Origin of the sequence: Paracidovorax valerianellae (assembly GCF_900102625.1) — a bacterium.
Classification (GTDB): domain Bacteria; phylum Pseudomonadota; class Gammaproteobacteria; order Burkholderiales; family Burkholderiaceae_C; genus Paracidovorax; species Paracidovorax valerianellae.
In genome coordinates, this window is the sequence record NZ_FMZC01000022.1 from 1 (window position 1) to 56,497 (window position 56,497).

Annotated in this window: 49 protein-coding genes, 1 tRNA gene and 1 pseudogene; 24 read left to right on the forward strand and 27 right to left on the reverse strand. The window is 65.6% G+C overall.

What is annotated here, in order from left to right:
- Nucleotides 1–301 (forward strand): annotated as a pseudogene (locus BLT03_RS21875) (IS5/IS1182 family transposase); the annotation flags it as partial.
- 231 nt (nt 302–532) lie between these two features.
- Here the strand turns inward: BLT03_RS21875 and BLT03_RS21880 are convergent.
- The 12 genes from BLT03_RS21880 to BLT03_RS21930 all read right to left on the reverse strand — a co-directional run bounded on the left by BLT03_RS21880 (nt 533) and on the right by BLT03_RS21930 (nt 16,037).
- Nucleotides 533–5,698: an amidohydrolase family protein gene (locus tag BLT03_RS21880; protein WP_092745896.1), complete on the reverse strand. Its 5,166-nt coding sequence runs from the start codon at nt 5,696–5,698 to the stop codon at nt 533–535.
- 163 nt (nt 5,699–5,861) lie between these two features.
- Nucleotides 5,862–6,074, reverse strand: a complete 213-nt coding sequence (locus BLT03_RS24590; RefSeq protein WP_175537835.1) for a hypothetical protein — start codon at nt 6,072–6,074, stop codon at nt 5,862–5,864.
- Nucleotides 6,075–6,201: 127 nt separating this feature from the next.
- On the reverse strand, nt 6,202–6,669 hold the full coding sequence (locus tag BLT03_RS21885) for a cupin domain-containing protein (RefSeq protein WP_245711508.1): 468 nt from the start codon (nt 6,667–6,669) through the stop codon (nt 6,202–6,204).
- A gap of 190 nt (nt 6,670–6,859) precedes the next feature.
- The gene (locus BLT03_RS21890; RefSeq protein WP_092745897.1) at nt 6,860–7,438 is read right to left on the reverse strand and encodes a YceI family protein; all 579 of its coding nucleotides are present in this window, start codon (nt 7,436–7,438) and stop codon (nt 6,860–6,862) included.
- Nucleotides 7,439–7,565: 127 nt separating this feature from the next.
- On the reverse strand, nt 7,566–8,141 hold the full coding sequence (locus BLT03_RS21895; RefSeq protein WP_092745898.1) for a YceI family protein: 576 nt from the start codon (nt 8,139–8,141) through the stop codon (nt 7,566–7,568).
- Nucleotides 8,142–8,222: 81 nt separating this feature from the next.
- Nucleotides 8,223–8,786, reverse strand: coding sequence for a cytochrome b (locus BLT03_RS21900; RefSeq protein WP_092745899.1), 564 nt, complete (start codon nt 8,784–8,786; stop codon nt 8,223–8,225).
- Between the two features lie 486 nt (nt 8,787–9,272).
- Nucleotides 9,273–11,015 carry an acetyl/propionyl/methylcrotonyl-CoA carboxylase subunit alpha gene (locus BLT03_RS21905; RefSeq protein ID WP_092745900.1) on the reverse strand — a complete coding sequence of 581 codons (1,743 nt, stop codon included), beginning with the start codon at nt 11,013–11,015 and terminating at the stop codon, nt 9,273–9,275.
- A 63-nt stretch (nt 11,016–11,078) separates the two neighbouring features.
- Nucleotides 11,079–12,734, reverse strand: coding sequence for a 5-oxoprolinase subunit PxpB (pxpB, locus tag BLT03_RS21910; protein ID WP_092745938.1), 1,656 nt, complete (start codon nt 12,732–12,734; stop codon nt 11,079–11,081).
- The gene (locus BLT03_RS21915) at nt 12,734–13,507 is read right to left on the reverse strand and encodes a LamB/YcsF family protein (protein ID WP_092745939.1); all 774 of its coding nucleotides are present in this window, start codon (nt 13,505–13,507) and stop codon (nt 12,734–12,736) included. Before BLT03_RS21915 ends, pxpB begins: the two co-directional genes overlap by 1 nt.
- 114 nt (nt 13,508–13,621) lie before the next feature.
- On the reverse strand, nt 13,622–14,305 hold the full coding sequence (gene pcp / locus BLT03_RS21920) for a pyroglutamyl-peptidase I (protein ID WP_092745901.1): 684 nt from the start codon (nt 14,303–14,305) through the stop codon (nt 13,622–13,624).
- A gap of 20 nt (nt 14,306–14,325) precedes the next feature.
- Entirely contained in the window at nt 14,326–15,282 is a 957-nt protein-coding gene (locus BLT03_RS21925; RefSeq protein WP_092745902.1) for a DUF979 domain-containing protein, read from the reverse strand.
- A gap of 2 nt (nt 15,283–15,284) precedes the next feature.
- Nucleotides 15,285–16,037: a DUF969 domain-containing protein gene (locus tag BLT03_RS21930; RefSeq protein ID WP_092745903.1), complete on the reverse strand. Its 753-nt coding sequence runs from the start codon at nt 16,035–16,037 to the stop codon at nt 15,285–15,287.
- Nucleotides 16,038–16,503: 466 nt separating this feature from the next.
- Between BLT03_RS21930 and BLT03_RS21935 the strand changes: the two genes are divergently transcribed.
- On the forward strand, nt 16,504–17,184 hold the full coding sequence (locus BLT03_RS21935) for a GntR family transcriptional regulator (protein ID WP_289623743.1): 681 nt from the start codon (nt 16,504–16,506) through the stop codon (nt 17,182–17,184).
- A gap of 133 nt (nt 17,185–17,317) precedes the next feature.
- Here the strand turns inward: BLT03_RS21935 and BLT03_RS21940 are convergent, their stop codons facing one another.
- From BLT03_RS21940 to BLT03_RS21955, 4 genes are all read right to left on the reverse strand, one after another.
- Nucleotides 17,318–18,778, reverse strand: coding sequence for a methyl-accepting chemotaxis protein (locus BLT03_RS21940; RefSeq protein WP_245711509.1), 1,461 nt, complete (start codon nt 18,776–18,778; stop codon nt 17,318–17,320).
- A gap of 404 nt (nt 18,779–19,182) precedes the next feature.
- A complete protein-coding gene (locus tag BLT03_RS21945; protein ID WP_289623742.1) occupies nt 19,183–20,475 on the reverse strand; it encodes a TRAP transporter large permease in 1,293 nt (430 codons plus the stop codon).
- Nucleotides 20,476–20,489: 14 nt separating this feature from the next.
- Nucleotides 20,490–20,999: a TRAP transporter small permease gene (locus BLT03_RS21950; protein WP_092745905.1), complete on the reverse strand. Its 510-nt coding sequence runs from the start codon at nt 20,997–20,999 to the stop codon at nt 20,490–20,492.
- Between the two features lie 120 nt (nt 21,000–21,119).
- Nucleotides 21,120–22,082, reverse strand: a complete 963-nt coding sequence (locus tag BLT03_RS21955; RefSeq protein ID WP_092745906.1) for a TRAP transporter substrate-binding protein — start codon at nt 22,080–22,082, stop codon at nt 21,120–21,122.
- A gap of 346 nt (nt 22,083–22,428) precedes the next feature.
- Here BLT03_RS21955 and BLT03_RS21960 point away from each other — a divergent pair, with 346 nt between their 5' ends.
- The 4 genes from BLT03_RS21960 to BLT03_RS21975 all read left to right on the forward strand — a co-directional run bounded on the left by BLT03_RS21960 (nt 22,429) and on the right by BLT03_RS21975 (nt 26,799).
- Nucleotides 22,429–23,106, forward strand: a complete 678-nt coding sequence (locus BLT03_RS21960; protein WP_092745907.1) for a GntR family transcriptional regulator — start codon at nt 22,429–22,431, stop codon at nt 23,104–23,106.
- A gap of 54 nt (nt 23,107–23,160) precedes the next feature.
- Nucleotides 23,161–23,850: a DUF3334 family protein gene (locus tag BLT03_RS21965; RefSeq protein ID WP_092745908.1), complete on the forward strand. Its 690-nt coding sequence runs from the start codon at nt 23,161–23,163 to the stop codon at nt 23,848–23,850.
- Between the two features lie 227 nt (nt 23,851–24,077).
- Complete coding sequence (locus tag BLT03_RS21970; RefSeq protein ID WP_434802428.1) at nt 24,078–25,991, forward strand: potassium transporter Kup; 1,914 nt, start codon at nt 24,078–24,080, stop codon at nt 25,989–25,991.
- Nucleotides 25,981–26,799, forward strand: coding sequence for a hypothetical protein (locus tag BLT03_RS21975; protein ID WP_245711510.1), 819 nt, complete (start codon nt 25,981–25,983; stop codon nt 26,797–26,799). Before BLT03_RS21970 ends, BLT03_RS21975 begins: the two co-directional genes overlap by 11 nt.
- A 10-nt stretch (nt 26,800–26,809) precedes the next feature.
- Here the strand turns inward: BLT03_RS21975 and BLT03_RS21980 are convergent, their stop codons facing one another.
- Together BLT03_RS21980 and BLT03_RS21985 are read right to left on the reverse strand one after the other, a co-directional pair.
- Nucleotides 26,810–27,898 carry a response regulator transcription factor gene (locus BLT03_RS21980; RefSeq protein WP_245711511.1) on the reverse strand — a complete coding sequence of 363 codons (1,089 nt, stop codon included), beginning with the start codon at nt 27,896–27,898 and terminating at the stop codon, nt 26,810–26,812.
- Complete coding sequence (locus tag BLT03_RS21985) at nt 27,895–31,647, reverse strand: hybrid sensor histidine kinase/response regulator (protein ID WP_092745909.1); 3,753 nt, start codon at nt 31,645–31,647, stop codon at nt 27,895–27,897. The genes BLT03_RS21980 and BLT03_RS21985 overlap by 4 nt, the downstream gene beginning before the upstream one ends.
- Before the next feature lie 150 nt (nt 31,648–31,797).
- Between BLT03_RS21985 and BLT03_RS21990 the strand changes: the two genes are divergently transcribed.
- The 11 genes from BLT03_RS21990 to BLT03_RS24190 all read left to right on the forward strand — a co-directional run bounded on the left by BLT03_RS21990 (nt 31,798) and on the right by BLT03_RS24190 (nt 39,036).
- The gene (locus BLT03_RS21990) at nt 31,798–32,100 is read left to right on the forward strand and encodes an urease subunit gamma (RefSeq protein WP_092745910.1); all 303 of its coding nucleotides are present in this window, start codon (nt 31,798–31,800) and stop codon (nt 32,098–32,100) included.
- A 54-nt stretch (nt 32,101–32,154) separates the two neighbouring features.
- The gene (locus BLT03_RS21995; protein ID WP_092745911.1) at nt 32,155–32,760 is read left to right on the forward strand and encodes a HupE/UreJ family protein; all 606 of its coding nucleotides are present in this window, start codon (nt 32,155–32,157) and stop codon (nt 32,758–32,760) included.
- A gap of 49 nt (nt 32,761–32,809) precedes the next feature.
- Nucleotides 32,810–33,151, forward strand: a complete 342-nt coding sequence (locus tag BLT03_RS22000; RefSeq protein ID WP_092745912.1) for an urease subunit beta — start codon at nt 32,810–32,812, stop codon at nt 33,149–33,151.
- Nucleotides 33,148–33,819, forward strand: a complete 672-nt coding sequence (locus BLT03_RS22005; RefSeq protein ID WP_092745913.1) for a LysE family transporter — start codon at nt 33,148–33,150, stop codon at nt 33,817–33,819. The genes BLT03_RS22000 and BLT03_RS22005 overlap by 4 nt, the downstream gene beginning before the upstream one ends.
- Before the next feature lie 51 nt (nt 33,820–33,870).
- Nucleotides 33,871–35,613 carry an urease subunit alpha gene (gene ureC, locus BLT03_RS22010; protein WP_092745914.1) on the forward strand — a complete coding sequence of 581 codons (1,743 nt, stop codon included), beginning with the start codon at nt 33,871–33,873 and terminating at the stop codon, nt 35,611–35,613.
- Between the two features lie 8 nt (nt 35,614–35,621).
- Nucleotides 35,622–36,284 (forward strand): urease accessory protein UreE, encoded by a 663-nt coding sequence (gene ureE / locus BLT03_RS22015; protein WP_092745915.1) that lies wholly within the window; start codon nt 35,622–35,624, stop codon nt 36,282–36,284.
- Nucleotides 36,285–36,291: 7 nt separating this feature from the next.
- Nucleotides 36,292–37,038, forward strand: a complete 747-nt coding sequence (locus BLT03_RS22020) for an urease accessory protein UreF (protein ID WP_092745916.1) — start codon at nt 36,292–36,294, stop codon at nt 37,036–37,038.
- Nucleotides 37,035–37,694, forward strand: a complete 660-nt coding sequence (gene ureG, locus BLT03_RS22025; RefSeq protein WP_092745917.1) for an urease accessory protein UreG — start codon at nt 37,035–37,037, stop codon at nt 37,692–37,694. The genes BLT03_RS22020 and ureG overlap by 4 nt, the downstream gene beginning before the upstream one ends.
- Nucleotides 37,695–37,751: 57 nt before the next feature.
- Nucleotides 37,752–37,839: transfer RNA gene (locus tag BLT03_RS22030), tRNA-Ser, on the forward strand.
- A 496-nt stretch (nt 37,840–38,335) separates the two neighbouring features.
- Entirely contained in the window at nt 38,336–38,824 is a 489-nt protein-coding gene (locus BLT03_RS22035) for a type VI secretion system amidase effector protein Tae4 (RefSeq protein ID WP_092745918.1), read from the forward strand.
- A complete protein-coding gene (locus BLT03_RS24190; protein ID WP_139160486.1) occupies nt 38,821–39,036 on the forward strand; it encodes a hypothetical protein in 216 nt (71 codons plus the stop codon). The genes BLT03_RS22035 and BLT03_RS24190 overlap by 4 nt, the downstream gene beginning before the upstream one ends.
- Before the next feature lie 171 nt (nt 39,037–39,207).
- Here the strand turns inward: BLT03_RS24190 and BLT03_RS22040 are convergent, their stop codons facing one another.
- From BLT03_RS22040 to BLT03_RS22055, 4 genes are all read right to left on the reverse strand, one after another.
- Nucleotides 39,208–39,849: an IPTL-CTERM sorting domain-containing protein gene (locus tag BLT03_RS22040; protein WP_092745919.1), complete on the reverse strand. Its 642-nt coding sequence runs from the start codon at nt 39,847–39,849 to the stop codon at nt 39,208–39,210.
- A 203-nt stretch (nt 39,850–40,052) separates the two neighbouring features.
- A complete protein-coding gene (locus tag BLT03_RS22045; protein ID WP_092745920.1) occupies nt 40,053–41,210 on the reverse strand; it encodes a sensor histidine kinase in 1,158 nt (385 codons plus the stop codon).
- 157 nt (nt 41,211–41,367) lie between these two features.
- Nucleotides 41,368–42,630, reverse strand: a complete 1,263-nt coding sequence (locus tag BLT03_RS22050) for a midcut-by-XrtH protein (RefSeq protein WP_092745921.1) — start codon at nt 42,628–42,630, stop codon at nt 41,368–41,370.
- A 278-nt stretch (nt 42,631–42,908) separates the two neighbouring features.
- The gene (locus BLT03_RS22055; RefSeq protein ID WP_092745922.1) at nt 42,909–43,148 is read right to left on the reverse strand and encodes a hypothetical protein; all 240 of its coding nucleotides are present in this window, start codon (nt 43,146–43,148) and stop codon (nt 42,909–42,911) included.
- Between the two features lie 211 nt (nt 43,149–43,359).
- Here BLT03_RS22055 and BLT03_RS22060 point away from each other — a divergent pair, with 211 nt between their 5' ends.
- Together BLT03_RS22060 and BLT03_RS22065 are read left to right on the forward strand one after the other, a co-directional pair.
- Nucleotides 43,360–44,394: a hypothetical protein gene (locus BLT03_RS22060; protein ID WP_139160487.1), complete on the forward strand. Its 1,035-nt coding sequence runs from the start codon at nt 43,360–43,362 to the stop codon at nt 44,392–44,394.
- Between the two features lie 99 nt (nt 44,395–44,493).
- A complete protein-coding gene (locus BLT03_RS22065; RefSeq protein ID WP_092745924.1) occupies nt 44,494–44,880 on the forward strand; it encodes a hypothetical protein in 387 nt (128 codons plus the stop codon).
- Between the two features lie 79 nt (nt 44,881–44,959).
- On the opposite strand, the gene BLT03_RS22070 is transcribed toward BLT03_RS22065, so the two are convergent.
- From BLT03_RS22070 to BLT03_RS22080, 3 genes are all read right to left on the reverse strand, one after another.
- Nucleotides 44,960–46,045, reverse strand: a complete 1,086-nt coding sequence (locus BLT03_RS22070; RefSeq protein ID WP_092745925.1) for a formylglycine-generating enzyme family protein — start codon at nt 46,043–46,045, stop codon at nt 44,960–44,962.
- A 271-nt stretch (nt 46,046–46,316) separates the two neighbouring features.
- Entirely contained in the window at nt 46,317–48,416 is a 2,100-nt protein-coding gene (locus tag BLT03_RS22075) for a hybrid sensor histidine kinase/response regulator (protein ID WP_092745926.1), read from the reverse strand.
- 162 nt (nt 48,417–48,578) lie between these two features.
- Nucleotides 48,579–49,187, reverse strand: coding sequence for a TetR/AcrR family transcriptional regulator (locus tag BLT03_RS22080; RefSeq protein WP_092745927.1), 609 nt, complete (start codon nt 49,185–49,187; stop codon nt 48,579–48,581).
- 73 nt (nt 49,188–49,260) lie between these two features.
- Here BLT03_RS22080 and BLT03_RS22085 point away from each other — a divergent pair, with 73 nt between their 5' ends.
- Both BLT03_RS22085 and BLT03_RS22090 read left to right on the forward strand, forming a co-directional pair.
- Nucleotides 49,261–49,866 (forward strand): NAD(P)H-dependent oxidoreductase, encoded by a 606-nt coding sequence (locus BLT03_RS22085; protein WP_092745928.1) that lies wholly within the window; start codon nt 49,261–49,263, stop codon nt 49,864–49,866.
- A 133-nt stretch (nt 49,867–49,999) separates the two neighbouring features.
- Nucleotides 50,000–50,398 carry a VOC family protein gene (locus BLT03_RS22090; RefSeq protein ID WP_092745929.1) on the forward strand — a complete coding sequence of 133 codons (399 nt, stop codon included), beginning with the start codon at nt 50,000–50,002 and terminating at the stop codon, nt 50,396–50,398.
- A gap of 92 nt (nt 50,399–50,490) precedes the next feature.
- On the opposite strand, the gene BLT03_RS22095 is transcribed toward BLT03_RS22090, so the two are convergent.
- Entirely contained in the window at nt 50,491–50,976 is a 486-nt protein-coding gene (locus tag BLT03_RS22095; RefSeq protein WP_092745930.1) for a GNAT family N-acetyltransferase, read from the reverse strand.
- A 326-nt stretch (nt 50,977–51,302) separates the two neighbouring features.
- On the reverse strand, nt 51,303–53,087 hold the full coding sequence (locus BLT03_RS22100; RefSeq protein ID WP_092745931.1) for a cyclic peptide export ABC transporter: 1,785 nt from the start codon (nt 53,085–53,087) through the stop codon (nt 51,303–51,305).
- 256 nt (nt 53,088–53,343) lie between these two features.
- Here BLT03_RS22100 and fhuF point away from each other — a divergent pair, with 256 nt between their 5' ends.
- From fhuF to BLT03_RS22115, 3 genes are all read left to right on the forward strand, one after another.
- Nucleotides 53,344–54,138, forward strand: coding sequence for a siderophore-iron reductase FhuF (gene fhuF / locus BLT03_RS22105; protein ID WP_245711512.1), 795 nt, complete (start codon nt 53,344–53,346; stop codon nt 54,136–54,138).
- Nucleotides 54,139–54,306: 168 nt separating this feature from the next.
- Nucleotides 54,307–55,176: a formyl transferase gene (locus tag BLT03_RS22110; RefSeq protein WP_092745932.1), complete on the forward strand. Its 870-nt coding sequence runs from the start codon at nt 54,307–54,309 to the stop codon at nt 55,174–55,176.
- Nucleotides 55,160–56,494, forward strand: coding sequence for a lysine N(6)-hydroxylase/L-ornithine N(5)-oxygenase family protein (locus BLT03_RS22115; RefSeq protein WP_092745933.1), 1,335 nt, complete (start codon nt 55,160–55,162; stop codon nt 56,492–56,494). Before BLT03_RS22110 ends, BLT03_RS22115 begins: the two co-directional genes overlap by 17 nt.
- The last annotated feature ends 3 nt before the right edge of the window (nt 56,495–56,497 follow it).

Here is a 56,497-nt window from a genome sequence, read left to right on the forward strand (position 1 = left end):
GCGCATCCTGATGTCAGGCCAAAAGCGTGGCATCACCCGAATGCTCAAGGCCATGATCAAAAGGCGCAGCGCCATCGAACCGGCTATCGGGCACATGAAGATGGACGGCAGGCTTGGCCGCAATCCGCTCAAGGGTGCGCTGGGCGATGCGCTGCATGCGGTGATGTGCGGGGCCGGGCACAACCTGCGCCTGATCCTGGCCGCGCTGCGGTTTTATTGCGCCCGATTCGGGCTGTCGATGCAGCCGGTCATCGCAGCCCTGGTCGCTGCACCCACTGACCGCCGACCTCTCTGCTGCTGAGAACGGAATTGTTCAGGACGGACTATCTATCAAAAGAGATGCAGACGGGATTAGACGCACCTCAGGGATTGTGGGTCTCGGCCGAAGATTTATCACCCCCTGATTACTAACACAGTGCCAAAAATTGGCTTAACCACATCGGCGGATCGATATGACGCCCGTGGTATCAGTCAGATAGAAATCAAACTAAATTTCGAGCGGCTAAGCCGCTCACATTAGCCGCCGCTCCCCTCAAGTGAAGTTCAACGACCGCACATTAGCGCTCGTCCTGACATCGTGGCGCACGCCCATGATTCCGTTCACGCCCCTTATGTCGCTGGCCGACTGCTCATTGGCGTTGATCAGGAAGCGCGCTTCCCGGTAACCCGGGTCTTTGTGGATCGTGTCGATGTCGCGCTTCGCCTGCTTGGCGCCTTGTGTATCGCCCAGCTTTTCGGACAATTCGCGGTCCGCTTCCAGCAGGTTGCTGGCTTCCACGTGGCTGGGGCCCCATTCCCAGTACAGCTGCGAGGTGCCCGTCAGGTCGCGGTGTTCGCGCAGCTGGCCGGCGAATTCGCCCAGGATTTTCTTTTCGGTCTGCACGGCTTGGTCGCGGTCGGCACCGTGCCGGGCAGGGAAGAATTTCTTGGCCTTGTCTTCCGCGAAGTTCTCGACATCGGCGGCCAGGTTGTTGACGAAGTCCTTGCTGGTGACCAGTGTCTGGGTGGCGAAGCTCGTGGGCAGCTCCTGGTCGTCGTACAGGATGCGGCTGGTGGTGCGCGTCTCGCCGTCCCTGAAGAAATCGCTGGCGATCGAGCCGAAGTTGGCGACCGCCAGGGATGTCATGCTGGTGACGGCATCGACCGCGGCCTCGCCCGGGGCGGGTGTCGGCGCAGTGGCGCCTTCGATCAGCCCGCTCAGCGATGCCAACGCGCCGGTGACGGTGGCTTTGAACGCGTTGGACTCGGACTCGCGAATGAGCTTGAGCGTGCCCGACGTGTCTTTGTATTCCAGCGTGCCCCGGCGGATTTCACCGGCCACGCTTTCTTGCGGCAGCCCCACCCGCAAGTTGCCGATGGTCGCACCAGCGCCGGCCGACGAACTGCCGGTGAAGCGGTTGTCCTTCTGGCGGACCTCAAAGGCGCCGATGGAGATGGCGTCGCCGAACTCCTGATAGGCACGTTTCACCAGGGAACCCTTGTCTTCCTTGTTGCCGGGCGCCTGATAGGCGCCTGCCTCGTCGGGTACGCCGATTAACAGCTTGATCAACCGGGCTTTCTGCTGTGCCAAGTCACGGTCGCCGCCCACGCCACCGGTTTTGTGGCGCGGAAAGCCGAACACGGCGCCTTCCTGCTCCAGCAACTCGAAGCTGTGGCCGACATCGCCGCCGACGAACGCAGAAAAAGAGGCGACCTCTTTCTTGCCCAGACGGAAACCCAGCGAGCCACCCGCACCTTCCTGATTGCGGCGGACCGTCGACACGCTCATGCGCAGGGAACTGCGATCGGTAGACACGCCGGACTCGAAGGAGACGATGCGAGTGCGGCCGCCTCCCAGGTCCGCGCGAACCGACATGGTGGCGCCCGAGAGAACGCCCGAAATCACTTCAGACACATTGCGGGTGGTGGCCTGCGTATTGCCGGCGTTGGCCAGCGAAAAGCCAGAGCCCAGTTCTTCGCCACTGATCATGGAGGCCAGGATATCTGCAGCTTCCTCGCGACTCTTGCCTTTGATGGGGGTGTTGGGTGGAACGCGGACCTCCTGATTTGCCGCCCGGTCGAACGCGGTCGAAAACGATTTCCAGTCCGGCTGGCCTTCCTGGCGGGCAAAGGTTCGCATCTCCTGCACCGTCTCGGCGTCGGTGGGGCCTCCGGCATCGCCGGCCCAAGCCAAGAGTCGAGCGGGGGTCAGCGGAACGTTCTGCTCGGTGAGCGCGGCGGTCAGCAGTTCCTGCACCTGATCGGCGACCGCCGAATCGCTCGATGAAGACTCGGGCAATTGAATGGCGGCGAGTACGGCCGTGCGCACTTGCGCGATCGCGCTTTCCGAGAGGTTGTCGCCACGCGCCAAGCGCGGCAGCAGCAGCGCTTCCGCCTTGGCGCGCTGAAGGATCTCGGACCGCACCATGTTGCGCAGCAGCGTTCCGCCGGCACCGTGGTCGTCCAGCAGCGCCTGGCCATCCACCGCGTTCTGTGCTGTGGGCAACGCGACTTCGCCGGCACCGCCACCGCCACGGGCTTTGAGGGCAGACTCGATCACGTCCACCATGTCCTTCATGGCACGGCCTTCGTGGATGCCACCGATGTGCGACAGCTCGAAGCCCATGTTCTGGCCGCGCGAGGACACGATGGCGTCATAGCCGTAGAACGGGCTTTTGCCATGGTGCAGCGTGCCGTAGCGCAGCGTATCGGCGATGCGCTGAAAGCCGGTGGACGATGCCATGGCACGGTTCAAATGCATGCCCATGGTTTTGGAGGCGCGCGATTCGACCTTCTGGAATTCGCTTTTGGTGCCGTCGGGGTTGCGCGCCTTGTCGGTCACCATGCCGCCGCGCGCCATCTGCACGGCGAAGCGGCATCCGTGGATTTCGGTGATCGCGGGGTCGAGTTCGTCGCGCACGGCCAGCAGCGCTTTTTCAGCCAGAGTGAGCGAGGAGCCATGGGCGATCGGCGCACCCGCGCGGCCTGGCCAGCCGTTCGGCGTGGCCCGCACGGCGTCGCCCAGCTTGCCATGGGCGAACATGCCGCTCGGGTCCAACGCCGGTGCGTTTCTGCCAGCGGCCCGTGCCACCTCGGCAGCAGCGCGCAGGTAAGCACGCATCGGGCCACGTTGCGCAGCCGCCAGGGCGGGTGCGCCATCGGCCGCGCCATCGGGCTTGGCGGTGACCTTGCTCAGCAGGTCCAGCCCCTTGCCGCCTTTGAGGCTTTCGATTTCCGCCGCGAATTTCCAGGCGAGTTGCACATCGGCCGTGATTTCCCCAGCGGGGCGCGGCGTGAGCAGGTCGCCCACCAGCCGGACCTGCGGCAACGCTTGCAGAATGCGTTCGGCCTGCGCCGTGTCTTTGTTGTGGCGGGCCAGCGCCTTGACCAGGACGGTGGTTTCTCCCGCCGACATTCCAGTGGCCTCTTTCAACTGCATGACGCTGGCCAGCAACGCCGCTTTCCGGTTCGCCGGACCGTCGAAGTGGCTCGTGATGGCCCCATTGATCGTCGATTCCTTTTTCAGTCTCTGCAGCGCCGCGCCCTCCTGGGGCGTCGTGCGGCCCACGCGCGGGGCGGCGTTCAGCAGCGTCTTGGGCACCTTGGGCGGCTCGACGCCGTCCTGCCCGAGAAAGCTGCCCATCTTGGGCTTGGCCGACGACACCTTGCTCTGGAAAGGGTTCCAGACAGGCGATACCGTCGTGCTGGAGAAGCCGAATCCGTTTTTGAAAGCGCCTTCCTTGATGTCTTCGGTGACCTTCTTCAGCTTGGACAGTCCACTCTGGCGCCGCAGGTCCTGAACAGGGGTTGGCTCGACCGATGGTTCCGCGGTGGACGGTGTGCTGGCATCCTGGCGGTCGCGGGCGCTGCTGCTTTTCCCGCCGTCCATGTCTCCCTCCTCGCTGATGGGAGCAAGCCTCGAAGGTGACGAGAGGGGGGTGAAAAAGACCTCGTCATCGTCATCATTCAGTTCCGGTGCATCGTCGGTACCAGCGCCGGTAGGCAACCCACTGGCGGCATCTTCCTCGGCGGTGGCTTTCAACAGCTCGCTCAAGGAATTTTTCTTGAGCGCTCCGCTTGGCCCGGCAGGCCGTTTCAAAGCTTCGCCTTGGGTTTCGCTGACAGCAGGTTTTGGCGCTGCCTGCGCGCTGGATCCGGAAGACTTAATACCCACTGCTTTCTTGAGATTGCTGGCGATCTTTGCCTTCAAAGATTTGCGGCGCTTGGGCTGTTCTGCGGCGACACCGTCTTCACCGGCTTGCGACGTACCTTTGTTCAGGGCTTCAGCCTTCAAGTCCTTCAACGTCTGGGCGGTCACCGGATCGCCGTCGACTTGGGTGACATGGGTCTCCATGAACTCCTTGGTCAAAACGTTCTGCTCGAATTCGCGAACGTTCTTGCGCGAAGCCACGAAGATCCGGTCATAAGTGCCGTTGAGCACGTTGTGCTTGGCTTCAGTACTCATCCCCTGGAACAGACCGTCGTCGTACATTTTCTTGGTGGCTTCCCAGGTGCCGGTTTCCTTGGGGGCCAGCGTGTCGGAGCCGAAGCAGATGCGAGTGCTGTGGTCCTGGATGAAGCCGCGCCAGGCCACCAGCGACTGGTCGTCCTTGCCGATCTGCTTGGCCACGTCGCTCCAGGAAATGTCCAGGTGTAGATTGGGGCAGTCTTTCAGCAATTGCGTCAGCTTTCCGATGTGGTCTTCGCCCTGCTGCACGAAACGGCCCAGGCCGCCGCCGTGCGCCCAGACGATCTGGGTGTCCTTGAGGCGGGGGTCAGTGAACATTTTTCGCAAGCCTTCCAGGTTCGCAGGCTCACGGGATGCGGTGGATTTGCCCTTGCCGTTGAAGTCCGCCACCTGGTCGTGCAGGTTGTCGATATCGCAGTGCAGCACCACAGGCATGCCGACCACCCCGGCGACTTCCAGCAGCCGGGTCAGCGGCTCCATGCGGCCGGTTTTCGTGCTGGCCTGCAGATCACCGCCGGCGAACATGTCTTCCACCAGTTCCTTGTGCACCGTGATTTCGCCGATTCCGGTGAACGTGCCTTTGGTCTTGTACAGCTCGTGCAGCAGGCGGTCGCTCACGCGGGGGTCGCCCAGGTGCAGGCCCGTGATCATCGGGTCGAGACGGCTGCGTTGTGCCTCGCTCATGCCGGAATTCTTGATGGCGGTGGCGATGTCGGTGTTCACGGCCGTGTCCACGTACAGGAGGGACGCGTCGACGATTTGCTTGATGAGATCGGGGTTCTTGCGAAAGTCGTCGATGTCCAGTTTGGGCCGGCTGGCCAGTTCTTCGCTGATGCGGCCGGCGAGCACGCTGTCTTCGATCTTCATGGGCACGTAGTAGAACTCGAGCGGACCGCAGTGGTGGGCGTGTTCGCTGCCGCCCAGTTGATCGGAAATTTCGTGCGGGTTGACGGCCGTGGTGGCGCCATCGGCGCCGGGCAGCTTGGCCTGCAGCAGCGAGGTGGGAATAGGCATGAGCGTGGTGTTGCGCACGCCGATGTCGTCCATCATCTTCAGCAACTGCTGTGGGTTCAGCCCACGCTGCACATAGTTGGTGGGGTGCATGTGGCTGTCGCTGTGCGCGTCCAGACCGCTCGACATGGCGTAAGTCGCCACTTCGAAGTGGTTGCCCGTTGTGATGGGCTCGCCTGTTTTCGCGTTATGCAGCACGGCTGCGCCATGGCGCTTGGCGACCAGCGAGTCGGGACGCACGCTCCCATCGCTGAACCGCTGAGGCGGTGCGACCGTGGCACTATTGCCAGCGGACGGGACGGAAGAAGTTTTCCCACCTCGGCCCATCATGGAGCGCAACCCACCAAAGATTCCGTGAGAACTCAGTTTTGAAGAGGACGATTTCTTAGGCGGCTGAGCACCGTCATTCTGGGTACCAGACGGTGGGATGCGCGAAGTGGATGCAGAAGACTTGTTGACGGTGTTCATCATATCTTTCAGTAATTAATAAAGACGACTTTGTAAGTCTGATTGATTCTTGATCGCCACCGAACGCCCCATGCCTTTCAAGCGAAGCAAGCGCTGTTAAAGCGAAATTCGTTTCATTTTCATGAAATGGTTCATTAACTTTTTCCATTGGACCAATAACAAAAAAAAGCCAGCGCCTGCATTGCAGACACCGGCCTCTCATTGGTTGCGAATTCAGATTAATCTGATATTTATTTCAGTAATTAAAAACAAATGATGGAAATCCTAATGAAAATTTATTTCAGCGGTTCGAATTCATCATTTTCAGACACCATGGGAATATAGACCCGCACCCAGGCCTTATCGTTGGAAACCATTTTCCAACTGTGCCCTTCTCCCTCGGTATCTTCGGCCAGCAAAACCGTTCCGGGCGCCAAACGGAACGTGGAGCCGTCGCCCACCCGAAATTCCAGCTCACCCTGCAGCGGAATCACGTACTGCCGGCGGGGGGCCGGATGGGTGTTTTGCTCCCACGCTTCCACCGACTGGCTCAGCCAGAACTGCTGGCTTTGGATCTTGTGCACTGATGGCACGGTACCGCGCACGAACGCAGCGCGGTGGTCGGGCGTGTTGTAGAGCTTGATGGCCGGAACGCGCGGCGCCTCGTCAGCCGCCCCGGCAAACGACGCCGTGCCCACCGCCAACAACGCAGCCGCCAATGCGCTGCGTGCAATCGACTTCTGCCGATGAATCAACGAATTCATGAAACTTCCCCTTGATTGCCAACCTACCCACACGCATGGCGACACTGAACCCGCCTTGCCCACGTCAGGGCTTGGCGATTGAAAACAGGCAAGCGTGTGGTGCGCCAAGAAAAAAGGCCGGCCCTGCGCAACGTGTACGCGGGAACCGGCCTTGCACCCATGGCTCAGAGGCCATGGGTCGCGGTAAGGCTTACTGCTTGACCGCTTCGATCTGCGCCACGATGCGCACGTTCTTGGGGAAGCCGTACTGCACGCCGTAGTCAGCGCCGAACTGGGTACGGTCGATGGTCGTTTCGAAGTCGCCGCCGCACACCTCACGCTTCAGCATTGGGCTTTGGTAGCAGGCGAACTGGTTGGCCTTGAAGGTGGCGGGCTGGGTCTTGCCCTTGATGGTCAGGTCGCCGGCCACGGACACCAACTTGTCGCCTTCGAACGTGAACTTGTCGCCCACGAACTTGGCCGTGGGGTACTTGGCGGCGTCGAAGATGTCGGTGCCTTGCAGGTGCTTGTCGAACGGTGCCACGCCGGTGTTGATCGAGGTGATGTCGATCGTCAGCTCGACCTTGCCGGTCTTGGCGGTCTTGTCCAGTTGCACGGTGCCTTCCTTCTTGTCGAAGCGGCCGCGGTTCACGCTGGCGCCGAAGTGGCTGATCTCGAACGTGGCGAAGGTGTGGGTCGGGTCCACGGCATACGTGGCGGTCTGGGCCTGCACGGCGCCGGCGGCCAGGGTTGCAGCCACGGCGGCGAGGGCGAAGAGGGATTTGCGCATGTCGGTATCTCCGGTTGAAAAATCAAAAAACGTTGGCGGGAAGGGATGAAAAACGAGAAAACGGGAGCACGAAACTCGGGGGCGCCGCCTCGAACAGGTGGCAGCGCCGGGGAGCATCACAGCGGCATCAGAGCTTGCCCACGCCGGTCAGCGCGAGCTTGAACTTCACCTGAACATCGTCGGCCACCATGGACGTATCGGCCCATTCGTTCTCGCCGATCTTGAAGGCCAGGCGCTTGATGGCGAAGGTGCCGGTGGCCGTGGTGTTGGCACCGCTCTGGACCAGGGTGACGGGGATGGTGACGTCCTGCGTGGCGCCCTTGATGTTCAGCTTGCCCGCCACTTCGTACTTGCCGGCGCTGACCGCCTTGATGGTGGTGGACTGGAAAGTGGCCTGCGGGAACTTGGGCACGTTGAACCACGTGGCCTTGGGCAGTTCGGCGTCGGATTCCTTCACCCCCAGCGTGGCGCTGCCGGTGTCGACCGTGAAAGCGATCTTGCTGGTGGCGAGCTTGGCGGGGTCGAACGCGACCTGTGCGTCGAACTTCTTGAACTTGCCTTCGACCGGCACGCCCATCTGCTTGCTCACGAAGGTGATTTCGCTCTGCTCGGGCACGAGCTTTTGCTGGGCGAATGCGGGGGCACCGGCCAGTAGCGCGGTGGATGCCAGCGCGAGGCCAGCCAGCGTCATCGAATATTTCATGGACAGGTACTCCGTCAGTCGAAAAAACCAAAAATCAAAATCAAGAAGAACCGCAGCGCCCGTGCGCCTGCGAAACAACCTTCAGCCCCGGCCCGGCAGCATGCGCGACAGCAGACCGTCGCGGTCGATGAACTGGTGCTTGACCACGGCCGCCACGTGCAGCACGACCAGTGCCGCCAGCGCATAGGCCGTGATCTCATGCCAGGGCTTGATGGCCTCGGCCAGCTCGGGGCTCACGGGAACGAAACTGGGCAGCGGCACCAGGCCGAGGAACACGATGGGAAACCCGGCCGCCGAGCTGTAAGCCCAGCCGACGAGCGGGACGATGAAGAAGAGCGCGTACATCAAATGGTGCGTGCCGTGGTGTGCCAGGTGCTGCCACCGGGGCATGGCGGCCTGCATGGCCGCAGGCAACGCAGGCGGGCGGTGGGTGAGGCGCCAGACCAGGCGCAAGGCCGACAGCGCCAGGATCGTGACACCCGCCCACTTGTGCCAGTTGTAGAGCTTCAGCCGCTGGGGCGAGAAAGGCAGCCCCGTCATGTACCAGCCCACCGAGAAAATGCCCACGAGCGCCAAGCCCAGGATCCAGTGCAGGGCAATGGCCGTGATCCCGTAGCGGGACGATCGTGGCGAGGAAGGCGTCATGGTCTTGAATGGGGTTTCGTGAGGTGGAATGTTGCGCCGCAACACTCAGGCATGGCCGCAGTGTAGAGAGCCTTCGATGCGCCAAGTTTCAATGGAATTGATGCAATGGTTCAAAAAATATGAATGCTCAATGGGTGCCACGGCCGCCGCCGGCTCTGCACCGCAGTGCAATCAAAGCCGGTGGATGAGCGCGAAGACTAACCTTTCGCGCGGCCCTTCGCCAACCCTTGGATTTCTGCCGCAAGGTGACTTTTCTGCCCTCCGCGCTGAAATCAGAAAGCCGGATGGCCGGTACGCATCTCACCATCCTTCACCCAGCCTCACCAACCTTCCCCCAGCTTGATAAAAAAATAGCCGCCAGCGCCCTATTCACAAGCGCTGGCAGCTATCGATTCAGGAGCATTTCGCGGCACCTTGCCGAAAAATCGCTCCGAGGCGTGGCGCATCGCTCCTCGCCCCCTCCCCTTCTCGTTGTCTTCCTGTTGCTTACTTGGCGTCCTGGATGTCCGCGATGGTTTTACCGGCCGCGTGGTAACTGCCCGCGGCGGCACGCAGCGCGATGGTGCCCGCGCGGTGTGCGGTGACCTGCATTTCCATCTTCATGGCTTCCATGACGGCGATCACGTCGCCCTTGGCCACGGTGTCGCCTTCGGCCACTTTCCACGTCTGCAGCGTGCCGGCGATGGGGGCGGCCACGGCGTTCGGGTCTTCAGCGGCCTTGTCGGCCGCGCCGGCACCGGCGGGAGCACCGCCCGGTGCCGATTGCAGGCCGCGCAGCAGCTCGGGCGGCAGGCCCAGGGACACGCGGCGCCCGTCGATCTCCATCGCGGTGCGGACCAATGTGGTGTCGGCCACGGGCTCGGCGCGCAGGGCAGCGGCCAGGTCGGGGGCGAAGTCGGTCTCGATCCAGCGGGTGTGGACCTTGAAGCCCTCGTCGCCCACGAAGTCCGGATGGCCGATCACCGCGCGGTGGAACGGCAGCACCGAGGCCACGCCTTCGATCTTGAACTCGCTCAGCGCACGCTTGGCCCGGGCAATCGCCTGCTCGCGCGTGGCGCCGGTCACGATGAGCTTGGCCATCAGCGAGTCGAACGTGCCCGGCACGACCGAGTCGGACTGCACGCCGCTGTCCACGCGCACGCCGGGGCCGGAGGGCGGTGCGAAGTGGTGCACCGGGCCGGGCGTGGGCAGAAAGCCCCGGCCCACGTCTTCGGCGTTGATGCGGAACTCGATGGAATGACCCAGCGGCTTGGGCGTTTCGGTGACGGTGAGCGCGTGGCCATCGGCGATGCGCAGCTGCTCCAGCACCAGATCGATGCCGGTGGTCTGCTCGGTCACCGGGTGCTCGACCTGCAGGCGCGTGTTCACTTCCAGGAACGAGATGGTGCCGTTGCCGCTGAGCAGGAATTCGACCGTGCCCGCGCTGGTGTAGCCCGCTTCGGCGCAGATGTCGCGTGCGGACTGGTGGATGCGCGCGCGCTGCTCTTCGGAGATGAAAGGCGCGGGGGCTTCTTCCACCAGCTTCTGGTTGCGCCGCTGCAGCGAGCAGTCGCGCGTGCCCAGCACCAGCACATTGCCGTGCGTGTCGGCCAGCACCTGGGCCTCGATGTGGCGCGGGCGGTCCAGGAACTGCTCGACGAAGCACTCACCCCGGCCGAAAGCCGTGACGGCCTCGCGCACGGCGGAGTCGTACAGCTCGGCCACTTCATCCATGCGCCACGCGACCTTCATGCCGCGACCGCCGCCGCCGAACGCCGCCTTGATGATGATCGGCAGGCCGTGCTGCTCGGCAAAGGCCAGCACTTCGCTCGCGTCGTTCACGGGCTCGGAGGTGCCGGCCACGAGCGGTGCGCCGACCTTGAGGGCGATCTTGCGGGCCTCGACCTTGTCGCCCAGGCGCGCGATGGCGGTGGGCGAAGGACCGATCCAGGTCAGGCCGGCGTCGATGACGGCCTGCGCGAAGGCCGCGCTTTCCGACAGAAAGCCGTAGCCCGGGTGCACCGCGTCGGCGCCGCTGCGCTTGGCGATGGCCAGCAGCTTTTCGATGTGCAGGTAGGTGTCGGCCGGCCGGTCGCCGTCCAGGCCGTAGGCCTCGCCCGCCATGCGTGCATGCACGGCGTCGATGTCGGCGTTGGCATAGACCGCCACGGAGGCGATGCCGTAGTCGGCGCAGGCACGGGCGATGCGGACGGCGATTTCGCCACGGTTGGCAATGAGGACTTTTTTCATGTCAGGGGCTCTGTAAATCGTTGATCGTTGATCGGTAATCGATGGGGCGTAGACGCAGGCCGCTCAGGCGGCGGCAGCGCCGCGCGTGATGGCCTCGAAGTCGCAGATCGGGTTGAAGCGCACCCAGGCATTGACGGGAATCTGCCCCGCGCGGTCCAGGTGGTGGGGCGCGACGGTGCCGATGACGGGGTAGCCGCCGGTGAGCGGGTGGTCGGCCAGGAACAGCACGGGCTGGCCGCTCGGCGGCACCTGGATGGCGCCGATGCAGGTGCCTTCGCTGGGCAGTTCGCCGCCCACGGCGCGCGCCAGGGGTTCGGCGCCCGCCAGGCGGATGCCCACGCGGTTGGACTGGGGCGTGACCTGCCAGCGCTGCGCGGCCAGCAGCGCGACCGCTTCGGGCGTGAACCAGTCCGTGCGCGGGCCGAGCACCACGTCGAGCGTGATGTCTTCCTCTACCGTCGGCAGGCCTTCGGGTGGCAGCTCGGGGGCGCCGACCACGGCACTGCCCACCACGGGCCGCACGGCCAGCACGTCGCCGCTGGCCACGGCCGCAGGGCCCACGCGTGCCAGCGTGTCGGTGGCGCAGCTGCCCAGCACGGGTTTGACGGCGAAACCGCCGCGCACCGCCACGTAGCAGCGCGTGCCGGCCACGGGCTCGCCCACGGCGAGCGTGTCGCCATCGGCCAGGGCGATGGGCTGGTAGCGCGGCACGGGCCAGCGCACGCCGCTGGCGTTGGTCAACGTCAAGGGCGCATCGGCGCCTGTGACGGCAACGACGGTGTCACCGCGGCTGCGCAATTGCAGGCCGCCGTTCACGGTTTCCAGGCAGGCGCCGTCGGAGGCATTGCCGGCCAGGCGATTGGCGGCCTTGCACGCGGTCTGGTCCATGGCGCCGGAGGCCGAGACGCCCTGGCCCGCCTGGCCGTGGCGGCCCACGTCCTGGAACAGGGTCTGCAGGCCGGCCGAAACCACTTCGAGCGCGGAGCCCGTGTCGGCAGGTGCGGCATCGGATGCGGGCAGAGTGGCAGGGGTGGCGGACGCTGCGGAAGACTCAGAGCCTTTTTGGCCTCCAGCGCTTGATTCACTAAGGGAGTCTGCTACGTTTTTAGTAGCAATATCCACAAAGCGCACGCGGTCACCCGGCTGCAGCAGCGCGGGCTCCGGGCGGCCCAGGTCCCACATGGCCGCGGGCGTGGTGCCGATGATCTGCCAGCCACCCGGGCTCGCCTGCGGGTACACGCCGCTGAAGGTGCCCGCCAGCCCCACGGCGCCGGCCGGGATGCGGGTGCGCGGCGTGGTGCGGCGCGGCACGTTCAGGCTGGGGTGCCCGCCCGTGAGGTAGCCGAAGCCCGGGGCAAAGCCGGTGAATGCCACGGTGTATTCGCTGCCGGTGTGGCGCTGGATCACCTCTTCGGGCGTGATGCCGAGCATGCCCGCCACTTCGGCCAGGTCTTCGCCGTCGTAATGCACGGGGATTTCGACCAGCGTGGTGCCGCGCTCGGCCTGCGCGCTCACGTCGCGCCGGGCAATGGCCTCGGTCAGGGCGGACAGCGATTGCACCGTCGGCCGGAAGTGGATGAGGATCGTGCGGGCCGCGGGCACCATCTCGTCGATGCCGGCAATGGGATCGCGCCGCAGCGAGGCGAGGAGCGCCAGGGTCTGGTCGAGATCGTCCAGCTCGACCATGAGCGCGTTCAGGTTGACGGTCAGGAAACGCATCATGCCGCCACCGGCTGCGCCGCGAAGGACTCGATGGTCACGCCGGCCTGCTCGAAGCGCTGGCGCACCTGGCGCGCGATGGCCACGGCATCGGGGCTGTCGCCGTGCACGCAGATCGAATCGGCGCCGATGCGCACCTGGCTGCCGTCCACGGCTTCGATCACGCCGTCGGACACCAGGCGCAGCATGCGCTCGGCGATCAGGGCGGAGTCGTGCAGCACGGCACCCTTTTCGCGGCGGGAGACCAGCGTGCCGGTCGGCGTGTAGGCCCGGTCGGCGAAGGCTTCGGCCACCACGCGCAGGCCGGCGTCGCGCGCCCAGCCGATCAGCGGGGAGCCGGCCAGGGCCACCAGCACCAGGCGGTCGTCCACCTCGCGCAGGGCGGTGATCACGTCGCGCGCCTGGCGGGCGTCGTGGGCGATGGTGTTGTACAGCGCGCCGTGCGGCTTCACGTAGTGCACCTCGGTGCCGGCAGCCTTGGCCAGGCCCTGGAGCGCGCCGATCTGGTAGATGACGTCGGCCACGAGGTCGGCGCTGTCCACGTCCATGTTGCGGCGTCCGAAGCCCACCAGGTCGCGGTAGGCCACGTGCGCACCCACCACGACGTTGCGGGCCTTGGCCTCGCGCAGCGTGCGCAGAATGCCGGCGGCATCGCCGGCGTGGAAGCCGCAGGCCACGTTGGCACTGCTCACGATGTCCAGCATGGCCGCGTCATCGCCCATGCGCCATGCGCCGAGGCTCTCGCCCAGGTCGCTGTTCAGATCCATTTTCATCGTCATTCTCCTGGCGGTCGGTGCCGCCGCTATCTCAAATATCAGATCTCTCCAACCCACGGGCGCTGGCTGCAGCGCCCCGGCATCGCCTTGGTGCAGTCTTCGCTGCAGCCGTCAGTGCAACTGGCCCGCCGTCTCGCGCACGTCCTGATGCACCGTTAGCGCGGTGCGGATGACCGTTCGCAAGGCCTGCACCTGCGTGTCCAGCGCCACGCTGGGCGCGCCGGGCACGCGCGCGGCCTGCTCGGGCAGGTAAGGCACGTGGATGAAACCGCCGCGCGCCGGGGGCTGCTTGGCCGCTGCACCGCCCGCCTGCTGGGCCAGCCGGTGCATCAGCGCGTAGAAAAGGTGGTTGCAAACGAAAGTGCCGGCCGTGTTGGACACTGCGGCCGGCAAACCCTCGGCGCGCAGGTCGCGCACGATCGCCTTGATGGGAAGGGTGGAAAAGTACGCCGCCGGCGCCCCGGGCACCACGGCGGTGTCCACGGGCTGCTGGCCGGCGTTGTCGGTGATGCGGGCGTCGTCCAGGTTGATCGCTACGCGCTCGATCGACACTTCGGTGCGGCCGCCGGCAAGGCCCAGGCAGATCACCAGCGTGGGCTGCCAGCGGGCCAGCGCCTCGTCGAGCGCCTGTGCGGCCTTGCCGAAGACGCAGGGAAGCTTTTCGGCCTGCACGGTGGCGCCACCGTGCTGCCAGCCGTCCAGCGCGCGCGCCACTTCCCAGCTGGGGTTGACCGTATCGCGCTCGAAGGGCTCGAAGCCCGTGACGAGCACATGGAAGGGGGTGGCGTCTGGCACTCTGGCGACCTTTCTTTCGTCTATCGGAACATCAGGAAGTACAGCAGGAACACGTTGCAGGTGAGCAGCGCCAGGGCCGTCGGCACCTGCGCGCGGATCACCGCATTCTTGTCCGGCAGCTCCAGCAGCGCGGCGGGCACGATGTTGAAGTTGGCGGCCATCGGGGTCAGCAGCGTGCCGCAGTAGCCCGAGAGCATGCCGATCGCGGCCATCACGGCGGGGTCGCCGTGGTACACGCCCAGCAAGATCGGCACGCCCACGCCACCCGTCATGACCGGGAAGGCGGCGAAGCCGTTGCCCATGATGATGGTGAAGAGCGCCATCCCGATCACGTACACGGCGCAGGCCACGAAGCGGATGTCCATGTTGATGTAGCTGGTGGTGATGTACGCCACGGCCTTGCCCACGCCGGCGTCGGAGAACACCAGGCCGAGCATGCCCAGCATCTGCGGCAGCACCAGGGCCCAGCCGAGCGCGTCGGTCAGGCGGCGCGACTCGCGCAGGCCCTGCACGGGGCTCTCGCGGGTCAGCCAGCAGGCCAGCGCCAGGGACAGCACGCAGCCGACGCCCAGGCTCACCAGCGTGGTGTTCTTGGGATCGATCAGCGGCACGCCGCCCACCATCAGGTGCTTGGCCGACAGCGTGCCGATCATGGTGATGACCGGAATCGCCAGCGCGGGAATGAACAGGCGGTTGCCCAGGCGCTTGGCACTGGTCTGGTATTCGGCCGGGGTGCGGGGCGTGTGCTTGCCCGAACCCACGCCGCCGAAGCCGGCGATGACCGCCATGATCACGGCGCCGACGCCGACCCAGATGGGCGGCAGCAGGTCGCCGACGAGGAACACCAGGGAGTAAAGGCCCCAGAACAGTCCGCTGGAAAAGCGCTTGGGGTTGCTGCGGTCGGCCACGGTCATCACCGCGGTGACGGCCAGGATCGCGCCGACGAGGTAGTACAGGTGTTGGATGGTCAGCGTCATGCTTATGCTCCCTTGGCGCCAGAGATGGCGGCGTTGCCGTTGCCGGCAGCGGATTCGGCGGCGGCGTGCGCTGCCAGTTCACGGGCCAGCGTGCGGTCCAGGCGGTTCAGGCGCCAGGCATGGATCGCGAAGGCGCAGACGGCGGTCGGGATGCCCCACAGCGCGATGTGGATCGGCTCGACGTCGACACCCGCCTCATGCAGGAAGGTGCTCATCAGCACGATGGCGCCGAAGGCCACGAAGATGTCTTCGCCGAAGAACAGCCCCACGTTGTCGGTCGCCGCGGAGAAGGCGCGCAGCTTGTGGCGGATGCGGTCCGGCAGCTTGCCGTAGCGTGCCTCGGTGGCACCTTCGGCCATGGGCGCCAGCAGGGGGCGCACCATCTGGGGATGGCCACCCAGGCTGGTCAGGCCGATGGCGGCCGTGAGCTGTCGGGCGCCCAGGTAGACGATGAGCAGGCGGCCGGCGGTGGCCGACTTGATGCTGCTGATCCAGTTCTGTGCATGCTGGCGCAGGCCGTGGCGCTCCAGCAGGCCGATCACTGCCAGGGGCAGCAGGATGATCAGCGGCAGATTGCGCGTCTTGATGAACCCGGTACCGATGGTGGCCAGGATCTTGTCGATCGGAAACCCGGCAGCGAACGCGGTGGCGATCGCCGTGACGATCACCACCAGCATCGGGTTGAACCGCAGGATAAACCCCACGATGATGACCGCCACCCCGATGAGCGGCCACAGATTGACTACGTTTTGCATCTTGAACTTTCTTGAATACGTACAGCCTTGGTCTGCCCGGTTCCTTCTTCTTCCAAACCGGAGCAGGAAGGCGTGTGGCAGACCGTTGGACCCCTTTGCCGGTTCGGAAGGCGCCGGGGCAATGGAGGTTGCTGCCCTGGCTCGGTCTGGTCCGGCACCGCACACAACGCAAATTGCATGCCAATCAATGAACAACAAATCGGTGATCGACCTTTGAAAATATCCCTGTTGTTGAACAATGCATTAGCAATAAGTCGACAACATTCACCAACTTGTTTCACGATCTGCCGATTTTGCCCAACAACAGGGAATGCCCCTGCCCCGGACAAACCCTATGAAAAGGGCATTCGAATGCGGTATTCCACAGAGTGGATTCTTGCGAGATGGGCCGATCTGCTACAAAGCGTGGGATCCGCATTGCGCCGCTGGCACGACGTGCTGCCCGCTGCTCCCTAACCGCCCAGGCATGACCATCGAAACCCCCACGAACGCCCAGACCCTGAACGAACGCATGGCCGAGCTGATCCGCCAGAAGATCGTCAAGGGCGAGTTCTCGCCCGGCCAGCGGCTGTCGGAAGCCGCCTTGAGCGAAAGCCTGGAGATCTCGCGCAACACGCTGCGCGAGGTGTTCCGCCTGCTGACCAAGGAAGGCCTCGTCAAGCACGAGCCCAATCGCGGCGTGTCGGTGGCCATTCCCAGTATCGCGTCGATCATCGACATCTACCGCGTGCGCCGGCTCATCGAATGCCCGGCCATCGCACAGGCCTACCCGCGCCATCCCGCCAAGAAGCACCTGCGCGACGCGGTCGATACCGCGGTGCGCTGCCGGGCGTCGGCCGACTGGCAGGGCGTGGGCACGGCCAACATGGAGTTCCACATGGCCATCGTGGAGCTGGCCGACAGCGAGCGGCTGAACGTGATGTTCCGGCACGTGCTGGCCGAGCTGCGGCTGGCCTTCGGGCTGCTGAACGACCCCGAGTTCCTGCACGCGCCCTATGTGGACATGAACGTGAAGATCGTCGACCTGTTCGAGGCCGGCAAGCTGCAGGAAGCGTCGGCACAACTCAACGAATACCTCGTGCACTCCGAGCGCATCGTGCTGGCCGTGTATGCCCGGCGCATTTCCGACACCAGCCAGGACCGCTGAGCGGCACCGCTGCGCACCCCTTCACGATGCCCAGCATGGCCGCGTCATCGGCCATGCGCCGAGGCTCTCGCCCAGGTCGCTGTTCAGATCGAACGTTGCCTTTTTTAGTCCTGTAGTAGTGAGCTGCCCGCAGTCACGACGGTTCGCTGCCTAAACGAAACCGGCCCATGGCGACATTGAGCCGAAGGGCTTGGTCCTGCAGGCTTTGGGCGGCTGCAGCACCTTGCTCCACCAACGCGGCGTTTTGCTGGGTGACTTCGTCCAACGCAGTCACCGCAAGGCTGACCTGGGCGATTTCGTCGCTTTGCCCGAGGCTGGCTGCGCTCAGGCCGGACAGGATTTGCGTCAGTTGGGCAACGCTGACCACCACTTCGGACATCGTGGCGCCTGCCCGGGCCACGAGCTCGGCCCCCTCGTCCACGCGAACTTCGCTGCTGTGTATCAAGTCCCGAATCTGCTTGGCCGCTTCGGCACTGCGCCCTGCCAGACTGCGCACCTCGCTGGCTACCACGGCAAACCCCCGACCTTGCTCGCCAGCACGCGCGGCTTCCACCGCCGCGTTCAGCGCCAAAATATTGGTCTGAAACGCAATGCCGTCAATGACGCCAATGATGTCGGCGATGCGCTGGCTGCTGTGGTGAATGTCGTGCATCGTGCGCACCACTTTCTGCACCACATCGCCCCCTCGATGGGCCACTTGAGCGGCCTCTTGCGCCAGTTGGTCGGCATGGCGGGCTTGTTGTGCGTTGCCGTCCACCGTCGCCGCCAGCTGCTCCAGGCTCGCCGCAGTTTGCTGCAAGTGCGCTGCCGCGCCTTCGGTGCGCCCGCTCAGGTCTCCATTGCCCGCCGCAACCTCTGCACTGGCCGTGTGAATGGATGCACCGGCGCTGCGGACCTCTTGCACCACATGGTGCAGGGCTCGAGCCATCTGATCGAGTGTTTGCAGCAAGTCCCCAATTTCATCGTCAGAGCGCGCCTGCAGCCGCACGGTCAAGTCGCCCCCGGCCACACGGGCAGCGGCAGCGCTGGCCTCTTGCAGCGGCCGCACGATGGAGCGGCGCAGCAGCCAGCTGCACAGTGCCGAAAGCACCACAACGAACACGACGGCCATGGCACTGACCCACTGGGCACGGTGCGACTCGCCCACCATGGTTTCGGAGCCCTCCAGCGCTGCGCGTTCAGTCTGGGCCAGCAACACATCCAGGGCGTTCAGATAAGCGGCCAGTGCCTCTGCATGCCCCTGCAGCTCACGCTGGCTGATCACTTTGGATTCGAGCGAAGCGGACATCAGTGCATCGCGCAGGCGCCCATAGGCCGTGCGCTGCTCCATCGCTGCGCGCATCGCAACGCGAACCGACTCTGGCACGCTGGGTTGGGCCGTGGCCTGGTCCACCCCGTTGACTCGGGCAGTGTCCTGTTCTTGCTGCAGACGCATTTCTGCCACCAGCGGAAACACGTCGGTAGAAATCGTGGCACGCAGCGCGATTTGCCCCATCAACACCGACTGCGTCTTCCAGTCACGCACCATGCGCTCCAGCGGCAACAACTCGCGCACCAACACCTGGGCCTGCCGGGATGTGGTCTGGCCAGACATCCAGCTGACCATGCCCAACACACATACCGCCAATGTCAAAACGCCAAACCCCATGGCCAATTTCAGCCCCACGGTCCAACGCATTCGGGCGCGGCGTGGGTCAGGCTGACGGTCGTCCGCCCACCCAGGTTTGCGAGGTGTCTGCTCCGTACCTTCCACGGCAGGCAAAGCCAGCGATGCGGATCGAAGATCCCAAGAAGGATGACTGTCCATGAAAAACCCTTGATGATGTCAATGCCCTCCGATGCGTTCCCGCTGAGCGCGGGCGACAGCAGTCGCAGGCTCGACCATGTCGGCATTCAACTCTCAGGCCAAAGGACAAGCCCATCACGCCCCGTGCTTTGGCCACGGCGGCGTGCGGAGCACCGATCCCTTGAACCAAGAGACATCAGCGGTGCTGCGCTCTACATCTGAGACGGCAGCCAAAGCACGATGCCAGGGAACACGTACAGCACCAGCACGGCCGCCATCAGCACGAAGAACATCGGTGCTGCTGCCCGCGCAATCCAGCCGATGTCGCGCTTGGTCAGCCCCTGTATCACGAACAGGTTCAGCCCGACGGGCGGCGTGATTTGCGCCATCTCGACCACCAGCACGATGAAGATGCCGAACCAGATCAGGTCGTAGCCCGCGGCCTCGACCGTGGGCAGCAACACGGCAATGGTCAACACCACCATGGAGATGCCGTCCAGAAAACACCCCAGCACGATGAAGAACACCGTCAACATCATCAGCAGCGCAAAGGGCGACAGGTTTAAAGACCCAATCCACTCGGCCAGGTGGCGCGGCAAGCCGATGAAACCCATGGCCAGCGTCAAGAAGGACGCGCCCGCCAGAATCAGACCGATCATGCAGTACACGCGGCAGGCACTGATCAGGCCTTCCTTGAACTTCTGCCAGCTCAAAGACCGCTCCCACGCGGCCAGCCCCAGCGCGCCGGCCACGCCCAGCGCCGCCGCTTCAGTGGCCGTGGCAACACCGCTGTAAATGCCGCCCAGCACCAGGCCGATCAGAATCACCGCCGGAATCAGGTGGCGCGACTCGTACACCTTTTGCATGAAGGTCAAGCTCATGTCCGACGCAGGCACCTGATCGCGATGGAACATTGCCCAAATGGCGATGTAGCCCATGAAGAGCCCCGCCAGCATCAGCCCCGGCAGCACGCCTGCCAAAAAGAGCTTGGCGATGGACACGTTGGCCGCAACCCCATAGACGATCATGATGATCGACGGCGGGATCAGCAGCCCCAGCGTAGAGGCGCCCGCCAGGGTACCCACCGCCATGGCATCGGGGTAGCCGCGCTTTTGCAGCTCGGGCAAGGTCATCTTGCCGATGGTGGCGCAGGTGGCAGCCGATGACCCCGAGATGGCGGCAAAGATGGTGCAGCCCACCACGTTGGTGTGCAGCAGCCGGCCAGGCAGTTTGTCCACCCAGGGCGCCAGGCCCTTGAACATGCTGTCCGACAGTTTGCTGCGAAAGAGAATTTCGCCCATCCACAGAAACAGCGGCAAAGCGGTCAGGGTCCAGGCAGAGGTAGCCCCCCAGATGGTCAGCATCATGCTGTCACCCGCCGGGCGGCTGGTGAACAGCTCCATGCCCGCGAGACCCACCGCCAACAAACCCAGACCAATCCACATCCCTGCGCCGAGCACGGCCAGCAGGGCCACGATCAACACCGCGGCAATCATCATGTCCATGATGTCTTCCTCAATTACTCGGCCACCGAACCGGGGCCAGCGATGAACCATTCACGACCGCGCAGGCGCGCCACGATCGCATCCAAAAAGGCCAGTGCAAACGCAATGCAGCCAATGGCCATGCACAACTGCGGAATCCACAGCGGTGTGGCGTCGGCAGAGGGCGAGACGTCGTGGGTGATGTATGACAGCCAGACGCTGCGCACGGCATACCAGGCCAGGTAGCCGGTCAGGGCCTGCGCCGCAATCAGCGCACCCCACTCAAAGACCGAGCGCATGCGCGGGCCCATGCGGTCGAGCAGCAGCGTGACGCGGATGTGGTCCCCCTGCATGAGCGTGGTGGGCAAAGCGAAAAACAAGGCCGCCGCAATGGCATAGCCGGCGTAGGCATCCAAGCCCGGAATGTCGATGAAAGTGACTTGGCGGGCCAAAATGCCCAAACAAACAATGACGAAGACCGCCACCATGGACACACAAGCGAGTCCGATGAGCAGGCGATACAGATGACGGACGAGTTGGCCCATGGCGGAATCCTGGCGTACGCGGTGCGTTAAAAAAAGAAGAGCGAGGGAGCGGCCCACGGCGCAGCGGTTTCGCCGTGGGACCGGGCGACCGAGGGCCACAGGCCCCCGATGCGCGCGGAATCAACGCTTGCGGTATGCGTCCACGATGGCCTTGCCGTCTGCACCGGCTGCCTTCACCCACTCATCGGTCATCGTGCTCCCGATCGTGGCGAACTCAGCTTTCAATGCAGCCGATGGCTCGGCAATCTCCATCCCCTTGGAGGCCATCTCTTTGAGGTACGCCTTATCCAGGCGCTCGCTGGTTTCCCAGCCGCGCTTTTCTGCAGCGGCGGCGGCTTTCAAGACCGCTTCCTGCGTGGCCTTGTCCAAGCTGTCGAAAGCCTTCTGGTTCACCACCGTGGCATTGCGAGGCAACCAGGCATTGACCGTGTAGAAGTACTTGACCTGCTCGTACAGCTTGCTTTCCACACCACTCGCAGACGACGTGAGGAAATTGTTGACCGTGTTCGTGGCCAATGCCTGGCCCAACTCAGACAGCTGGATCGTGACGGGTTGCGCCTTGAGCAACTGGGCAATGCGGGTCGAGGCGGGGTTGTACGCGCGCATCTTGGTACCGACAAAGTCTGCCGGTGCCTGAATGGGCTTGTTTGAATACAGCGACTGACCGGGCCACGCTACGCTGAACAGCAGCTTCATGCCCTGGGAAGCCAACAGCTTTTCCTGGGCAGGCTTTGCTGCCTGGTACAGGCGCCAGGAGTCGGCATACGAGGTTGCCAGAAAGGGCACCGAGTCCACGCCATACAGCGGATTTTCATTGGCGGCACCCGACAAGATGAACTCTGCCGACGGTACCTGGCCGGTTTGCACAGCTCGCTTGATCTCATTGGCCTTGTACAGCGAGCCACCGGGGTGCAGCGTGATCTTCAGCTTGCCACCGGTCATCTCATCGACTTCTTTGGCGAACTGCTGGTTGTTCTGCGTCTGGAAAGTGTTTGCGGCATACCCGGTAGGCAGATCCCATTTCACTTGTGCATGGGCGACTCCGGCAACGACGAGAGCAAGCAACAAAAGGCTGCGTTTCATGAAAATGACTCCTAAAAAAACTCACAAAAACCAGGGGTGGGTACGTCAGCGCAAGCCCGACATCTCCGAGACAACATCGAACCGAGCTTTCAAGCCAGAGCTCCAACTTATGCCTGAGCCAAGGCAATCCAGTTAAGCAGAATGCATGCCATCGTTCTTCAATCCTGAAATGATCGCCACCCCAAAGAAATTACATTGTTGAACAATAAATACGCCTAATGCGACTGGTAGTTACCCTCGGCAAGCGCTATCTCAGTGCGTTTTTTGCGCCAGTGCGGTGCGCGGGCCTGCACTGCACAAGGCCACAGATACACTTCAGCAGCCCACCGCGCCCACCTACGCACCCATGACCTGCCCGCCCGACGCTCCGCTCAGCCTCTCCGACCGCATCGCTGAACAGATGCGGCAGAAGATCGTGCAAGGGGAATTCGCGCCGGGGCAGCGGCTGTCAGAGGCGGCGCTGAGCGAACACCTCCAGATTTCTCGCAATACGCTGCGAGAGGTGTTTCGCCTGCTGACCAAGGAGGGTCTGCTGCAGCACGAGCCCAACCGCGGCGTGGCGGTGGCGGTGCCCGGCATTGCGTCGATCATCGACATCTACCGGGTGCGCCGGCTCATCGAATGCCAGGCCCTCGCCCAGGCTTACCCTCGGCATCCGGCCAAGAAGCACCTGCGCCAGGCCGTCGACACGGCGCTGCGCTGCCGCGAGGCCGGCGACTGGCAGGGCGTTGGCACGGCCAACATGGAGTTCCACATGGCCATCGTCGAGCTGGCCGACAGCGAACGGCTCAACGTGATGTTCTCGCACATCCTGGCCGAACTGCGCCTGGCCTTCGGCCTGCTGAACGACCTGGAGTTCCTGCATGCCCCCTATCTGGACATGAACGTGAAGATCGTCGAGCTGTTCGAGGCCGGCAAGCTGCCCGAAGCCTCCTCCGAACTGCACGAATACCTGGTGCATTCCGAACGCATCCTGCTGGGCGTGTACGCGCGCCGGCTCTCGGATGCCGGCCAGTTGCGGTAGGCGCAGCGGCGAAGCCCCCTTACCATCCACCGACCCCTTTCGCCCCACTACACCATGACCTCCACCGCAACCTCCGTCATCTACGGCACAGAAGACCTGCTGATCAGCCTCTGCAACTCGGTGACCCGCGTGCTCAGCGTGGCCACGCAGAGCCCCATCCACTACTCCGGCATGGTGCAGCGCATCACCAAGACCTGCCTGCGCCCGGACATCGGCTGCTTCGTGCTGTTCGACGGAGGGTTCTCGGGCCTGGTGATCATCAATTTCTCGAAAGAAGCGGCGATGGAGCTCTACCAGAGCTACCTGCTGAGCATGGGCATGTCCAAGGACGACCTGGCCAGCTCCTACACCTCGGACGAGGTGTCCAACGTGATGGGCGAGCTGATGAACCAGGTGGTGGGCGACTTCACCGGCAAGGTGCGCCGCGAGCTGCAGACCCACATCACGCAGAACCAGCCCAAGATGCTGGCGCTGAACAAGCAGGTGATGCTGAGCGTGGATGCCAACCTGGACAAGCCCGAGGCACGCCGCGTGACCTTCTACACGGCCAGCAACCACATCTTCTATCTGGAGCTGGCGATCGACCGCACCGAGTTCATCAAGCTCGTCGATTTCGAGCCGCAGGAAGCCCCCGATCCCGACGCGCTCATCGCCCAGGCCGGCCAGGCGCAGCCCGCGGCCCCGGTGCCGGCGGGTGCATCGTCCAGCGACACCGACGACCTGCTGAAGTCGCTCGGCATGTGACGCGTGACGCGGGCCGATTCCAGGCGCCTCGGCGCCCGGAATTCCCGCCCTCTCGATAGCTATTAAATTAATAGCACACCTCCCTAGTGCTGATTGCGCTGGAGGCCTTTTTGGCTTGAATGCCTTGAAACACTGCGCGCCGGAGCCACCCGGTTCGCGCCGCCGGCCTCCACGGCGCCCGCAGCCGGCGCACAATGCGCCGACCTCCACTGCCGCCGCATCCTGCAATGACCTCCACTCCGGTGCCCGGGCACGCGCCCGCTGCCCAGGGCTTCACCGCCAAATCCGCCCTGATGATCGCCGCACTGGGGGTCGTGTTCGGCGACATCGGCACCTCGCCCCTCTACGCCTTCAAGGAATGCCTGAATCCCGAGCACGGCGTGGCGCTGGACCGCGCTGCCGTGCTGGGCCTGCTGTCGCTGGTGCTGTGGGGGCTGATGCTGGTCGTCACCCTCAAGTACGTGGTGTTCGTGCTGCGCGCCGACCATGACGGCGAAGGCGGCATCCTGGCGCTGCAGGGCCTGGCCGCGCAGGCGCTGGAACGCGGCGGCGCCCATCCCTGGGCCTGGAAGGCCATCGCCGGGCTGGGCCTGGTCGGCGCGGCCATGTTCTATGGCGACAGCCTGATCACGCCGGCCATCTCGGTGCTGTCGGCGGTCGAGGGGCTGGAGATCGCCACGCCGGTCTTCAAGCCCTATGTGGTGCCGATCACGCTGCTGGTGCTGATCGGCCTGTTCCTCGTACAGCGCAAAGGCACCGCTTCGGTCGGCCGCGTGTTCGGGCCGGTGATGGTGCTGTGGTTCGGCGTGCTGGCGGTGTCCGGCATCCATCAGATCGCACAGAACCCGCACGTGCTGGAGGCGATCGATCCGCGCTGGGCCATTCAGTTTCTGGGCACGCACCCGGCGCAGTCGCTGGCGGTGCTGGGCGCGGTGTTTCTCGCGTTCACCGGAGGCGAAGCGCTGTATGCCGACATGGGGCACTTCGGCGCCGCGCCCATCCGGCTGGCCTGGCTGTTCATCGCGCTGCCCGCGCTGGTGCTGAACTATTTCGGCCAGGGCGCGCTGGTGTTGGCCGACCCTGCGGCCATCGACAACCCGTTCTTCCGGCTGTTTCCCACCTGGGCCACCGTGCCCGTGGTGGTGCTGGCGGCCTGCGCCACGGTCATCGCCTCGCAGGCCGTGATCTCGGGCGCGTTCTCCATGACGGCCCACGCCATCCGCATGGGCTACCTGCCGCGCATGCGCATCGTGCAGACCTCGGGCTCGGCCATCGGGCAGATCTACCTGCCCACGATGAACTGGCTGCTGATGGCCGGCGTGCTGCTGCTGGTGCTGGCGTTCCGCAGCTCGAGCGCGCTGTCGGCCGCCTACGGCATCGCGGTGTCGCTCACCATGCTCACCACCACCTTGCTGGCTGGCGTGGTCGCGTTGCGCCTGTGGCGCTGGAACCCGCTGGCCGTGGGCCTGGGGGTCGGGTTGTTCGCGCTGGTGGACATCACGTTCATCGTCGCCAACACGCTGAAGATCGCCGAAGGCGGTTGGCTCACCCTCGCGGTGGCGGCGGTCGTCATGTTCATCTTCACCACCTGGGCCAAGGGCCGGCGCGTGGCCGAGCACGCTGCGGCGCAGGAGCGCATGCCGCTCGTTCCGTTCATCGAAGCGCTGGCGGCCGGCATGCCGCACCGCGTGCGCGGCACGGCGGTGTTCATGACCGCCGATGCCGACAGCGTGCCGCACGCGCTGCTGCACAACCTCAAGCACAACCAGGTGCTGCACGAACGGGTGGTGGTGCTGGCCGTGCGCACCCGCCCGGTGCCCCGCGTGCCGCCGGCCGAGCGCCTGCAGGCCCACGAACTGGGCCACGGCTTCTGGTGCGTGACTTCGAACCACGGCTTCATGGAGCCGCCCGACGTGCCCGAAACCCTGCGCCTGCTGGCCTATCAGAAGGGCCTGCACATCGAAACCATGTCCACCTCGTACTTCACCTCGCGCGCCTCGCTGGGCAGTGGCCGGCTCGACGGACTGAGCGCGCTGCGCAAGGCCGTGTTCGGCTCGCTGCAGCGCAACGCGGCGCGGGCGTCGGACTATTTCAGGCTGCCGGACAACCGCCTGATCGAGATCGGCCGCCGTGCGAGTTGACCGCCCGGTGCCCGGCAGGGCGCGCCACGGGCGCTTTCCACGCAGCGCCGCCACCGCTGCCGCCCTGTGCGCGGTGGTTTTTTGCGCCAGCGCGCTCATGGCACCGCTGGCCCACGCCGCAGCGGATGCGAACGCGGACGCCGATGCGGACACGCCCCTGCCCTTCAAGCTGACCACCGGGCTTTATCACGTGGCCGGCGGCGGCCTGCCCGCGGGACCGGGGCTGGACGTGAACCTGCGCTACACCCGGGGCGACGACCATTGGTGGATCGGCGCGTTCCGCTCGCCGGCGCTCGATTTTTCGATGCCGCGCGCCGGCTGGGACCGCACCGTGGCCTTGGGCGACTGGCGCGTGCTGCCCTCGCTGCAGATCGCCTCGGGCGGCTTCGTCGGCGGCAGCGTGGCCGTGGAAACCGGCACCACCTGGGTCGTGGGCGCGGGCCTGGGGCGCACCAACCTGCGCAACTACGCCAACCTCAATTTCGACCCCAACGACGCGTACACCGTTTACGGCAGCCACCGATGGAGCAGTGGCGACACGCTGGCGCTGCAACTGGTGCGCGACAACCGCCAGAACCCCGACCAGCAGAACGTGCACCTCGTCTGGCGCAGCCCACAGCCCGGAGGCGAGCGGCTGACGGTGGACCTGCTGGCCAAGCAGGGCACGGTGGATGGCCGCTTCCAGCGCCGCGCCGGCCTCTCGGTGGGCTACGACTGGGCCGAATGGTTCGTGCGCGCCGCCTGGGACCCGCTGGTGAACTTCACGCCGCAGAGCATGTGGCGGTTGTCCACCGGCGTGCGTTTCTGAGGCGGCCCGCTCAGCCCTCGAACTGCGGATGCGTCTGCCGGATACGCGCCATCGCGATGCCGGCGGCAGCGGTGCGCGTTTCCACGCCCAGCTTCACGTACACGCGCTCCAGGTGCTTTTTGACCGTGGCGGGGCTGGCGCCGAGGATGTCGCCGATGTCCCGGTTGGTCTTGCCTTTGACGAGCCAGTAGAGCACTTCGGCCTCGCGGGCGGTGAGCTTGAACGACAGGCCCATGGCTTCGATGACGGCTGCGTCGGACACTTCGCGCATCACGATCAGCCAGTCGCCGCCGCCCTCGCTGTCGCCGGTCTGCTGGTGCAGGCTGAACGACAGGCGCCGCGCGCCCTGCTCCACCACCAGGCGCGGCGGCTCTTGCTGCTGCGCCGCCAGATCGGCCACGTGGGGCAACTGCGCGCGCAGCCATTCGGTGACGGGTGCGGGCGCGAAGGCCGGCACAGGCACCGGCGCATCGCTGGCGGCGCCGGCTGCCGCGTCCACACCACCGCCGCTGAAGTAGCCGTGCAGCAGCTCGCGCGCCAGCGCGGTCTGCCACATGAGGCGGCCGTCGCTCGCGCGCACGGTGATGCTGGCGTAGCCGAAGGCGTCGAGCGCGTTGCGCGCCTGGCCGGCCTGGCGCATTTCCTGCCGCGCGCGGCGCGCGCCCTGCAGGTGCACGTTCATGCGCGCGAGCACTTCCTTGGGCTTGATGGGCTTGGTCACGTAGTCCACGCCGCCGGCGTCCAGCGCGGCGACCAGGTACTCGGTCTCGGTGAGGCCCGTCATGAAGATGATGGGAATGTGCGCGGTGGCCGGCAGGGCCTTGAGCCGCCGCGCGACCTCGAAGCCGTCCATGCCCGGCATCATCGCGTCGAGCAGCACCACGTCGGGCAGCGCCTGCGCCGCGCGCGACAGCGCGGTTTCGCCGCCCGTGGCGACGAGCACGGTGTAGCCGGATTCATCCAGCGCGTCGTGCAGCACGGCCAGGTTGTCCGGCACATCGTCCACGATCAGCACCACGTCGGAGCGGGTGCGGTCGAGGGCGTGCGCGGCGGCATCGTGGGGCAGCGCAGCGGTGGGGAGCATGGCGTTCGCAATCATGGGGAAAGGTGGGAGGGCGGCGGCGGCGGCGGCGGCGGCGGCGCGGCGGCACCGGTGTCGGCCACCATGCGGGCAATGGCTTCGAACTGGAACTGCCGCGCGTGCGTGCGCGCCTGGCCCACCCAGGCCGCGCATTCGGGCTGCGCCACTTCGATGGCGCCCAACTGGTTGAGCACGCCGCGGTAGTAGCCCAGCTCGACGGCTTCGGACAGGGCCGGCAGGCGCGCAGGATCGGGCGGAACGAGCGCTGCGAACACGGGCTTCGGCGGCTGGGCCAGGGGCGCACTGGCTGCTGAAGGGGCGGTGAGCGCAGCGGACAAACCGGCGGCAGGCGCATCGTCGATCCAGGTGAGGCCCAGGCGCCGCTCCAGCCAGTCCAGCAGTTCGCTGTGGCGCACGGGCTTGACGATGAAATCCTCGGGGCGGATGCCCACATCGTTCTCCAGGCCCTTGTCGAAAGCGTTGGCGGATACCACCGCGATGTGGGCGCTTGCGGCCTTTTGCGGCGTTGCCGGCTGCAGGTTCTGCGGTGAGCCCGGCTGCGCGCCGTGGCCCGCCACCGCTTCGAACTGGCGCAGCCGGCGGATGGTTTCCCAGCCATCGATGCCGGGCATGGCCAGGTCCATGAAGACGGCGTCGGGCCGGTAGCCGGCGGCGATCAGGTCCAGCGCGTCGTGGCCGCTGGCGGCGGTGCGCAAGGTGAAGCCCAGCGGCGCCAGCAACTGCACGAGCAGTTCGCGGTCGGCCTCTTCGTTGTCCACCACGAGCAGGCGGCGGCGAGGGCCTTCGTAGCCGCGGCGCGGCAGGCGCAGGCGGGCCGGCGCCAGGGTGTCGCCCACGGCGCCGGGGTGCACCTCGGGCAGAAAGAGGCGGATGCGGAACAGCGCGCCGGCGCCGGGCGTGCTGGTCACCGTCATCTCGCCGCCCATCAGTTCGGTGAGCATCTTGGCGATGGTCAGGCCCAGGCCGGCGCCGGGCGCGGCGCCCTGGCTGCTGGCCGCGCCGCGCGCGAAGGGCTCGAAGATGCTGGCGCGCTCGGCCTCGGTCAGGCCGGGGCCGCTGTCTTCGATCTCGATCAGGGCCAGCTCGCGCGCATGCCGCACGGCCAGGCGCACATGGCCGCTGGCCGTGAACTTGATGGCATTGCCGATGAGGTTGATGAGGATCTGGCGCACGCGCTTGTCGTCGCCGCGCACCCATTCGGGCAGCGTGCCCAGCGGCTCGAAGCGGAACGCCAGCCCCTTGGCGCGCGCCTGCGGCTCGAACATGTCGCACATCTCGTGCAGGCAGTCGGCAAAGCGCATGGGGCGCACCTGCAGCGTGAGCTTGCCGCTTTCGATGCGGGCGATGTCCAGCGTGCCTTCTATGAGCGACAGCAGGTGCTCGCCGCCCCGGCGGATCACGCTCACGGCCTGCTGGCGGTGCGGCGGCACGGCGGCGTCCTCGCCCATCAGTTGGGCATAGCCGAGGATGCTGTTGAGCGGCGTTCGCAGCTCGTGGCTGATGGCGCTGATGTAGCGGCTCTTGGCCTGGTTGGCCTGGTCGGCCAGCAGGCGGGCGCCCTCGGCCTCTTCGCGCGCTTCTTCGGCCACACCGCGCGCCTGCTCGGCCTGCGAGCGCGCGTGCTCGGCGATGCGGCGCGCCTCCTGCAGGGCTTCGTCGGTCTGGCGGTGCAGGTGGATCTCGCGCTGCAGCAGGTGCGTCTGGCGGTTGGATTCCTCCTGCGCGACCTTGCGGCTTTTGTGGGCCAGCACCAGCCACCACGCGACGATGCCCGAGATGACGAGCAGCGCCAGATACGCTTTGAGCAGCCCCGAGCGCAGCGCGCCGTGCGTGCCGGCCGCAATGGCAGAGGCGGGATTGCTTTCGGGCACCAGCGGGGTGAGGGTCTGCAGTTCCTGGTGGTAGAACAGCCCGAACACTGCGGCCAGCAGCGGTGCGATGACCAGCATCAGCAGCAGGAAGTGGCCCAGCCCGGTATCGAGCATGCGCCAAACGCGCCGCGGCAGCACCCAGCGCAGCGCCGCGCTCCACTGCACCGCCAGGTGCGCATGGGGCTTGCACATGTCGCCGCAGCGTGCATCCAGCGTGCAGCACAGCGAGCAGATGGTGCCGCGGTAGGCGGGGCACTGCGCCATGTCGGGCGCCTCGTACTCGCGCTCGCACACCACGCAGCGCTGCACGGCCCAGGCCCCGGGCGCGCCCACGGCCGCCGCTTGGTCGCCGGCGGGCCGGGCCAGGTAGTAGCGGCCGCGCGTGGCCCAGGCGATGAGGGGCGCCGTGACGAAGGCCGTCACCATGGCGATCACCGCCGAGAAAGCCTGCGCCAGCGGCCCGAACAGCCCCAGGTGCGCCACGATGGACAGCCCCGAGGCCAGCGCCATGGCACCCACGCCCACCGGGTTGATGTCGTACAGGTGCGCGCGCTTGAACTCGATGCCGCGCGGCGACAGGCCCAGCGGCTTGTTCACCACGAGGTCGGCCACCACGGCCATCATCCAGGCGATGGCGAGGTTGGAGTACAGCCCCAGCACCTGCCCCAGCGCCTTGAACACGTTCATCTCCATCAGCATGAACGCGATGAGGGTGTTGAACACCACCCACACCACCCGGCCCGGGTGGCTGTGCGTCAGCCGCGAGAAGAAGTTGCTCCACGCCAGCGAGCCGGCGTAGGCGTTGGTCACGTTGATCTTGATCTGCGACACCACCACGAAAAGCGCCGTAGCCGCCACGGCCCAGCCATAGTGCGGGAAGACGTATTCGTAGGCGGCGAGGTACATCTGGTTCGGGTCCACCGCACGCTCCACCGGCACCATGTGGCTGATCGCCAGGTACGCCAGCAGCGCGCCGCCCAGCATCTTGACCACGCCCAGCACCACCCAGCCCGGGCCGCCTGCCAGCACGCCAAGCCACCAGCGCCAGCGGTTGGCCGCCGTGCGCGCCGGCATGAAGCGCAGGTAGTCGGCCTGCTCGCCCATCTGCGTGATGAGGGCGATGCCCACGGTGAGAGCCGCACCAAACAAGGGCAGATTGAAGGTCGATACCGCGCCGGATTCACCGCCGTAGTGCATGACGCCCGCAAACGCACCAGGATCGCGCGCGATCACATACACGAACGGCACCACCAGCATCACCAGCCACAGCGGCTGCGTCCACACCTGCAGCCGGCTGATGGCCGACACGCCGTGCGTGACCAGCGGAATCACCGCCAGCGCGCAGATGAGATAGCCCCAGCGCGGCGGAATGTCCAGCGCCAACTCCAGCGCATAAGCCATCACCGCGGCCTCCAGCGCGAAGAAGATGAAGGTGAAGGTGGCGTAGATCAGCGAGGTGATGGTCGAGCCGATGTAGCCGAAGCCCGCGCCCCGCGTGAGCAGGTCCATGTCCACGCCGTAGCGCGCGGCGTACACGCTGATCGGCAGCCCCGCCAGGAAGATGATGAGCCCCGTGGCGACGATGGCCCAGAAGGCGTTCAGAAAGCCGTACTGCACCAGCAGCGTGGCGCCCACCGCTTCCAGCACCAGGAACGACGCGGCACCGAAGGCCGTGTTGGCCACCCGCCATTCGGACCAGCGCCGAAAGCGCTGGGGCGTGAAGCGCAGCGCGTAGTCCTCCATCGTCTCGGTCGCGACCCAGCTGTTGTAGTCGCGGCGTACCTTCACCACCTGCTGCGGCACGGCGGCGAGGTGGTCGGCAGGGGCTGCTGCTGCGGGTGCGGCGGTGGTGGCGGCTGGGGTGGCGGGCGTCATGGGGGCCTGAAGGGGCTCGGGTGCCGGGTGCAGGTTCCATGCCACGGAGCGCGGCCACCGCCATCTGGCGTATGGACGGGCATGGCGCTTGCTGACTACCATGCGCATTCCTTTCCCTGCCCTTGCCTTCCCCCTTCAGCCCGCTGCGCCATGGAACTCACCCCCCGCGAAAAAGACAAGCTCCTGATCTTCACCGCCGCGCTGCTGGCCGAGCGGCGCCGCGCGCGCGGGCTCAAGCTCAATTACCCCGAATCCATGGCCCTCATCAGCGCCGCCGTGATGGAGGGCGCGCGCGACGGCAAGACCGTGGCCCAGCTCATGAGCGAAGGCCGCACGGTGCTCACCCGGGCCGACGTGATGGAGGGCGTGCCCGAGATGATTCCCGACATCCAGGTGGAGGCCACCTTTCCCGACGGCACCAAGCTGGTCACCGTGCACCAGCCCATCGTTTGACGGTCTTTCTAGCCAAACCCCTTCTCTGCCCTAGCCACCACTGCCCTTGATGCTATGAAAAAAGAAGCAAAAACTGTTTCCTTCCTGTCCGCCGCTGCGTTGCTGCTGTTGCCCGCCCTCGCCTTCGCCCACCCGGGCCACGGCGCTGAAGACGCGCTGCATGCCGACGCGGGTTTTCTCGACGGCCTGGTCCACCCCTTCACCGGCCTGGACCATCTGGCGGCCATGCTGGCCGTGGGCGTGTGGAGCGCGCTGGCCGTGCGACCCGTGTGGCTGGCGCCCGCCGCTTTCGTGGCGCTGCTGGCCGCTGGCGCCACGGCGGGCTTCCTGGGCGTGGCGGTGCCGGCCGTGGAGCCGATGATCGCGGCCTCGCTGCTGGTGCTGGGCCTGCTGGTGGCCTGGCGCCGCCATTTGGCCCTGCCGCTGGCAGCAGGACTGGCCGGCGCGTTCGCGTTCTTCCATGGCGCGGCGCACGGCACCGAGCTGGGCGGCAGCGGCCAATGGCTGGCGCTGGCCGGCATGGTGATCGCCACGGCCGCACTGCACGGCGCGGGCATCGCCCTGGGCCATGCGGTCATCGCGCGCCACCGCTGGCTGGCCGTGGCGGCAGGCGCCTCGACCGCGCTGCTGGGCGCCACGCTGCTCGTGCGCATGGCCTGAACGGCGCTCGCACTGCCCCCATCGCCCATCCACCCGAGAGCCCACCCTCATGATTCCTGGCGAACTCTTCATCGACGAGGGCGAACACGCGCTCAACACCGGTCGCCGCACCGTCACCCTGGTGGTGCGCAACACGGCCGACCGGCCCATCCAGGTCGGATCGCACTACCACTTCGCCGAAACCAACGGCGCGCTCGGCTTCGACCGCGAGGCCGCTCACGGCATGCGTCTGAACATCGCCAGCGGCACCGCCGTGCGCTTCGAGCCCGGCCAGCAACGCACCGTGGAGCTGGTGGACTATGCGGGCGACCGCACCGTGTACGGCTTTCGCGGGCTCACGCAGGGGCCGCTGGGCGAGGCGACTGGCACCAGCACCGGCACATCGGCATGACCACGCTGTTCGCCGCCGCCTTCCTGCTGGGCCTGGTCTTCAATGCCGCGCCCGGAGCGGTGTTCGCCGAAACCGTGCGCCAGGGCGTGCGCGGTGGTTTCAGGCCCGCGCTGGCCGTGCAGGTGGGCTCGCTCGTGGGCGATGCCACCTGGGCCGTGCTGGGCCTGGCCGGCATCGGCATGGCGATGCAGGTCGAGGCGCTGCGCTGGCCCGTGGGGCTGGCCGGCGCGGCGTACCTCGCCTGGCTGTCGTGGGACAGCTGGCGCGCCGCGCGCGTGGAGCACGCCATGGACGCCACGCCCGCGCGCTCGGATTCGAAAGCGCTCCAGAGCGGCATGGTGCTGTCGCTCACCAATCCGCAAAACCTCGCCTACTGGGCCGCCATGGGCAGCGCCCTGGGGGCCGTGGGCATCGCCCAGCCCACGGCGGGCGACTACGCCGTCTTCTTCGCAGGCTTCATGGCCTCGTCCATCCTGTGGTGCTTCGTCTGCGCGGCCGTGGTGGACCGGCTCTTTCGCCGCGCCGGCGCGCGATGGGCGCGCTTCACCTACCGCGTGTGCGCCGCGGTGCTGCTGGCCCTGGCGCTGGGCACCTTGCGCGATCTGCTGCAGGGCACGCCCGCGTCCGCCGCCACGCCGGCCGCGGCCCACGGCCGGCCCCTGAACTGAGTCCGACCCTTTCATCTTTGTAGAACCGCCCGAGAGCTGGAGCACCTTCCCATGGCCACTGTGTCCAAACGCGCCTATGCCGAGATGTTCGGCCCCACCGTCGGCGACCGCGTGCGCCTGGCCGACACCGGGCTCATCGCCGAGGTCGAGCAGGACTACACCCTGCGCGCAGGCGCCTATGGCGAAGAGGTGAAGTTCGGCGGCGGCAAGACCATCCGCGACGGCATGGCGCAAAGCCAGCGCACGCGCGACGGCCAAGGCACAGGCCCGACGGCCGGCGGCGCCATGGACACGGTGCTGACCAATGCGCTCATCCTCGACCACTGGGGCATCGTCAAGGCCGACATCGGGCTGAAGGGCGGGCGCATCGCAGCCATCGGCAAGGCCGGCAACCCCGACACGCAGCCCGGCGTGGACATCGTCATCGGCCCCGGCACCGAGATCGTCAGCTGCGAAGGCAACATCGTCACGGCGGGCGGCATCGACAGCCACATCCACTTCATCTGCCCGCAGCAGATCGAGGAGGCCCTGGCCTCGGGCATCACGACCATGCTGGGCGGCGGCACCGGGCCGGCCACCGGCACGCTCGCCACCACCTGCACTTCGGGCCCGTGGAACATCGAACGCATGCTGCAGGCAGCCGATGCCTTCCCCATGAACCTGGGCTTTCTCGGCAAGGGCAACGCCAGCCTGCCCGACGCGCTGCACGAGCAGATCGAAGCGGGCGTCATCGGCCTCAAGCTGCACGAAGACTGGGGCACCACGCCGGCCGCCATCAGCAACTGCCTGGACGTGGCCGACGCCACCGACACGCAGGTCGCCATCCATTCCGACACGCTCAACGAAAGCGGCTTCGTCGAGAACACCATCGCCGCCGTGGCGGGCCGCGGCATCTGCGCCTTCCACACCGAAGGCGCGGGCGGGGGCCATGCGCCCGACATACTGCGCGTGGTGGGCGAGGCCAACTTTTTGCCCTCGTCCACCAACCCCACCATGCCCTACACCGTGAACACGCTGGACGAGCACGTCGACATGCTCATGGTGTGCCACCACCTCGATGCCGGCATTGCCGAAGACCTGGCTTTCGCCGAAAGCCGCATCCGCAAGGAAACCATCGCGGCCGAAGACGTGCTGCACGACCTGGGCGCCATCAGCATGATGAGCAGCGACAGCCAGGCCATGGGCCGCGTGGGCGAGGTCATCCTGCGCACCTGGCAGACCGCCCACAAGATGAAGGCGCAGCGCGGCACGCTGGAAGGCGACACCGCGCGCAGCGACAACACGCGCATCAAGCGCTACGTGGCAAAGTACACGATCAACCCCGCCATCGCCCACGGCATCGGCCACGAAGTGGGCAGCATCGAGGTGGGCAAGTGGGCCGACCTGGTGATCTGGAAGCCCGCCTTCTTCGGCGTGAAGCCCGCCATGATCCTGAAGGGCGGCTTCATCGCCATGGCCGCCATGGGCGATCCCAACGCCTCCATTCCCACGCCGCAGCCCGTGCACTACCGGCCCATGTTCGGCGCGTTCGGCGGCGCACTGGCCCGCACCTCGCTCACCTTCGTGTCGCAGGCCGGGCTGGCTGCGGGCATCGGCGAGCGCTTCGGCCTGGCCAAGCAGCTCAGCGCCGTGCGCGGCATTCGCGGGGTGCGCAAGCAGCACATGGTGCACAACCACTACACGCCGCGCATGGAGATCGATGCGCAAACCTACACCGTGCGCGCCGACGGGCAACTGCTCACCTGCGAACCCGCTACCGTGCTGCCCATGGCGCAGCGCTACTTTCTGTTCTGATCGACCCCATGCTGCAAGTCTCCAAACTCATCGCCCAGGGCAAGGGCCTGGCGCCCGTGCTCGTCAAGCGCGCGTCCACCCTCGAACTCGACTGGGACACCCGCCAGAAAAGCCGCTTCGCCGCCACCGACTCCACCGGCCGGGAGCTCGGTATCTTCCTGCCGCGCGGCACCGCGGTGCGTGGCGGCGATGTGCTGGTCGCCGAAGACGGCTCCATGGTCCGCGTCATCGCCGCACCGCAGGCCGTGCTGCGCATCACCCACTGCGCCAAGCACGGCACCGCCTTCGACCTGACCCGCGCCGCCTACCACCTGGGCAACCGGCACGTGCCGATCGAACTCACGCCCACCCACCTGCAGATCGAGCCCGACCACGTGCTGGCCGACATGCTGCGCTCCATGCACCTCATCGTGAACGCGCTGCAGGCGCCCTTCGAGCCCGAAGGCGGCGCCTATGCGGCCGGCGGACACCATGGGCACGGGCACCATGAACCCCACGGGCATGACCAAAGCCACGGCCATGGGCATGACCACGCAGGCCATTCCCACGAAGCCGCCAGCACCGCTCACAGCCATGAACATGACCATGGCAACGGGCACGGCCACGACCACGACCACGGCACGCATGACCCTGCGAAGTGCGACCACCCGCATCACAAACACAACCATTGACGCCGCTATGACGGCCGCAGCCTGCACCGCCCCTGCCGACGAAGCCACCGCCGTCGCCCCCACGACCCTGCCCGCTGCCAGCCTGCTGCAGCTCATCTGGCTCGCCTCACCCGCGCTTCCGGTGGGCGGCTTCTCTTATTCCGAAGGACTGGAAGTGGCGGTCGAGCGCGCCGGCGTCACCACCGAAGCCGCAGCCGCCGATTGGCTGGCCGCGCAGTTGCAGTTGACGCAGGCGCGTGGCGACATGGCCGTGCTGCAGCAAGCCCTGGCCGCCTGGCGCGCAGCCGATCATGCCCGCGTGCGCCGCTTGAACGACTGGGTGCTGCACACGCGCGAAACCAGCGAAATGCGCCTGCAGACCGAGCAGATGGGCCGCTCGCTGGCCGACTGGCTGCGCAACCAGCACGCCGGCGATGCCGCCCGGCTGCACGACGTGGCCGTGCTCGCGGCGCTGCCGCCCACCTACCCCGTCGCCTTCGCCCTGGCCGCCGCCAGCACCGAAGCCAGCGCGCGCGACGTGCTGCTGGCCTACACCTTCGGCTGGGCCGAGAACATGGTGCAGGCCGCCCTCAAGGCCGTGCCCCTGGGCCAGAGCGCCGGCCAGCGCATCCTCGCCCGGCTGGCCGCCGCTATTCCAACTGCCGCCGATGCCGCCCTGCGCACCGGCGACGCGGACCGCCAGGCTTTTTCGCCCATGCTCGCCATCCTGTCGGCGCAGCATGAAACCCAATACTCCCGCCTCTTCCGATCATGAACACCACCGCCACCGCACTGCACCACATCCCTAACCGCACCAAGCCCCTGCCCCCGCTGCGCGTGGGCATCGGCGGCCCCGTCGGCTCGGGCAAGACCACCCTGCTGGAAATGCTGTGCAAGGCCATGCGCGACAAGCACGACCTGATCGCCATCACGAACGACATCTACACCAAGGAAGACCAGCGCCTGCTCACGGTGAGCGGCGCGTTGCCCGCCGAGCGCATCTTGGGCGTGGAAACCGGAGGCTGCCCCCACACCGCCATCCGCGAAGACGCATCCATCAACCTGGAAGCCATCGACCGCATGCTGGTGCAGTTTCCGAACGCCGACGTCGTCTTCATCGAAAGCGGTGGCGACAACCTGGCCGCCACCTTCAGCCCTGAGCTGAGCGACCTCACGATCTACGTCATCGACGTCGCCGCCGGCGAAAAAATTCCCCGCAAGGGCGGCCCCGGCATCACCAAGAGCGACCTGTTCGTCATCAACAAAACCGACCTCGCCCCCCACGTCGGCGCCAACTTGGACATCATGGCCGCCGACACCACCCGCATGCGCGGCACCAAGCCCTTCGTGATGACCAATCTGAAAACCCTGCAGGGGCTGGATGAGGTCGTAGCCTTCATCGAAAAGAAAGGGTTGCTGCAGGCGGCCTGATGCGGGCCGGTGCGGCAAGGCGCCTGCGGAGGCCGGCTAGAATACGCGCCAGTTTGCGGAGACTTGGGTGAGCGGTTTAAACCAGCAGTCTTGAAAACTGCCGACGGGCAACCGTCCGTGAGTTCGAATCTCACAGTCTCCGCCAGAACGAAAAATCAGCACCCCATGCAGGGTGCTTTTTTGTTGCCCATCGCCACTGCTGAACCGCCTATGGGACAGCGTGTTGCAGCATGTTCAGCATCGGTCCGATTGCGAACGCGGTGTGCGCCATAACCGGGCATCTGCTTTCCTTAAAACTGCGGGTCTCTGGGCTAGTAATGCCACTGCAGGGTATGTCGGGAATGGCGTCTACACATACACGGCATCTGACGAGGTAGCTTCGCCCGTCGGGACGGAGTCGCTGAACGCAGCCTCTGTCACTCCATCGGCATTCTTACGCTATCGCAGCGAAGATGCTTTTGCCGTTTGCGGCTTTAGCATTGTTTGCAGCCCGGAGTACCCGGCTTCGCGTGTAAAAAATTGGCCGACTGCTGATCGGTGAAAATGCAATGACAGGGGTTGCACCCTGCTTTGATTGACTAGAGCCGATAGCCGAAGATTGCATCAAATCCAGTCGAAATATTAAAAAAGGGAGTTAATAAATGCCAACGTTTTCCCAGCTTTGGGACAGTCACCCGACTATCAACGGAGACGCGCCGCTGCTAGATAAAGGGGTTTATGTTAATCAATGCGCTATCAACGTGTCAGCCGCGCTTATTAGTTCAGGCGTAAATATGAAATCATATCGCGGCGCTTGGTCTTGGCAGAAAGATAAGCCGAGGTATGCCATCCGAGCGGAAGAACTTGCCAATTGGCTTGGCAGCGGGGCAGCGCCTTTTCCAGCAACGCTGACGAAATATAAAGATGACGAGGTGAAAACCGTCTTTGATAAGATCGCAAATAAACAGGGAATAATATTTTTCAAGGATTATTATGGCCCCGGCATGTCGGGCGATCATATCGACTTGTTCAACGGCAGCAGGCTAACAGAACGGACTTCCTGGCTTCGCATTCACACCGGAATTTCCATTAGCGGCTTTTGGAGTGACTTCACCAAAGCGAAAGCCGCATGGTTTTGGGAGTTACCATGAAACGTTTTCTTTACGCTACATGCGGCGCTTTGGGATCGGTCATTCTTTCCTATCTCATAGTGAATGCATTTTCCTATTGGTACGGCCCGCGCTACATAAAATCCGACTCAGATATCAATACCGTTTTTCTTTGGTCGCTGATCTTTATGGCGTTCTGCTTGGTTCTTGGCGCCATCTTCGGATATCGCCAAGGCCGCCCCCGGAAAGTCTGAGCGCTGCGGGGTTGCCTCCCAAGCCGCCCCTTTATTGGCTTTAGGGATCCCTCGGTCGGTCTCCGCCAAAGCTAAAAATGCGCCTCTTACGAGGCGATCTTTTTTCTATCCCATATATGTCAACACGGGCAAGGCGATGTCCCAGGGGGAAAGCGCAGAGGACCGACCCGCTTAACCCTGGAGACGACGGCGCGTGTGAACGAACCCGAACGCCGCAACCAGCGCGGACATCAAAATCAAGCCCCACTCGGATAGCGTAGGAATGCTCGCTGGCGCGGCAACCGCGCCGCCGCCGCCGCCCGCTGCGGCATTGCCGGTGACGGTGATCGCCAGCGTGGCACGGCGATTCGAATCCAGCGGTGGGGTCGATCCATTCGTCTGCTCCACGGTGCCAGTGCAAGGTGGTTGGCCAGTGTTGACGGACAAGCCACCTGGTCCGGACAGCAGCGTCTGCTTGAACGTGATCGTCGAATTGGCGGGGATGGCGGCATTGCCGAAATTGAACGTCACCGGGGTGCCACCAGCCGTGCCCGTCGTCACGGTGGCGGTGGCGTTGGCTGTGCTCACCAGCGTGCCATTGAACGCATTCAGTCGCGCCTCCAGCGCCACGTTGTAGCTGCCAGTGACCGTGGCGTGATAGTTCACGGTGACGGTGTCCAGCGTGCCGGTGCTGTAGTTGGGCAGGTAGAACGAGCGCGACAGGCCGTCGCCTCCCGTGTCGGTGTTAGCAGGGCAACTGACCACCGTGGCAGCGCTGGCAACTGCGGGTGCCAGCAGGGCGCAGAGCGCGAGGGTTTGGAACCAATTCTTCATGGCAGGGCGTGGATTTTGAAACAGCAATTAATTAATTGTATTTATTGGTTTCAAAAACATTAGCTCAGCCGTTCCAGAACTCGGAATCCCGCCTAAACGTTGCGCCTAACAGATTACTGATAAGAACCTCGAACAGAAGGCTTGGGGTTAGAGGGGAGCGGCCTCTTCAAACGTTTGCGCGGAGTGTCTCTGTCAACGAGTTGCTAAGGCGGCGACTGTGAGAACAAAGATGAAGCCGAAGCTTCTACTTTGTCTGGCACAAACACCTTGGGTATTTCCACAGTGAACCGGACTTTTCCGCCGCTCGACACGCCGACTGCATCTCCATGGTGCGCCCTGGCAATCTGGCGGACGATGAACAGGCCCAGCCCCAGATGCGTTCTGTCCGCCCTGGGCGAGAGTATTTCGCGCTGGCGCAGGGGCTCGAACAGCAGTTCGATTTCCCCCGGCGGAATGTCGCCCGCGTTGGTCACTTGAATGCGCACGACCGTCTCGTCACCCGTCACGTCCACGACGATGGGCTCCTGTTGCGGCAGGCCATGTTTGACGGCGTTGGACACCAGGTTGGACAGCGCTTCCCGCACGCGAGAGGCATCCGCCTGCGCTTCGGTGTTGCCCCTGGCATGGAACTCGATGATCGCAGCGGGGTGGGCGACGCGCAGCAAATCGATTTCTTCCAGGCAGCTGACCGCGAGGTCCACGCGCTTGCATTGCAGCGCCATGCCCGTTGCGAACCCGGCCCGGTTGTATTCGAGCAGCGAGTCCAGCAGCGATGCCATTCGCTTGACGCCACGCGACAGCAGATCGATGTTGGCGGGAGGTGCCGACTCGCGGGCGCGCATCAGCTCGACGGTGAGGGAGATGGCGGTCAGCGGCCCGCGCAGGTCATGGCCGAGGATGCCGAGAAAGATCTGCCGCCACCGCTCCCTTTCCTGTGCAAAGAACTGCACGGATTCGGCCACGGCCTGATCGATGGCTTCGTTGAAGCGCGCGATGTCTTCGATGGCGTGCACGTCGGCGGGATGCGCTTCCAGCCAAAGGCGCAGGATGCTGGATCGCATCGCACGGAACTCGGCCACCAGTTCTTCGATGGTGATGCCCAACTTGGCCCGCAGCAATCCATGGGTCTGGGCCGAGGTTTCTGCCGTGGCTGGGGGCTCGTCGCCCAGCGATTTGGTGATCGATTCCGACCGGCTCTGCGCCGTGCGCAGATCTGCGGAGATGGCCGCCAGCAGATGGGGCAGATGGTCGCGCAAGACGGATTCGTCCGTCTTCGAGAGCGCGGGAATCGTGCGGGCGTAGGCTGCTGCGGCTTTGAGAATGGGCTCGCGGGACGCTTCTATGAATGTTGCAAGTCGCATTTAGCGTCCGAACGTTAGGGGGTGTGGCCCCTTATACCAAACCACGCTCAGGCAGACCGGGGCTCATCGGGCGAAGCGACTGGCATAAAAAATGCCCACGATGGCATTGCCACCGTGGGCCTGACACACAAGTGAAGTGCGCCTTTTACTCGCTACTTCAATTAGCGCTGCACAGGATCAGCGTGGAAGAGACATTCCCCGCCGTCTTGGCGCCTGACCCGCTATATCCCCCAGGCAACGTGGCCACCGCATTCAACTGGAACGCGACGCTGATCGACAAGGTGGTTCTGAAGGCGATGGTGGCGCCTGCCGGTAAGGCCGAGGTGAGCGTGATCTGGCGCGACGTGTTCGACAAAACGGCAACATTCGCTGTGCCACCAGAGACGCTGAACACACCGATGTTCGGGACCCCCGAACCCGTGATCGTGACGGTCGTGCCGACAGGCAGCGGCACCGTCGGTCCGGCTTGCATCGTGAAGCCTGGGCCGAGGAGTCCCAGCGTGCCGCAGGTTCCCCGCAGGGCGAAGGCGCCCACTTCCGTGATGGGCGCCGCATTCACCGTCACATTGACGGTCGATGCCATGGCGTTGTCGCCATAGATGCGCACCGCGGTCGGGCCACCGACGGTCGACGACTCGACGGTCAGGTTGCAGGAGGCGCCGGGTGCCATCGACCCGCATGTGCTGGGCGTGAGGGTGATGCCGCTGCCCGCAGGAATGTCGGCCCGCACGTTGTCTGCGGTCTGCGTTCCGGTGTTGGTGACGGTCAAGACTTCCGAAGCGCCGGCGTCGAAGGCCAGCGTGGCTGCAGAAAGGCTCAGTGTGGTCTGGGGGGCTGCTGCAGCCTCGGCACGGCAGATGGTCTCGACGCTGACGCGGCAGACGCCGGTCGGTGCGATGGTGTTGCCGACCGCGCACACGGGCGGCGAAACAGGTGCCGCGCCGGAGGCGGCGAGAAGACCGAACCCTGCCGGAAAACACTGCGGCAAGGTCGGCTCCTGCAGTGCCGTGATCTTGAGCGGGACGCCGGAAGAGTTGGTGAAATCGACCGGCACGAAGCCCGTGATGCTGGCCCCGGCGTTGACTTGGTTCACCGCGATGGGCTGGGTTTCCCCGGCGGGATTGGTGAAGCTGTTGACCAGCTGGGCGCGCAGTTCGGGGCTGTGCCACAGCAGCGACGCCATCAGTGCGCCGCCCCACAGCGCCATGAGCAGCGCCCGGTGCTGGCGATTGCGCAGCACGAACCAGGCGGCAGCCAGCAATGCCACGCCGACGGCAACGAGTGCAACGGGGTTGTCCACGGGGATGGCCGCCACCCCGGGGGCCGGAGCCAGGGCGGGCGCAACGGTAATGCTTTGCGCACCGGCAGCCAGTGGCAGCGCGGTGGCGACGGTGAGGGTCAAGGCTGCGCTCGGCTTCATGGCGGACTCTGCGTTACAACAAAGCCGCGAAATTTACGGGAACTTTCGCGCTTCGGCCAGTGTTTGCAGCGCCTTTCCTGCACTTTTCAGTCAGGGGAATCCAGGATTTACATGCGTTGACTGTCACGCTGGCAGACCGGGCGTGCTCCACCAGGCGCTCATGCCTGGGCTGCAGTTCGCGCGCAAGTTCATGCGTCAGGGCCTGCTGCCGCAACGCAGACACCGCATTTCCGTGGTCAATTCTTCGCGACACGGATGAGCGGCATTGATAAGTGGCCCTACTGCTTCGAGCGCAGTTGGGGCGTGTGGGCAGCACGGCCGGCAGAACCGTCGTGCTCCGGCGGGGTCCCTGGCGTCCAGGGCGCCTCGCCAGGGACCTCCGGCTGATGCTGCTCGACCACGGCGGCGCGAACGAGGTGCAGGCGCTCGGCCGCGTCATGCAGCGACTGCTTGATCGCAGCCGAAGCTTGCCGAAGCCGGCGCGCTTTCTGTATGGGGTCTTCGTTTTCGTCGGACATGCAAAGCCCCAGGCAAGCGGTGTGCCTTGCCGTCCACTCATCCAGTGCGAATAGGCATGGGCGCCCGGTGCCCTTCGGCATTTCGCATCCAGGCCCATCAGTTCGGGCACTGCCTGCCCGCGCACTACTCCGGCGGCACCATGGCGGGACCATCCTCCGTCAGCAGCCGGTCTTTTCAGAGCCTGCGGACACCTTGCATCGGGAACGGGCCATGACATTGAAATCCAGCTTGAATAAATTGCAGCATGCCATGCGCCCGGGTGGGTCGGCACTTGCCGAAGCGCCCGCCGCTAAATCGGCTAAACCCGGCGGCAAGAGCTCAGCCTTTGCCGGGTTCAGCGGGCTGCAGGGCCGGGACGGAGGCGCACAGAGCGGCGGCATGGCGCCCCGGTCGATGAACGCCTTGCGAGGGCGTGCGCCGATGGCGCAGGCGCTCTCCAATGCGGCGCAGCATGCACGCGATTCGGTGCAGCAGTTCTCGCAGGGCATGCGGCAAGAGATCAAGCAGCACAAGAACGGCTTCTCGGCTTTGCGGGCCGAATCCCATCAGATGTCACGGCCGGGCTTTGGCTACGGCGCGGTGGCGCAACACCATCGCACGGCACAGACTGCGCACCAGCAGCGCTCTCAACAGGCGTACGCCAACGCGGCCCAGAGCGCGCGCGGGTTCTTCGGGGAAACGGCACGCGGCGTTTCGGCGGGCGTGCGAGGCGCGGCCTATTCGGTCGCCAAGAACATGGAACGCTTCGACCCGCGCCGGCTGGCCCACAAGGCTTCGCACTACGGCAACGCAGTGCTTCACAAAGCCGGCCAGGCGGCCATGGTGGGCCTGGGCGGCGCACTGCTGGCCGGTGTCGCCGTGACCCACGGCGTGGACAGGGCGCGCTACAAGATGGGGCAGATGGCCCATGCCGCGAACCATGCAGTCAACCAGGGCGTCAACCATGCGATGTATCGGGTGGACCACGCGGTGCAGTCGGCCGCGCACCGCATCGACAACGCGCTGTACCGGGTAGACCACGCGGTGAATCAGGTCAGCCATGCCGCGCACTCGGTCGCGTACCAGGCGGGGTACATGGCGCAGAACGCGATCAACCATGTGACCTACCCCATCCGCGCGGCCGCGCACACCTACCAATCGCTGGCGCACGCCGCATCGGTGTTCAAGCAGGACATGGCGCATTTCAATGCGTATGGCATGCAGCACAGCTACCAGCAGTACCACGCCCGTCCCCAGTGGTATTGAGCGCCGGGCCGATCGCGATGGCCGCTGCATCGCTGCTTTTTTCGCGCCCGCGCCCGACACCTCTCCGAGCCCCGATGACCGTTCCTGCAAAGGCACCCCATGAACACTGAATCCCTCGCCGAAAACCCCGTGGCAACCGACGCACCACCCGCCGGCAACGCGGCCGATGCCCCGCCCCTGTTCGATGAACGCGCCCTGCTGGCGCACTACGTGTTGCGCGATTTCGAGCAGGCCGTGGCGAACGTGGAACAGGAACTGCGCGACGCCGAGCCGGCGCCCGATGCGCAAGCGGAATCGCCCGCTACCGAAGACGACTTGAACGCCATGGCCGAAGAGCGCCGGGCCCTGGCCCGCCAGATCGTGACCGGCGCGTGGCTGAACCGGAACAACCCGCAGTGGGACCCGCTGGAGCCCGAAACCCATCGGCCCGACCCGAACGATCCGCTGCTGGCGATTCTTCAATCCGTGCAGGAACCTGCGGACTGACAACGGGGCATTCCGGCCGGCTATTCAGGCCAAATCCGCCGCACAGCCATTGCTGCGCCGCAGCGGCAGACCCGGCGGATCAGCGCGCCGCGCGTGGCAAAGCTTGGTGCCGAGCCGTGCCCGCAGCGGGCGCAGCGGCATCGACCTCGCGCAGCAGCCGCATGCCCACCAGCGTGTAGCGCGTGTCCGGCGCGTTCCAGTTGCGGTAAGAGCACCGGGCATACAGCGGCCACGTGTGCCACGAGCCCCCACGGCGCACGCGCACGCTGCCTTGCGCCGGGCCCTGCGGATCGTCGCGCTGCGACTCGGCATAGGCCGTGTCGCCATGCCAGTCCGACACCCATTCCCAGGCGTTGCCCACCATGTCGTGCAGGCCGAAGGCATTGGCCGGGTAGCTGGCCACGGGCGCGGTGAAGGCGTGGCCATCGTGGCCTTTGACCGCCTGCGCAGCCCAGCGGGGCCAATACGGCGCAGCGTCTTGATCGAAAGTGTTGGCGTGGCGCGCGAGCCCTTCTGGGTCGTCGCCCTGCGGGTAGCGGGTGCGCGTGCCGGCGCGGCAGGCGTATTCCCATTCGGCCTCGGTGGGCAGCCGGTAGCGGTGGCCCTCGGTGCTGCTGAGCCATGCGGCCAGCGCATGCGCGTCGTGCCAGGTGATGTTGACCACCGGGTGGTCATCGCCCTGCGCGAAGCCGGGGTTGCGCCACGAGTAGCGCTGGTCGCGCCCCTCGAAGGCATCGCCGCGTGCGGTCTTGGCAGGGTCGTAATCGGGGTTGTAGCCGTAGCCGCCGGTGCCGTCCGCCTCGGATTCGGGGCGGTAGCCGGAGGCCTCGATGAACCGGCGGAACTGCCCCACGGTGACCTCGGTCTGCCCCAGGTAGAACGCGCGGCGGATGCGCACCGGGTGCACGGGCGCTTCATCCGACAACAGTTCGAAGCGCTGTCGCTCCATGAGTGGGTAAGCGGCCGCGAGTGCATCAACGGACTCGTCGCTGCCCATGCGGAAACTGCCGGCCGGCACACGCACGAACGGCATGCCGAGGGAGTTCGTCCAGACCGTGGCCTGGGCCTTCGGCGCATTCGGGGGTTTTTGAGCCTGCGCGGGTGCTGCGGCCAGCCACCCTAGCCCGCCAAACACCGCTGGTATGCAGTACAGAACACGAAGCATGGATGGACGCATGGCGGTTCCCGGAGGCAGCGCTGGGGCTGAAGACGGCCAGTGTATGCGGGCGCCGGCGACCAGTGGGGGCTTTGAGCCAAATTGGCCTCCAGCGCATATTCCCCTAGGGAGTATTGCTATGAATAAGTGAGCATTTCGCACTACCTGGCCGCGCCATCGCGGACAGACGCAGTCTCTGCCCACGCACCGCCACCGCCACCGACACCGACACCGCCACCGACACCGCCCATCCAGGCCGAGCGCCGGCCTGCTCTCCTGGTCAGCGCGGCAAACCGGCCTGTCCCGCGTGGCGGCGGCCGGCGACGGCTTCGGGGCTCATCCATTCACCGATGCGGTTCAACAATTCTTCCGGCTCTACCGGCTTGGTCAGGTGGGCATCGAAACCCGCCGCGGTGGTCTTGGCCCGGTCTTGCTGGGTGCCCCAGCCCGAGAGCGCCACGATGCGTGTGCCGGCCGTGGCCGGGTCGCCGCGCAGCCGCGCCGCCACCTCGTACCCGTCCATCAACGGCATGCCCAGGTCGAGCAGCACCAGATCGGGCTTCCATTCGCTGGCGATGCGCAGCGCCTCCAGGCCACCGGGCGCGCCCATCACGGCGTGGCCCTCCACCTTGATCAACTCCACCAGCGTGAGCAGGCCGTCCGGGTTGTCTTCGACGACCAGCACGCGGCCGTGGCTTGGCGCCGCCGGGGCTTGCCCCGGCGCCTCGGGTTCGGCCACCGCCGCCACCAGCGGCAATTCGATGCGGAACGTGCTGCCCTGGCCGATGCCGGCGCTTTCCACGCTCACCGTGCCGGCGTGCATTTCGACCAGGCTCTTCACCAGCGACAGGCCGATGCCCAGGCCGCCATGCGCCTTGCGGCCGGTGTGCGACAGCTGCGTGAACAGTTGAAAGAGCCGGCCCTGGTCCTGGGGCGGAATGCCCATGCCGTTGTCCGCCAGCTCGACGATGACGCGCGCCCCATCGACGCGGGCCGACAGCCGGATGTCGCCGCCGTCCGGCGTGTATTTGGCGGCGTTGTTCAGCAGATTCGTCACCACCTGCACCAGCCGCGCCGGGTCGGCGTGGACGGGCGCCGACTGGCCCGGCAGTTGCATGCTGAACCGGTGGCCGGCCGCCTCCAGCCAAGGCGTGGCGGCCTCGACGGCCTGCTCCAGCAGCGGCGCGATGTCGGTCACCTCCTGCTTCAATTCGATCAGCCCGCGGTTGATGCGGGACACATCGAGCAAATCTTCGACCAGCCGCACCAGGTGGTTCGCCTGGCGCTCGATGACTTCATGCCTGCGGGCCTGGCGCGACGCGTCCGTGTCGCGCTTGAGCAGCGTGATGGCGTACAGCATCGGCGCGATGGGATTGCGCAACTCGTGCGCCAGCGTGGCCAGGAACTCGTCCTTTCGGCGGTCCTGCTCGCGCAGCATGGCGGCGTCGCGCACGCGCTCGATGTGGGCCCAGCTGCGGTCCACGACCTCGGTGATGACGCGCAGGTCGCCGTCGGACCAGCGCCGCGGCGTGGACTGGTGCACGGCCATCATCGCCACCAGCCTCCCGCCCTTGACCAGGCCCGCGCACACGATGGCCTTGATGCCGATGGCGTTGAACATGCGACCGCCCTGGTCGTCGCCCAGTTCGCGGTCCACGTCGTGCACCACCAGGTGGCGCCCGTTGCGCAGGTTGGACGTGGCCTGCGGGCCGAACAGATCGAGCGAATACACCCCGGCGCTGGAAGGCACGCCAGGCAGGGACCAGTCGCTGCGGATGGTGAACCGGTCGTTGTCGGGCTCGACATCGGCGTACGCGCAACGCGTGGCGCCCAAGTGCTCACCCAGCAGTTGCGCCGTGACCTGCATCACATCGACGGCATCGACCAGCGGCCGCGTGGCGTGCTCGATGCGGTCCAGCACCTGAAGGCGCCGTTGAATCTCCTGCTGCAGGGATTCGGCCTGCTTGCGCTCGGTGATGTCGATGACCGTGCCGATCGCGCGCACGCACCGGCCCGAGGCATCGAACAGGCCCCGCCCCTTGGCAGCCAGCCAGCGCACCCGGCCGTCCTCCTTGCCGATGGCGCGGTATTCCACGTCGTAGACCGTGCGCACCTCCGGGTCCTGGGCGGCCGCGAAGGCGCGGAGCACTTCAGGGGCATCGTCCGGATGCAGGCACGCCACGAAGTCGTCGAGCGTCACCTCGGCCTGCGCCGAGATGCCGAACATGGCCTTGACGATCGCGGGCCAGTACAGCGTGCCGGTGGCGACGTCCACATCCCACAAGCCCACATCCGCCGCTTCGATGGCCAGCCGCAACTGCTCCTCGCGTTCCTGCAAGGTCTTGGCGTCGGGCGTGGGGTGGGATGGGGTTGAATTCATGGGGTGGCGTGCCGGGCAGTTGGGGCGCTGCCGGATTATCGGCGGCCCCGGTTCAAGCGCGGTGGAATGGCCTGGATGGCGGCGACGGAGCCGTTGCCAAGCTGCAGGCCCGAAACGCCTACGGACTGGCCCAGCGGATTCAGAGATAGTCCGAATCCCGCATCAAGCCCTACCCACGATGCGCTGAATCGCGTCATATATCTCGTTCTGCGCGTCGACGGGATCCACCTCCCCTGCCAATGCCGCAAAGGACACCGCTTCCGCAGTGCCGAGCATTGCGCGCAGTGCTACGAGTTTCAAAGGCCTCTTCGCGAAAGGCTCGAGCGCGTGGCGACACTTCTCCAGGAACAGGGCTTCGTGCTCTTTCTTCAGTGCTTCCAGCTCGGGGGCGCCAGTGAGCGCCGCGACCACTCCAGGCATTTCTGTGCCCATCGTCATCACGCAATCGACATAGCTCGAGGCAATGACTTCGGCTACCGCTGAAAGTGACTTCGTACAGGCTTTGAGCGACTCGTCCAAGAGTGCGTTTTGCCGGCTGTCGTACTCCTTGTAGAGCGCCCCCAGTAGTCCGGTGCGCGCGCCGAAATGGTCGTAGACGACGGGTTTAGTCACGCCAGCGCGCTCCGCCAAATAGCCCAGTGTCAACGCATCGCTACCTTCGCTGCGAACGATGGACCAGGCGACATCCATCAGCTGACGTTGCCGCGCCTCCTTGGGCAGGCGTCGCTTGATTTCACGGCCGGCGTCCGGCTCCGTCAAGTTGGTTGGCATAGATAACTTACCAAAGGTAATTTATGGTGATAACATACCAATGGTAGCTTAAAGAACGAACGAAAGATCTCCCATGCACGCACTCATCGTCATCAGTCATCCCGACGCTCAGTCCCTTACCCACGCAGTAGCACACTCCTTTGCGAAGGGCGTTGAAGAGCTTGGCCAGCACACCACGGAATTGGTGGACCTCGCAGCAGAAGGGTTCCAGGCCGCATTCAACGCAGCGGACCGGGCGACCTTCCTTTTGAAGGCGCCTGCTCAGCCCGACGTTCTGCGCGAGCAAGAGCGCATTGACAGGTCGGATGCGCTGGTGCTTGTCTACCCGGTCTACTGGTGGTCGTTTCCAGGCCAGCTCAAGGGGTGGATCGACCGCGTTTTTTCAAACGGATGGGCCTACTCGGAAACACCGGAAGGTGCCATTGAGAAACGGCTAGGGCAGCTTGACGTCCACCTGATTGGCATCGGCGCTGCCGAGGCCGAGACCTATGCGCGACATGGCTATGACAAGGCGCTGCGCACCCAGATCGATCATGGGATCTTTGACTATTGCGGGGCAAAGGTCGTCACCTCCGAAATTCTGTATGGCATCGATAGTGAGAGCGCTGCGTCCCACATCATCAAGGCGGGTGAATTGGGCCGGAATGCGTTCGCGCAACACGCCACAGGTGTCCGCTAGCCTTCGCCGAACTGCTACGCCGCCCTCACTCCCTCCACGATTACGCCCGCACGTCGATTTTCAACTGCCAAGTGGCGAGGCGAACGCCCGCAATCCTTGGCGACAATGAGCGCTCCCTGTTTGATCGCAAGCCATGTCCAAACCCCCACTCATCATCGGTCTTGACCATGTCGTTCTCACGGTGGCGAGCGCTCCGCGCACCATCGCCTTTTATGAACAGGCGCTCGGCTTCGCGGCGCGTGAGTTCAAGCCCGGCAGGCATTCGCTGCACTTCGGAAGGCAGAAGATCAATCTGCATGAGGTGGGTACTGTGGTGGACCCTAACGTGCGGCACGCGACGCCAGGCTCGGCCGATCTGTGCTTTTTGACCTCAGCGCCTCTGGACGACGTGATGGCTCATCTGGCTGAAATGGGAGTGAGCATCGTGCAAGGCCCGGTCAACGCCACGGGTGCGAACGCTCGTTTGAGCTCGATCTACTTCTACGACCCCGATGAGAACCTGATCGAGGTTGCTAACGAATTGCCTGGCTAGAGGCCTGCCGCCGACTTCTGTTTTTGGGCCCATTGCGGACGTTCGGAGTGCTTCAAAGCGGCCGTTGCTTAACCCTCATCGCCCAGCACGACTCATGCTTGAGCGAGTTGCATTGGAACAAACGCAATGCCGTTCTTCTCCAGTCGCGCGCCGACCGCGTGAAATCCCATGCGCTCATAGAAAGCCTGTGCAAAGGGCGTTGAATTGACAGTCGTCGGCCCTGAAGCAGAAGGCCATCCATAAACCTCCTTCACATGTGCCCAAAGCGCCCTTGCGACGCCCCCTCGCTGGAACGGTTGGTCAACAAAGAGGTGGAATAGATGCATCCGATTGCGGACAGCAACAACGCCTATCAGCTGACCGCCAGCCGAACCGACGTAGTAGTCGAGCTCCGGGGCAGCGATGTTTCGTGCAATGCCTTCAGGTCCGAGCGAACGCAAAAAACTTTCTGCACCTGAACCGTCAGCTTGCAAGAGGAAATGGTGCGCCAGCGACAGAATCAACCCGCTGATGGCCGAAGTGTCGTCGAGCGTCGCTTTCCGTATGCACAGAGATTGGTCAGAGACCGTTTTGCTCATCTATGAAGATCCGGTGATGGCCGATAACGGTCATCGTACAGGCTCGCCAATAGGGGCCGGCGCGGTCGATGCCAGCCCTCGTTTCGCGCGCACGAAATGGACATTTCTTGGCGAACAGGCTCGCCTTTGCTCAACGTTCGGCGGGCGCGAAATCGGCAACAACTTAAGTTCGGTAACGCGATCGCACGCATGTCCAATGGCGCACAGACAAGTGCTGCGATGCGGAGCAAGGGCTTATGGCGTTGAGCATGCCAAGTTCGATCGCATTCCGCAGCAATCCTCGCGCCAAACCACCGCCGCCGCCTACGGCGGTCAGCCCTCGGCCATCAAGCCGGCTCGAAGTCTTCCCGGGTTTCTTCCTTCGCGGTCTGCAGTGCCTGCGCTGCCGGGCCCTGCACCAGACCGGGTTGCGGCCATGCCGCAGGCGCCACGTGTCCTGCCTGTGGCGCTGCGCCGTCATTCACCACTTGACCGGCGCGCATCGTCACCACGCGGTCGGCGAGGTGGAAGTAGCGGTCGTCGTGGGATATGACGACCAGCAAGTGTCCCTTGGCCCGCAGTTCGGGCAGCAGTTCGGTGTAGAACAGGTGGCGAAAGGTCGGGTCCTGGTCGGCCGCCCATTCGTCGAACACCAGCACCGGGCGCCCTTCCAGGTAGGCATGCACCAGCGCGAGCCGCTTGCGCTGGCCGGTGGACAGGTCGGTGGTGGTGAAGACGCCGTCCTGGACCGACACCTTGTGCGCGATCTCCAGGCGCTCCAGGTACTTCTGGGCCTGGGCCTGCCCCGCGGAGCCGACCGACGCTTCGCCCAGCAGGTCTTCGAACAGGTAGAAGTCCGAAAACACGGTGGTGAAAAGCTGCCGGTAGTCGTCCCGCGTTTCGGGCACGACGGGTTCGCCGTCCAGCACGATGGTGCCGCTTTGCGGCGCGTACAGGCCCAGCAGCAGCTTGATGAGCGTGGTCTTGCCGGAGCCGTTGTCGCCCACCACGAACACGAGCTCGCCCTTGCGCAGGCGCAGATCGACGGGGCCGAGCACGAAGGGCTCGCCACCCGGCGGCGCATCGAAGGCGTAGCGCACGCCGCGCAACTCGATGGCATCGCCCAGGTGCGCCTCGCGCTGCTGCGCCTGCAGCGGCAGGTGCGGCTCGGGGCTGGCGAAGCGGGTGGACAGATCCGCGATGCGCTGGAACGCCACCTTCGCACGGCCCACGCCGGGCAGCGCCGAGGCGATCTGGTCCATGGGGCCTTTGAGGAACAGAAGCACCAGCACGAAGCCGCTGAGCACGGCCGGCTCGGGCGCACGCAGGGCAGCCCACCCGAGGATGAGCGCGATCAGCAAAAAGAACAGGGCCGAGCCGAACGCGGTGGCGACCACGTAGGTGTTGATGGCGCGGCCGTTGACGGTGCGGATGCTGTCCACTACGCGCTCGATCTGCTCGGTGAACATGCGCGCGCGACGCGTGCGGTGCATGCGCAGTTCCTTGGCACCTTCGCTGATGCCGCGGTAGGCCTTGTGCAGTTGCTCTTCGTATTCGCGCGCCTTCCAGAAGCCCGCCACGCCGCGCGACTGCGCCAGCACCTGGATCGTGGCGCCGATGGCCAGCGCCACGATGAGCACGCCGAACAGCGGTAGCGACAGCACCGCCAGATAGATCAGGCACCCGAGCGCGATGGCCACCGCGATGAGCGTCGCCGAGAGCGCGAACACCACGTCGCTGATCATGTCCACGTCCTGCGAGAGCACGGGCATGAGACGGTGCGTGCGATAGCGCTCCAGTGCATCGATGGGGGCGGCCAGAATCTTCTGGGCCAGCCCCTTGCGCACTTGCGCCACCAGCCGCTGGCCCACGAAGTTGCTGGACATGTCGGAGACGACGCGGCCCGCCAGGGCACCCAGGCACAGGCAGATGAAGACCATGAGCAAACCGCCCGCCAGCCCGCCCGGCGTGTTGAGCACGCGGTTGATGGTGGCCAGCAGCGCGACGGTGGCGGCCCCCGCCCCGATGCCGGTGACGGCGGACAGGGCGATCCACGGAAGAAAAGGCTGGAGCAGGCGCCTGATTTCTGCGGCGTTGCCGCTGGGGCCATTCGGGCCGTTGGGTGGTGTCATGCGAAAGGTCTTTCCGCCCCGGTGGCGTGCGACGCCCCGCGGCCCGGCTGGAGTGGAAGAAAAACGGCGGCCAGCGCACGGCCGCGCCGGGCGCAGCCTGAGAAGGCCTATAGCGGCACTTGCGCGCCACCCACCCCCGAGACGCAGGCCTGCCACAAATGTTCACGCACGGGCTTGGGCCCATGAAGAAGCACGCAGCGACCTAATGCTTTCGCATGCCCCGTGAACAGTTGCGGGCCTGCCGCGTCTCAGGTTCATGCCCATCGTGATCCCGCTGCTGCAACCCCTGTTCCCCGGCGCGCTGGCGGAGCACGGCACGGGCCTGCAATGCGCGCCGGTGCCGCCACACGACGCGCTGAATCTGGCGGCGCTGCTGGACGATGCCGACCGGCTGAGCGACCTGCTGCACTGCCAGGCGCAGCATCGCGGCGCGGGCGCGGGCACGGGCTCGGGCAATTTGCGCGCCGTGGCTTCGGTGTGGACACTGCACTACCTCGACCGGCTGCTGCCGCCCGTGGTGGCGGGTGCAAGTGTGTTGCAGCAACCATTCCCCATCGCGGCGCAGGACGTTTGGGTGCGGCTGGACCGGCACGGCACGGTGCTGGACTTTCACCTCTGCACGTTGGGCTCGCCCATGCACGGGGCCAGCACCGCCGAACGCTATGCCGATCTGCTCTGGCAGCACCTCGGCCCGCTCTTCGAGCGACTGACCGAGCTGACGCGGGTGGCGCCCAAGATCCTGTGGGGCAACGCGGCGCGGCGGCTGGAACCCATCCTGGAGCAGGCCATGGTCCTGGCCGGCTCCGCCACCCCTGCAGCGGCAGACCGCGACTTCCTGCTGCACCGCCCGCACTGGCCGCAGCCCGGTGGATTGCCGCTGATCAATCCGCTATTCGGCCCGCAGCGGCAGGTGCCACGCAGCGCTGCCACTGCGCCGCTCACGCTGCACCGCCAGTGCTGCCTGTATTACCTGCTTCCCGGCGAAAGCCATTGCGGCGCGTGCCCGCTTGCACCCCAGCATCGGCGCGCGGCTGAAGCACCGCAGGTCTGACGGCCCGGCCGGTGAACAGATGGGCGCGCCATTCGTCTTCCCGGCATGGGGCCCAGAACGGGCGCGTCCATGGCCGCGTCGATTGCCGTTTTTAGCGCGCGCCCGGCCTGCGGACGCGCTGGCGCCACCCGATCGGTTCATCCACCCTTGAATGGATTCACTCCGCACATGCCCAAGGCAAAACTCGTTTACATCCTTTCCCTGCGCAATGCCGCCGCCGATCAGGCGGGCCGGCACGTGGCCTACAAAGGGGAGCAGCGCTATATGAAGTCTCCCCTGGAGTACCTGGCCGAAGCCCTGGACCAGACGCCGCTGGGCGACGCCTATTCGCTGGAGGGCATCGTGTTCGACGACGACCCGCAGTCCCCACGCGACCAGGCAGCGCTGCAGGCCTATGGCTTCGCCTGCGACCCCGCACGGCCATGGATCTTTCCACACGGGTTGGGCGCGCAGGGCAAGCCGCTCAAGGACCTGATGCATTCGGTGCCCTCCACCTACCGGCAGTTGCCGCGCGATTCGGCGCAGCGGGTGCCCGCCAAGCAGGACTTCGAACGCCGGCTGCGCGAGCGGCTCGATGCGCTGCAAGCCGACGTGGTGGTGCTGGACGGCCTGCTGGTCATCCTGGACGACCTCGCGCGGCCGGGCAACCCTTACTGGCGGCGCATCGCCAACATCCATCCCGGCATCACGCGGGTGGATTCGCCCTACCAGCGCCGCGGGGCCTATGCCACGCTGGACGCGCTGCACGGAGCGCGCGGCGAGAAGGTCGTCGACTGGACCACGCGCGCCATGGTCGCCGTGCCGCCGGTGACGATGACCGGTGCCTCCTTCCATTACGTGGACGCGGGCATCGACTCGGGCGACGTGATCTTCGACGTGCTTGCCACGCCGATCGCGCCGGACGACACCATTCTGGAAATGCGCTGGAACAACTTCCAGCAAAGCCTTTTCCCAGCCCTGCACCAGGGCCTTGCGCTGCTGGCCGAACAAGCCGAACTCATTCCACAGGAGTTGACACCCCATGCCTGCCATTCATGACCTCATCGGGATCGGCTTCGGCCCGTCCAACGTCGCACTGGCCATCGCACTGGAGGAAAAGCGCCACGCCAGCCGCCCCCTGGACGCACTGTTCATCGAGAAGCAGCCGGCTTTCGCATGGCACCCGCACATGCTGCTGGAGCAGTCGCACATGCAGATCTCGTTCCTGAAGGACCTGGCCACGCTGCGCAACCCGACCAGCCGGTTCACCTTCATCAATTACCTGCACGAGAAGGGCCGGCTGCCGGACTTCATCAACCTCAAGAGCTTCTACCCGAGCCGGCGCGAGTTCAACGACTACCTCGGCTGGGCCGCGGAGCAGTTCGAAGACCACTGCATCTACGGCGAAGACGTGTTCGAGGTCTTGCCCGAGCGACAGCACGCCGGCGGTGCTGCACCGCACGAAGCGCAAGCAGGGCCTGTCTCGCACCTGCGCGTGCGTTCGCGCAACCGCACCGGCACCGTGACCGAGCGGCTGGCACGCAACCTGGTGGTGGGCGTGGGCGGCACGCCCAACATTCCGGCAGCCTTCAAGCCGCTCAAGGGCGACCCGCGCGTCTTCCATTCCAGCGGCTACCTGCAGGGCATTGCGCCGCATGGGGCTGCGCGCCGGATCGCCGTGGTGGGCGCGGGACAGAGCGCTGCGGAAATCTTCATGGACCTGCAGGGCCGCCCCGGCGCGCCGCAGGTGGACCTGGTGATGCGGGCCCGTTCGATCCGGCCGTCCGACGACAGCCCGTTCGTGAACGAAATCTTCAACGTCGAATTCACCGATTACATGTACAGCCGCCCGCCTTCGGAGCGCGCGTCGTTGCTCGATGAGTTCTGGCACACCAACTACGCGGTGGCCGACATGGAGCTGATCCAGCAGATCTTCAAGCTCTTCTACGACCAGAAGGTGGCGGGGGTCGAGCGGCTTCGCATGCTGAGGCGCCAGGAGGTGAACGCGGCGCGGGCCGATGCGGCCGGCATTCACCTCACCCTGGCCGACCAGGACACCGGCCAGGCCAGCACCGTGCGCTATGACGCCGTGGTGCTGGCCACCGGCTACGCGCGCGCGCAGCACAGGGATTTGCTGCAGCCGCTGGCGCCCTACCTGGGCGACATGCAGGTGGACCGCCACTACCGGGTGCAAACGTCGCAGGACTTCCATCCAGCCATTTACCTGCAAGGCGCCTGTGAGGCCTCCCACGGCCTGAGCGACACGCTGCTGTCGGTCACCTCGGTGCGCACGGGCGAGATCGGCAACGCCTTGCTGGCAGCAGCGCCGGCAAGCCCTGCCCGCGCCCGCGGATCGCTGGAGCCCACGCTGGCCTGATTG

What these genes read in the sequence shown, in the direction of transcription:
- BLT03_RS24590 (WP_175537835.1), bottom strand. Translation starts at nt 6,074, where the DNA reads ATGGAAAAAGTTAATGAACCATTTCATGAAAATGAAACGAATTTCGCT.
- BLT03_RS21885 (WP_245711508.1), bottom strand. Translation starts at nt 6,669, where the DNA reads ATGAATTCGTTGATTCATCGGCAGAAGTCGATTGCACGCAGCGCATTG.
- BLT03_RS21890 (WP_092745897.1), bottom strand. Translation starts at nt 7,438, where the DNA reads ATGCGCAAATCCCTCTTCGCCCTCGCCGCCGTGGCTGCAACCCTGGCC.
- BLT03_RS21895 (WP_092745898.1), bottom strand. Translation starts at nt 8,141, where the DNA reads ATGAAATATTCGATGACGCTGGCTGGCCTCGCGCTGGCATCCACCGCG.
- BLT03_RS21900 (WP_092745899.1), bottom strand. Translation starts at nt 8,786, where the DNA reads ATGACGCCTTCCTCGCCACGATCGTCCCGCTACGGGATCACGGCCATT.
- BLT03_RS21905 (WP_092745900.1), bottom strand. Translation starts at nt 11,015, where the DNA reads ATGAAAAAAGTCCTCATTGCCAACCGTGGCGAAATCGCCGTCCGCATC.
- pxpB (WP_092745938.1), bottom strand. Translation starts at nt 12,734, where the DNA reads ATGCGTTTCCTGACCGTCAACCTGAACGCGCTCATGGTCGAGCTGGAC.
- BLT03_RS21915 (WP_092745939.1), bottom strand. Translation starts at nt 13,507, where the DNA reads ATGAAAATGGATCTGAACAGCGACCTGGGCGAGAGCCTCGGCGCATGG.
- BLT03_RS21925 (WP_092745902.1), bottom strand. Translation starts at nt 15,282, where the DNA reads ATGACGCTGACCATCCAACACCTGTACTACCTCGTCGGCGCGATCCTG.
- BLT03_RS21930 (WP_092745903.1), bottom strand. Translation starts at nt 16,037, where the DNA reads ATGCAAAACGTAGTCAATCTGTGGCCGCTCATCGGGGTGGCGGTCATC.
- BLT03_RS21935 (WP_289623743.1), top strand. Translation starts at nt 16,504, where the DNA reads ATGACCATCGAAACCCCCACGAACGCCCAGACCCTGAACGAACGCATG.
- BLT03_RS21940 (WP_245711509.1), bottom strand. Translation starts at nt 18,778, where the DNA reads ATGTCTGGCCAGACCACATCCCGGCAGGCCCAGGTGTTGGTGCGCGAG.
- BLT03_RS21945 (WP_289623742.1), bottom strand. Translation starts at nt 20,475, where the DNA reads ATGGACATGATGATTGCCGCGGTGTTGATCGTGGCCCTGCTGGCCGTG.
- BLT03_RS21950 (WP_092745905.1), bottom strand. Translation starts at nt 20,999, where the DNA reads ATGGGCCAACTCGTCCGTCATCTGTATCGCCTGCTCATCGGACTCGCT.
- BLT03_RS21955 (WP_092745906.1), bottom strand. Translation starts at nt 22,082, where the DNA reads ATGAAACGCAGCCTTTTGTTGCTTGCTCTCGTCGTTGCCGGAGTCGCC.
- BLT03_RS21960 (WP_092745907.1), top strand. Translation starts at nt 22,429, where the DNA reads ATGACCTGCCCGCCCGACGCTCCGCTCAGCCTCTCCGACCGCATCGCT.
- BLT03_RS21965 (WP_092745908.1), top strand. Translation starts at nt 23,161, where the DNA reads ATGACCTCCACCGCAACCTCCGTCATCTACGGCACAGAAGACCTGCTG.
- BLT03_RS21970 (WP_434802428.1), top strand. Translation starts at nt 24,078, where the DNA reads ATGACCTCCACTCCGGTGCCCGGGCACGCGCCCGCTGCCCAGGGCTTC.
- BLT03_RS21980 (WP_245711511.1), bottom strand. Translation starts at nt 27,898, where the DNA reads ATGATTGCGAACGCCATGCTCCCCACCGCTGCGCTGCCCCACGATGCC.
- BLT03_RS21985 (WP_092745909.1), bottom strand. Translation starts at nt 31,647, where the DNA reads ATGACGCCCGCCACCCCAGCCGCCACCACCGCCGCACCCGCAGCAGCA.
- BLT03_RS21990 (WP_092745910.1), top strand. Translation starts at nt 31,798, where the DNA reads ATGGAACTCACCCCCCGCGAAAAAGACAAGCTCCTGATCTTCACCGCC.
- BLT03_RS21995 (WP_092745911.1), top strand. Translation starts at nt 32,155, where the DNA reads ATGAAAAAAGAAGCAAAAACTGTTTCCTTCCTGTCCGCCGCTGCGTTG.
- BLT03_RS22000 (WP_092745912.1), top strand. Translation starts at nt 32,810, where the DNA reads ATGATTCCTGGCGAACTCTTCATCGACGAGGGCGAACACGCGCTCAAC.
- BLT03_RS22005 (WP_092745913.1), top strand. Translation starts at nt 33,148, where the DNA reads ATGACCACGCTGTTCGCCGCCGCCTTCCTGCTGGGCCTGGTCTTCAAT.
- ureC (WP_092745914.1), top strand. Translation starts at nt 33,871, where the DNA reads ATGGCCACTGTGTCCAAACGCGCCTATGCCGAGATGTTCGGCCCCACC.
- ureE (WP_092745915.1), top strand. Translation starts at nt 35,622, where the DNA reads ATGCTGCAAGTCTCCAAACTCATCGCCCAGGGCAAGGGCCTGGCGCCC.
- BLT03_RS22020 (WP_092745916.1), top strand. Translation starts at nt 36,292, where the DNA reads ATGACGGCCGCAGCCTGCACCGCCCCTGCCGACGAAGCCACCGCCGTC.
- ureG (WP_092745917.1), top strand. Translation starts at nt 37,035, where the DNA reads ATGAACACCACCGCCACCGCACTGCACCACATCCCTAACCGCACCAAG.
- BLT03_RS22035 (WP_092745918.1), top strand. Translation starts at nt 38,336, where the DNA reads ATGCCAACGTTTTCCCAGCTTTGGGACAGTCACCCGACTATCAACGGA.
- BLT03_RS24190 (WP_139160486.1), top strand. Translation starts at nt 38,821, where the DNA reads ATGAAACGTTTTCTTTACGCTACATGCGGCGCTTTGGGATCGGTCATT.
- BLT03_RS22040 (WP_092745919.1), bottom strand. Translation starts at nt 39,849, where the DNA reads ATGAAGAATTGGTTCCAAACCCTCGCGCTCTGCGCCCTGCTGGCACCC.
- BLT03_RS22045 (WP_092745920.1), bottom strand. Translation starts at nt 41,210, where the DNA reads ATGCGACTTGCAACATTCATAGAAGCGTCCCGCGAGCCCATTCTCAAA.
- BLT03_RS22050 (WP_092745921.1), bottom strand. Translation starts at nt 42,630, where the DNA reads ATGAAGCCGAGCGCAGCCTTGACCCTCACCGTCGCCACCGCGCTGCCA.
- BLT03_RS22055 (WP_092745922.1), bottom strand. Translation starts at nt 43,148, where the DNA reads ATGTCCGACGAAAACGAAGACCCCATACAGAAAGCGCGCCGGCTTCGG.
- BLT03_RS22060 (WP_139160487.1), top strand. Translation starts at nt 43,360, where the DNA reads ATGACATTGAAATCCAGCTTGAATAAATTGCAGCATGCCATGCGCCCG.
- BLT03_RS22065 (WP_092745924.1), top strand. Translation starts at nt 44,494, where the DNA reads ATGAACACTGAATCCCTCGCCGAAAACCCCGTGGCAACCGACGCACCA.
- BLT03_RS22070 (WP_092745925.1), bottom strand. Translation starts at nt 46,045, where the DNA reads ATGCTTCGTGTTCTGTACTGCATACCAGCGGTGTTTGGCGGGCTAGGG.
- BLT03_RS22075 (WP_092745926.1), bottom strand. Translation starts at nt 48,416, where the DNA reads ATGAATTCAACCCCATCCCACCCCACGCCCGACGCCAAGACCTTGCAG.
- BLT03_RS22080 (WP_092745927.1), bottom strand. Translation starts at nt 49,187, where the DNA reads ATGCCAACCAACTTGACGGAGCCGGACGCCGGCCGTGAAATCAAGCGA.
- BLT03_RS22085 (WP_092745928.1), top strand. Translation starts at nt 49,261, where the DNA reads ATGCACGCACTCATCGTCATCAGTCATCCCGACGCTCAGTCCCTTACC.
- BLT03_RS22090 (WP_092745929.1), top strand. Translation starts at nt 50,000, where the DNA reads ATGTCCAAACCCCCACTCATCATCGGTCTTGACCATGTCGTTCTCACG.
- BLT03_RS22095 (WP_092745930.1), bottom strand. Translation starts at nt 50,976, where the DNA reads ATGAGCAAAACGGTCTCTGACCAATCTCTGTGCATACGGAAAGCGACG.
- BLT03_RS22100 (WP_092745931.1), bottom strand. Translation starts at nt 53,087, where the DNA reads ATGACACCACCCAACGGCCCGAATGGCCCCAGCGGCAACGCCGCAGAA.
- fhuF (WP_245711512.1), top strand. Translation starts at nt 53,344, where the DNA reads ATGCCCATCGTGATCCCGCTGCTGCAACCCCTGTTCCCCGGCGCGCTG.
- BLT03_RS22110 (WP_092745932.1), top strand. Translation starts at nt 54,307, where the DNA reads ATGCCCAAGGCAAAACTCGTTTACATCCTTTCCCTGCGCAATGCCGCC.
- BLT03_RS22115 (WP_092745933.1), top strand. Translation starts at nt 55,160, where the DNA reads ATGCCTGCCATTCATGACCTCATCGGGATCGGCTTCGGCCCGTCCAAC.